The sequence below is a fragment of the Planotetraspora phitsanulokensis genome, assembly GCF_016863295.1.
GTDB lineage: Bacteria > Actinomycetota > Actinomycetes > Streptosporangiales > Streptosporangiaceae > Planotetraspora > Planotetraspora phitsanulokensis.
The window spans coordinates 50,844-95,476 of record NZ_BOOP01000048.1; the positions used below are offsets into that span (position 1 = coordinate 50,844).

The window sequence follows — 44,633 nt, forward strand, 5'->3', positions numbered from 1 at the left end:
CACTCCCCCGCCCGCCACCGCCACAGGCACAGTCGAGGTAATCCGCGAGCAGCGGATGAGCCGTGCATCGCAGCTCGCACACAGCCTCGCCAACGAACTCGAAACCCGGCACAACATCCCCGCCCAGGTGCTCATCTTCGGCGGGAGTGCCTGCGTGTCTGTGTTCTATGGCCTGGTCGCGAGGACTGACGGGAGCGCCATCTGGTGGATGGTGCCCGACGTTGCACCCGAGCCCAGGAAGCGGCCCCTTCACACGCTCGCATACTTCGTGCCGAGCGCCGCCGACCGGATTGCTCAGCACTACGCGACACTGCGCGGCGCTGACCTCGGTGAGCAGCTGGCGGCCGGCCGCATCACCCTCGTGGGTGCCGAACTCGTCGCCGAGCACATCAACGGGGAGGCGAGCCATGTTGCTGCTTACCCAGTTTGATCAGGCGAACCTGGACCACGCCGCGCGTCTCCAGTCGCACTTTCCCGCCTGGGTCGTCATGTACGGCCTGTACCACCGAACGTTCATTGCCTTTCACGCTGGTGACCCGCGTGAATGCCGAATCGTCGAGGCCGAAACGCCTGCCGACCTTTGGGACGGCATGCAGCAGGCCGCGGCGGAGGTCTGGCGGACCTCCCATCTCCTTCCCAGCCGCGCCCACCCCAGTAGCGGCACCCGGGAGGTCCGCCAGTTCGACCCCGCCCCCACGCGACCCATGGAGGTCGTGACCTGAGACCGGTCCTGGGGCGGCTGCCGAAGGCGAGGGGCGCCCTGGGACCGCACCATCCACCCACGAGTAGGGAGTGCAGATGAAGATCGGCTACAGCTTCTGGGGCTTCCTCGGGCCCGGCATCGTGGACACGCCAGACGGCGGCCGGTTCTGGCGTCGCGGAATCGTCGACGGGCTCCTCTCCAAGGGGCACAGCGTTGTCCTGCTCCAGCAGGACCGCGACTTGAAGGAGGCTGGCACCAGACTGCCGTACCAGTGGGCCACCGACCTGCCGCCACTGGACGTGCTCTTCTGCGAATGGCGGTGGCCACTGCCTGGCCGGAACACCACCACATGCGGCGAGCCCGGTCATACCTGCGACCTGCACCGGCAGGCGGAACTGATCAACCACTACACCCGCGAACTCAGCACCCCAACGGTGCTGTGGGACACCGACCGGCAGATGCCAGCGGACGACCCGTTACGCGCGATGCCGCACGTCATTGTCTGCGACACGGCGATTTGGCCCAACCCGCCGGCGCCGAGCCTGCTGACGATGGTCCCGGACAAGCTGCTCGACACGGCCAGCCCGGAAATCCTCGCCGCCATCGAACGGCCCCTGGATCTCACCTACGTGGGAAACCAGTACGACCGCGACGAGGCGTTCGACACCTTCTTCGCCCCCGCCGCGGCGCACGTGCCACACCGGGTCGCTGGCAAATGGACCCGCACCGATCCCTGGCCCTACGTCAACTTCACCGGGCGCGCACCGTTCACCGAAGTTGAGCCCATCTACCGCAGCGGCCTGGCCACGGTGCTGCTCATGCCCGACCGGTACTCCTCGACCGCCAACATCAGCCAGCGATTCCCCGAAGCGGTACTAGCCGGGTGCCTACCGCTCACCCCCACGACGCTGGTCAACCACGACCAGATCACCCCTGCCGCGCTGCACGTCGACGACGGCGCTGACGTCCTTGACCGGGTCACCTGGCTCCGCAGTATCCAAGGCACCCGCGAGCACGTCGACCTCATCGCCGAGTGCCTGTCCCGGCTCGACCGGTTTCGGCATTCCCGCCAGCTGAGCGAGCTCGAACGGTACATGACCACCCTCACCCGACCATTGAAGGAGGCGGATCGGTGACCAGTAGACCCCCCATGCTGGGCCCGCCACGGTTCGACACATTCCACGCCGCTTACCAGTCAGTGCTGCACCAGCTCCTCGCCGAGCCGCAGTACGCGTCCAGTTCGCGCGGCAAATCCTCCAGCGAAATCCTCGGCGTGAGCTTCACCCTCACCGACCCGAGGCAGCGCACGCCCTATCTCACGGCTCGTCGCCCGAACATCGTGTTCAACCACGCCGAGGCCCTGTGGTACCTGGCCGGCCGCGCCGACCTCGACATGATCGGCTACTACGCCCCTCGGCTGCGCGCACTGTCTGCCGATGGCCAGGCCCTGACCGGGACCGCATACGGGCCGAGGTTGTTCTCCCCGCGCGGCCGCTCCCAGTGGGACCGGGTGGTCGACCTGCTCCGATCCGATCCAGGCAGCAAACGGGCCACGATGCTGATCATGCGGCCGGACGAGCTGGTCAACCCTGCCAACCCGGACGTGGCCTGCACCCTCGGCGTGCAGTTCCTCATCCGCGACAACGCGCTCCACACCGTGGCGTTCATGCGAGGCAACGACGCCTGGATCGGGCTGGTCTGCGACGTGTTCAGCTTCACCCTGATCGCCGAATACACCGCGTTGGCGCTCGGCGTCGACCTCGGCACGTACACCCATCTGGTCTCGTCGATGCACCTCAACGTGCAGGACCTGGACCGCGCGGCGGCCGCCGTCGCGGAACCGACGCTTGCGGTCCCTCCCACCGTGGCGATGCCGCGCACTTCCCCGCAGGTACTCGACACGCTCATGACCTGGGAGCGGCATCTCCGCCACAACGAGAGGCCGCTCAACCTGGGCAGCAGCGAGATATCCCACCTGGGCCCGTACTGGGTGCAGGTCCTGCTGCTCTTCGAGGCATACCGGCAGGTCACCCACCACGACGGCCCGATCAGCGGCCGCGTCCTGCGCGAGCTCACACCCGCCCACCAGTGGTTACTCGCGGCACGCTGGCCAGACCGGGTGCCGTCATGACGGCCGAGCAGGACCTCCCCGAGGTTCGCGGGCGAATCGACTGGTCCCGCTGGTCGGTCATCCTGCTCAAGCCCGACTGCGTTGCCAGGGGCCTGGTCGACGACGTCATCTCTCGACTCTCCGACCACGTCCGGGTGACCCACGCGCGTCCGGTCACCACCACCGAACAGCAGATCATGGCCCACTACGACGACATGCTCGCCCCGGAGATGTCGGCCGAGTTCGGGTTCGACATCGCCGCCGACCTGCGGCGGCTGTACGTAGGCCAACAGGTCTGCGTCGCCCTGGGCCACGGCGACCAAGCGACAGAGCGGCTACGCACACTGATCGGCCCCAACGACCCCACCATCGCCGGCCCCGACACCATTCGCGGCCACTTCGGCGTCGACAGCCTCCACGCAGCCCGCGCGCGAGGCCAGCTCATGAACAACCTCATCCATACGTCCGACCGCCCCGACTGCGTCGAACGCGACCTCGGCATTTGGTACGGACCCACCGGCATCTCCCTACTCGAGGAGCCACGATGACCGCAGAGCCCGTCTTCATCCCCGCCACGCTCTCCCGGGCCGACACCGTCGCACTGCGCCCTGGCACTCTGCGGCTCATGCCGACCGACCAGCAGGCCGGGCTGGACCCCTACATGCAGCAGATCATCACCAACCGCAAGTCCGGGCTGTCGCTGAACCACATCATCGGCTGCCCGCTCGACTGCGGTTACTGCGTCCGGCACTTCTGGGGCAACTTCGAGCAGAAGATCCCGCAGCTGCTCGTCACCACCGAAGAGGCCGTCGAAATGCTCGTCGGACACAGCGAGTTTCTGCCGCACACCACCCCGATCCAGCTGTTCAACAAGGCCACGGACCCATTCCTGCCCGGCGTGAAGCCGCACACCTTCCAGGTGCTGGAGGAGCTCGACCGGCGCGGCCTGACCAACCTGGTGCTCATCATCACCCGGTTCCACGTCACCGAGCAGGACATGACCCGGCTGGAGCAGCTGTCGCACGTCCGGCCGACTCTGCTGTTCACCTACAGCGGCATCACCGATGACCGGGTGGAGCCGATCGCCCGGTCGACCACCACCGTCGACTCACTGCGTACGGCGGCCGCCGGCCGGTCCCGGACGAAGGTCATCTTGTACTGGCGGCCGATCGTGCCGGGCTGGAACGACGATCCGGACACCATGGCCCACGTGCTCAACGTCGGCGCGGATGTCGACGCGATCGTGTTCACCGGCTACTACCACAAGGAAGAGAACGCCACCTACCTGCGTGACCTCGGGGTGCCGGTGCCGTACGAAGAGAACTGGCAGCGGCGGAAGGTCCTGCCCGGCGACCTCGACGCCCGCGTAATCCAGGCGTGGCGGGACTCCGGCATCGCGACGCCTCTGTACCGCAAGACATCATGCGGGGTGACAGCCTCGTGGGAAGTCGCCGACTACAACGGGCACCTCGGCGTGCCGGAGCTGTGCGACATCTGCCCGGAAGAACAGGTCGCGCGGTGCCGGGCGGCTCTGCGAGCACCCACAGGGCAGGAGTTCCGCGCGGCCTTGGACCTGTTCGGATTCGACCCGGAAACCCCGTTCGTGGTCGAGGACGGTCACGTCCTGACAGGTACGCTCGGAGAGCAGCGCCGGTACGCCCTTCAGCACTACTTCGGCTACCAGATGTGGGAAGTCAAGCACCCTCACGTCCATGCCGCCCACGGCCGAGCGCTCGAAGGGTACACGCTGACACCCAGCGAGCAGGCCCAGCTCGACGAAGCCCGCGACCGGCTCGCCGCGGCAGCCAGGCACGACGACGACTGACCAGGACGGCATATGAATCTCACCACCTGGCCCCGAAGGGTCCTCGTTGTCGACGTCGAAGGCAACGGCGCGCAGCCGCCCGACCTGATCGAGGTCGCGGCCGTCCACGTCGCTGGCGCCGACATCGGGGCGGCTCGACAGTGGCTCATTCGCCCGCCCGCGCCCATCCATCAGCGCGTCACCCGCATCCACGGCATCACCAACGCGGACGTCGCCAACGCCCCCCTGTGGGAAGAGGTCGCCGACGACATCCGGGAAACGCTGACGGGCGCATGGCTCGTCGCCCACAACGCCACGGTGGAGCACGGGACCCTCACCCGCCACCTGCCCGAATGGAAGCCCGAAGGGGTCATCGACACGCTGCGCGCGGCACGCGCCGTCTACAGCGGCCCATCCGGGTATGGCCTTGACGCGCTCATCCAACACACCGGCATCGACGTTTCCGGCATCCCCGGGCAGCGCCACAGGGCCGCCTACGACGCCACCGCTACCGCGATGCTGCTACTCGACATCGCCGCCCACTTCCGCACCTGGGAAGAGCTGGCGAAGGCGGCCACACCGCCCGGGATACCCGCGCCCATCCAGGAGGACGCCCTATGGTGACCAGCGCTCCGGGCGGCACCATCACCATCGCGGGTAAGACCGTCTCTCGGCTCGGTTTCGGCACCATGCGACTGACCGGCCCCGGCACCTGGGGTAACCCTCCAAGCCCCGCCGACGCCACAGCCGTCCTCCGCGAGGCTGTGCACCACGGGATCACTCACATAGACACGGCTGACGCCTACGGCCCGCACACCGTGGAGGAACTGGTCCGCAGGGCGTTCCACCCGTACCCAGATGACCTGCTGATCGCCACGAAGGTCGGCTTGGTACGGCCCGGCCCGAACATCTGGTGGCCGCTCGGCCGGCCGGACTACTTACGGGCCGCCGTGGAAGCCAGCCTCCGCCGACTGGGCACCGACCGGATCGACCTGTGCTACCTGCACCGCGTGGACCCGAACGTGCCGCTCAGCGACCAGATCGGCGTGCTCGCCGAGCTCCAGCGTGAAGGGAAAATCGCGGCGGTCGGCCTGTCCAAGGTGACGCCCAAGCAGATCGACGAGGCGTCCCGCGTCGTGTCGATCGCCGCGGTGCAGAACGTTCTCAACCTCGACGAGCCGCACGACCGGGCCGTGGACTACTGCCGTAGTCGCTACATCCCGTACGTGGCCTACCGGCCTTTGAACGCTGGCAAGCTCACCTCGGACGGCGGCCGCGACGCACTGCAATGGCTGCTGTCCCTCGGCGATCACGTGGTCCCGATCCCCGGCACTAGCTCGCTGTCGCACCTCCACGCGATCCTCCACGGCGCGACCTGCGCCGCGTAAACGACAAAAGACGCCCGCTTCCCCGACGTCGGGGAAGCGGGCGTCCGCGTTGTATCAGCCGATCACGTACTGCTTGAGGTCCACGCCGTCCAGCTGCTCGTACGTGCCGAGGCGCATCCGGAAGTACCCGGCGTCGCCCCAGCTCGTCGACCAGCTGTTGGCGATCGTCAACACGCTCGCCGACAGGTCGTCCTGGTCGACCTGGCAGCCGACGACCTCTACCTCGTGGCCGCCGGCGAGGTCGCTGCCCCGCCAGGGCCCGTAGTCGACGAACCCCTCGACGTCAGGCTCGAAGAAGTCCGAGTACCACGGCATTCCCATCAGGACGGGACCGTCCTGGAGAAGCCGCAGCAGACCCTTCGCAGTCGTCGCCCAGCGGTAGCTGGTGATCGTGCCGCGCGACTTGAGGACCTTGCAGATCGCCAGGCCGCTGCTGCCGGTGTCCTCCGGCGGCCACGACCCCGGCCAGGTGTCGGCCAGCGTCGCGTCGCTGTAGAGCGACCGGGCGAACTCGCTCGGGTCCTGGTCCCCGATCGCCCGCTGCCCAGCTGCGGAGTAGTACGGCTGGGATGCGAGCGCGCCGGTGGCCGCGAAGCCCGTGCAAGCCCCGAGCGACCCCTGGTCGAGGATCGGGATCATGCGCTCCCAAGCGCGGTCCTCGAGCGGCGCCGACATGAGGTCGGCGTCGTTCTCGACCGCGTACGCCAGGCTGCGCGCGTCGAGGTGCAGGTGTCGGCCGAGCCGACCGCCGCCGTCCTGCTCGTAGCGGCGGTACAACTGGCCCGAGTCGACGAGCGTCACGCGCCCGCCTTGGACTTGGAGTAGCTGGGCTGCTTGGTGGAACCGAGCAGCACGCCGAGGACCGGGTACTTCAGCTCCAGCGCACGGACGACGGCGTAATAGACGGCCGCGCCGAGGACGGTCGCGCCGAGGGAGATCTGACCCTCGGTCAGGCCCTCGATCACGATTCCGTGCAGGGCGAGCCAGCCGAGGACACCGCCGACAGCCTTGGGCACGACGGTGCGGACCAGGGACAGGATCCACTCGTGGAACATGATGATCTCTCCTTGAGAGGGGGAACCCCCACCGGAGCCCGGAGGGGACAACAAAGAAGCCAGCCGCGGCCGCGACTGGCTGGTCAGGGTGAGGTGCTGCGCTAGAAACGCCCGGTGTTGAGCCTCTTCTGGAGCGCCTTGACGACGAGGGAGACCGGCTTGCTCATGCGGCCGTCGACCGGCGAATCGAGGTACCGCTGGAGCGCCTCGACGGTCTCGTAATGGCGGTCGTCCTGGCGGATGCCGAGCCCGTCGACCTTGAGCTTCGCGCCGTGGGCGTTAAGGATCTGCTGGACCTTCCGGACCAGCGTGGACGGGGTCGAGATGTCGCCGTCGACGGTCGTGCCCACGATCTGCTGCCACCGCGAGATGGTCTTCCGGCCGAGGATGCCGTCGACCACCAGCGCCGCCGGGTCAGCCGGCGTGTGCGGCTTCGGCGGAGCAGGAGTCGGAGTGTCGCCACCACCAGGGCGAGGTGCGCCCTTCTTGAGCCAGGCGTAGAGCTTGTCGCCGGGGCACTCGGTCGAGTAGCCGTCGCGGTGGCCCTTGATCTCCTTGCCCGCGTTGCCCTTGTCCCGCAGGTAGGTGATCGCGTCCCAGATCGCCAAGAGCTGGTTGTCGGACGGCACCGTCAGTCCGGAGTTACCGACGAGGGCGAGGATCGCGTAGTGCCCAGTGTTGAGGCCGGCGCCGTTCGCCGCGGGGAGGTGCTTCGGGCCTCGGCCGATGAACACCTTCCGGTGGGGACAGGCCACGACCGAATAGCCGATGTCGATCCAGCCGTTGCCGTCCATGTGCATGTTCTGGATCGACTTCACCAGGGCGACGCACTTCTTGTGGTCGTCGAGGATCTTCGGGTCGACGTGGCCGCCGGTGTAGTGGACCTTCACGCCCTTCGTCGAGCTCAGCGAGGTGTAGCCGCTCTTCGGCGACCGCGCTCCCCACTCGGCCCGGGTCACGATGTCGACCATGGTTCAGCCTCCTAAGTTGTCGTGCTCGTGGCCGCCGAGCTCGGCGTGCGGCGGGTCGAAGATCTCCACGCCTTCGACCCGGCCGGCCGAGCGGTTCACGCTGGCGGCGATGCGGTGCTCCAGGAGGTGAGCGGCCAACGCGTCCTCGATCCGGCGGCCGCTGGCCTCCGTGCGGTTGACCGCGTCCCTCAAGCTGGTGCCGTGATTGGCATGCAGCTGCTCCTCGATGGAGGCAAGCCGGACCATCACACCGGGCCGGCCTGGGACACCGGGCCGCTCCTCCACGCCGACCCAGTCGTCACGGAAGTCAGCGATCGTGTCCGCAGCTTGGCGGATCCGCTTGCCCGGCTTCACGATCAGGACGTAGAGGCCGCCCAGACCGCCCGCCAAGCCACTCGCGGCGCCCGCCCCCGCAAGGACCGCCTCCAACGTCGTCATTAGCCCCCCAAATATGCGAAAACCCCCAGCCGGAGCCCGGTCTGGAGGCGTTTGGTTCGGTGTGTCTACAAGCCGTTGATGATGGCGGCCTCGCCGATTTCCATCAGCTCCACAGAGAAGCCGTCCTGAATCCGGACGCTCACCGTGTCTGGATCCGCGCCTTGGAATCGGGCGACCCTGAGGTTGAATGTCCGCACGCCGTCCGAAGGGAGCGTGAAGATCGACGTCACCGTGACGTCTTCATAGGTGCCCGCCGTAATGAACTTCACAAGGGATGACTGCCCGACTTTCGTCGTGCCGGACGTCGTGACGAGTTCGGCTCGTGTAGTGGCTGGGTTCGCGGAGCACGTGATGCTCACCTTGTACGTGAGCTTGTAGGCGCGTCCCCCGTAGACACTCGCCGTGAGAGCTGCCCCGTTCACCGTCACGGGATTTACCGACGCGGCCGGCGTGGTCAGGATGCTGCCGCTACCGGGACTGACGACACCACCGGCGACGACCAGCGGGAAGCGAGTCCCGCTTCCGTCGCGCGTCTTCGCGCGCAACCCGAACACCGAGTCAGCCCACAGGCCCTGTAGGTCGGCGCGGAACTCGCGGGTGGAAGCACCGAGCGACGCCGACATGTTCCCGCCGGGGATGTGGTCGATGTGGAGGTAGCCGCCCCCTGGGGAGCCGAAGCCGTACCGCATGTCGATCTGCCCGGCGTCGATGTTGACTTGCATCGTCGAGCGGGGAAATTGGGGGTCGGCCCAGTTGGCTCCCGATTCGAGGACCAGTCCCGTGTTGGTGCTGACCGTGCCGACGTCACTGCCGCCCACGTAGGTCCAGATCATCGCCTTGTCACCGAGGATCGGTGGAGTGATGGGCGTGCCAGCCAGACGGAACGTGATGGCTGGCCTGTCCCCGGACTCGTCGAGGAGGTTCTGAATCTTGAGCCACGAGTCATCGTCGAAGCCCGTGGCGAACTCGCCCACGAAGGTGGCGTCACCCGTCGAGGTGACCCCCACGGTCTGGGCGCCGCCAGCGTTGAACGCCGACAGGCCCGAGCCGTTCAGCTCGACTCTCGGTCCGGTCGGGCTCCCGGCCACGATGCGGGACGACAGCGTCAGGATCGCTTCCAGCGTGTTGGCGCCGACCGAGTTGGCCGCCAGGTGGCCGGCCTGGATCGCCTTAGCCTGGATCAGCGCGCCCGTGATGCTGTTGGCCACCACCTTGTCGGCCGCGTTCAGACTGCCGTCCACGATGTGCGCGCCGTTGATCACCTCACCGACGAGGTCGGTGTCCACGAGCGGCTGAGCCGCGAACGTCACCAACGTCGACGGCAGGGACTCGTTCCCGGTCCGGTCCATGGACGTGAACCAAAAGGTCCGGGCCGCGCCGTACGGCTGGTCCGCCACGATCATCGAGCTCGGCCCGTCGAACAGTCCGATTAGCTTCGGCTCGACGCCGTCCGACATCCACACGCGGACGCGGGCGAAGTCGGTGGGCATCGGGACGCCGCCCTCGCCGAGTCCGTCCCAAGCGGCCTGGATCGCGCCCAGGCGTGAGGACATGACCGGTGCGCTCGGCACCGGCGGAGGTTCGGCGTCGGCGAAGAGGAACACGGACTGCTCGTCCGAGAAGTCCCCCGGCGTGCCGTCCGTGACCGCCCGCACCTTGAAGGCGTACGGCTGGCCAGCGACCAGAGGCCCAACAGTCACCGACGTCTCGTCGCCGTCGACCGAAGCGATCTGATGCCAGATCTCCCCCGGCTCGTCGACCCGGGCGTACACCTGGTAGCTGTCCGGCTGTAGCTCTACGTTGTTGACGTCGGTCTCGACCCGGTTCCACGACGTCGTCACATAGCCGCGGGGATACCCGTACTCGTCTGCGGACACGTTCGGGACGGCGGCCACCGTCGCCGGCTTGGCCGCGACGAGGGGTGTGGCGAACGGTCTCGGCTTCGCGCCCGATCCGCCTGCGACACCGCCGCGCACGACGATGCCCTTGTCGATCCGGCCGAGCTTGACGTGGGGCTCCAAGAAGCGGTCGTTGAGGACCAGCGACCCGCCGACCGAACCATCGGATTCCATGGTGAGCGTGATCTGCTGGACCCGCAGCGCGGCCATGTCGCCGCCGTCTCCTGCGGCGAGCACGGTGTCGCCCGTGGAGTAGTCCGCTAGCGGCCACCAGCGGGCGGCGCCGAAGGTGATGCCGCGGGTGATCTGGACACGCTCGCCGCTCATGGTCGAGAGGGCGATCGAGCCCAGCTTCCTCGCCATGAACTCCGTCGTCACGCCGGACTGCGACTGGAAGGTCTCCCACCGGCCCCACGGCGCGGCCACCTCAGCGTCAGAGACTCCCGCCGTGAAACCGTCAGCGCTGATCAGGATGGCTGATGCGAACTCCTCGTACGTGGCGTCGTCCGACGCTTCGATGATGTCCCTGCCGAGCCGCAGGTCCACGGGGTCAGCCCCGAGCGCGAGGTTGACGTCCATGGCCGTGCCGGGGTTGAACACGTCGAGTGTGCGGCCGCGCATCCGCCAGTCGACCAGGCCCTGCTCGGAGAAGTTGAGCAGCGTTGCGAGGACGTCCGTGCCGAGGTCCAGCTTCAAGGTCAGCGGATCACTCGTCCACGGCTCACCTGCGCTGTCGACCGCCGACGTGAAGCTCACCGACACACCGGCCAGCGCGCCGCGCGTCTTCGCCTCGTCGATCATCGTCCGCAGGATCGAACCCGGCGACTTGCTGGTGAACACGCGCGGGTCGTTCTTCGGCGGAGGCAGGTCCGGAGGCGGCCACGGCAGCGCGATCTGCACGTACCTGGATGGGTGGAGGACCGCCTTCTTGAGCAGCCACGCATAGCCGGGGCACTCATACGAGCGAGCTCCGGACTCGTCTGTGATGTCGGCGCCGCGCTTGATTCTCAGGAACCGGCCGCCGGGCGGCTCGATCCACGTGCCGCCGACGTTGTACTCCAGCGCGATCTCACGCGGCTGCGCCAGCGTGGTCCCGTTGACTGCCCTCGTGCCGTAGTCCAGACGCATCGACGACACGTCGTTCAGCGGCCATGCCGCTTCGACATGCTGCGGCTGAGCGAGCGGGCCCAGCCGTGTGCCGTTGGCTGCGTAGGCCACAAGCCTGATCGCGAACGGGTCACCCGCCATTCTCACCGTCTCCGATCAGGTCGACGATCTGCTCGCGCTGCTGGTCGACGGCGGCCGAGAGCACAGCGTTCTCGTAGGACAGCTGGTCGATCCGGCGCCGCAGCGCGGCGATGATCCGCTGCGTGTCGACGGTCATGTCCTGCATCACGCCTCCGGGAAGACCTGCGTGTGAGTGGCGGTGAAGGCGGTCTGGAGGTTGTCGTAGCGGTACAGGCTGACCGTGTGACCGGCGGCGATAAGGCCCTGCGCGACGCTGTCCGGGGTCGGCCCGGGGATCGCGCCGTACAGGGTTTCCGGCCAGCCGGGGATGTCGCGGGAGGTCATGGAGTACACCGCCCACGCGGGCGATTCCTCGGCCCGCTGGACCTTCACGCAGATCAGCCACAGGCTCGGGTAGCTGACCGGGTCGGTCGCCTCCGGGTCGAACAGGACCTTGTTGGCCTCGTAGTACGACGCGACCCACCCGAACAGGCTCTGCTCCGGCGGCTGTCCGTCGACGTCTGGAAATGCCCCGTGATACCGCATCAGATTCCTCTCATGGCCTCGAGCCGTACGGCTGCGCACTTCACCGGGTCGACCTGCACGTGGGTCCGCAGCGGAGCCAGCACGTCGACCACTCCGCGCCGAGCCGAGCTCTTGGCCGGCGCGGCGGTCTCGACGGTCGCGTGGTCGCGGCGGCACCGGCCGACCCGTTCCATCACCGCGGCGCGGGCCTGCTCGCCGCTGACCGTCCACGGGTTCACCTCGGCCGCCTGGTCGTAGACCGGCAGCACCGTCTGGTGTAAAAGCACGTCGATCGCCTCGTCTGTCGAGGTCAGGCCGTACGCCACCGCGGCGCTCTCGATCGCCGTTTTCGGCAGCCACAGCACGATCGACGTGTCGTCGGAGTCGCGGGTGATTCGCATCTCCCACGCCTCGATCTGGCCGCTGTTGTCGGTCGTCTCGGTCACGTCGGTGACCTGCCATTGGTCGGGCACGCGGCCCTCCTCACATACGCCAGGCCCAGATCGAGAACTGGATCGACGTCGCCGACGTCGCGTTCGAAGGGCTGCGGAAGAAGATCGACGACTGATTGCGGGTGAAGACGATCAGGTCGGTCGGGGCCGGGATCGGGTCCGCGCCTGTCGGCCGCTGCGCCGAGAACACGGCGCTCGGGACGGTCAGCATCGTGAAACCCCAGTTCACGACGTGGAAGGTGCCGTTACCGGCGACCGTGACCTCAATCATGATCAGCCCGGCCTCAGCGCCGCCGATCTGCCATTTGCCCCGATGCAGCGTCCCCGACTGGGAGAACAGGAAGTGCTGGACCCCGTTGCTCGGATGGGTCCACCCGACCTGCGCCTGCGTCTCGTCGGCGACGACGAACCCGCCACGCTGGTTGCCCGACGCGGGGTCGCGGATCGCGACCTGCCACGTACCGGCCGCGTGGACCAGACGGCACATCGCGGTCGACGCCTGGTTGGTCCCGGACTCCATGATCAGCGTGGCCTCACCGGTGAACAGCGACCCGTCGCTGTAGATCCGCGACTGGTTGGCCCCACTGCCCGGGATGAACCGGATCTCCGGAACTGACGCACCCGCGGGGTTGACCACCACGCGGGCACCGGTCGCTCCGGAGGCGAACTGACCGACGATCGAGACCGCGCCGCTGGCGGCCGAGATGCTCGCCGTCTGCTGGCCGGCCGCGTTGAACGCCTGCAACCCGTTGGTGTTGAGCTCGACGCGGGCCTGTGTCGGGTTGCCCGCGACCAGGCGCGTCGTGAGCGTCAGCACCGCGGCGAGCTTGTCGCCCGTGACGGCGTTCGCCTTGATGTTCCCGGCGTCGACCGCGCCGACCGCAAGTTGGTCCGTCGTGACCGCGTTCGCTGCGATCGCGCCGGTGGTGATCGAGTTGTTCGCGGCGTCCCCTTGGACCAGCTGCACCGCGGCGATCGTCGCCACGCTCGACGGCGCCGACTCGTTGCCGCTGCGGTCGACGGACGTGAACCGGAAGTCGCGGTTCGACCCGTACGGCAGGCCCGGCACCAGGATCGACCCCGCAGCATCGAGGAACCCGATGTCGGTCCACCCGGGCGCGGCCGGGTTCTGCATCCAGACGCGGACGCGGAGGAAGTCGGGCGGCATCGGAGCCGACCCGACGCCGAGCCCGTTCCACGTCACGTGGACCACGCCGAGCCTCGTCGCCAGGACCGGAGTTGTCGGAACCGGCGGCGGCGTCGCGTCCGTGGGGACGGTGATGGCCACCTGGTCGGAGAACGCGCCGAGCTTGCCCAGGTTCACCGCCCTGACCTTGAAGGCGTAGGACTCGCCGACCACGAGCGGCGAGAACGTCGCCGTGGTGTCGTCGGCCTCCGTCGACGCGACGAGGAACCACGGCTCGCCCGTCGTGTTGATCCGCATGAACAGCTCGTAACCGCCGACGTTCAGCGCGACCCCGCCAATGTCGGCGGTGACCGCGCCCCACGTGACCGTCACCTGGCCACGGGCAAAGCCGTGCTCGTCCAGGTACGCGGCCGGGTTCACGATCAGGCCCAGCGGTTTCGCCGGCGTGCGGGGCTCCGGAGCGTCCTGCGCAGGGACCGGTTGAGCGCCCGACCCTCCGTCCGCCGTCGACCCGCCGAGGATCCCGGAGGTTCGGCGCGCGAGCCGGATGTCCCGCTCGAGGAAACGATCGTTGAGGACCAGCGAACCGCCGACGACGCCCTGTTGGTTGCGCACCAGCGTCAGCTGGCGGACGCGCAACGACTCCAGTCCGTCCGGCGTCGGCGCGAGCACGCGGTCCCCCGGCTGGTAGTCCCGCCAGGGCAGCCAGCGTGCCGTGTACATCGTGATGCCGCGCGTGCGCTGGATCCGCTCCTCGGCGGCCCGGTCGAGCGCGGTCTGCGCGAGGAGCGTCGCGGTGCCCTCGTCGGAGACGCCGCCGGAGCCGATGTACTGCTCCCACGGCCCCCACGGCTGCGCGGCGTCGGGGTTGGTGACGGTCTTGACGAGGCCCTTGTCGCCGACGACCAGGACCAGCGACGCGGCGTCCTCCAGCGTCCCCTCGTCGGGGGCTTCGACGACGTCGCGACCGTATCGGAGGTCCACGGGTTCGTCGCCGGCTGCCAGGTCCCGGTTCAACACCGTGTCGGCGTTGAACATCTGGAGTCGGCCGCCGTCCATGCGGAAATCCGCGACGCCCTGCTCCGCCAGGTTGATCAGCACCGTCATGGCGTCGATCCCCGGCTGGTAGTAGATCGTCAAGACCTTGTCCCACGCCGCCCCGTCGCTGTCCTCTGTGGGCGAGAAATCCCAGTCCAGGAACGGTACCGACCCGCGCCCGTGGGCTTCGGCGATGAACGTCTGCATGATCGCGCCCGCTGTCGCGGTCAGGAACGCGCGCTTGCCGTCGACGAGCGGCGCAGACCCGGGGTAGAGCACGACCTTCCGCAGCATCCACGAGTAGCCGGGCAGCTCGAACGCGGCCACGCCCGTCTGGTCGGAGCCGTCGCCGTGGCGTCGGATCAGAAGGAACCGGCTGTCCGGGCCCTCGGTCCAGGTGTTGCCGTCCGCGCTCCACTCCACCGCGATCTCGCACGGCTCGTCGAGCAGGTCGGCGCCGACCGACGCCGTGGTGATCGATACCTTCAACGACGGCACGTCGTTCAGTGGCCACGCCGCTTCCACGGTCAGCGGGTGAGGCAGCACGCCCAGCCGGTCGCCGTCCGGCGAGTAGACCACGAGCCGCAGATCGAAGGTCACGAGACGACCTCCCATCAGGGACAATGGTTCACATCGTGATCGACACCACCACCACAGACCGGCCGCCAATGGACGTGCTCGTCACGCCCCTCGGCGGCATCATGCTGCTCCCAGCGGTGTGGCCGCCCCAGCTCGATGCAGACGAGGCCGACGCCCTGGCGGTGAAGCTCGCGGCCGCCGCCGCCGAGCAGCGCGGCCGCGCTCACAGGTAGGAGCGCGCCGCGCGGATCTCCAGGAGCGACGACCCGTTCGTGCCGGTGGCCGCGCTGGAGACCTTCACGGTCCGAGTGAACGGGTCGCCCGGGGCGATCGTCGGGGTGAGGTGCAACCAGCGGAACGCGCTGCCGGGGCCGATCGCGTCGACCTGACCGGTCACCGCCGTTCCGTTGTCGACGTCCCACGTGTCGGTAGTCACGAGCGCGGCACGCATCTGCTTGCAGTCGAACAGGAGTCGCTGGCCAGCGGCGACGCTGCCCGAGCGGAGCACCCATCCGCCGGTGGCCACGTCACCGACCTGTGGTGAACCGGCTGGGCCGGTGATGCGGATCAGCGCGTCCGTGATCGGCCCGGTCGACCCCGTCAGCGTCGTGACCGTCTGCCCCAACGAGTTCGGAGACCCCGCCCAGGTCGTCACGGCGGCGTCGCGCCACAGCACGCCGGGCACCTCGACGATCGCGACGACCTTGGCGCGAGCGGCGCCGCTGTTGATCTCCGGCTCGGACAGCGAGGTGATCGTGACGTCGGTGACCCGGACGAGCGACCCCGCGGTGTACTGCAACGGCATGAGCCGGTGGCGCACACCCAGAAGCGCCGTCAGCGCCTCTAGGTTGCGCTCCATCTGCTCGTACCCGCCGTTCGCCCCGGCCGGGGTCGCCCCCGTCACCACGAAGGTGAGCCCGAACGACGTCGCGTCCAGGTCGAGGCCGACGATCGGGATGTCTCCGGGCCGGCCCGGCACGCTGACCTTGATGGTCCGCGCGCCGGGGATCGGCCTGCGCTGTGTGCCCCTCTTGAGTCGCCAGCACCCCGCAGGGTGGTCCAGCGGAACGCCATCAAGCTGGTAAGACGGCACCTCACACCCCCAACGCGCCGACGTACTGGAGACCCTTGTTGATGCTCACGCTGGTCGGCTCCGCCTGCGGGTAGTGATTCGTGACGTTGACCACCGTCCGCGCCCAACCGCCCGCCCCGCCGGCGACACGATCCGGCACGGTCACACCCGGCACGGTCAGGTCCGGCAGCGCCGTCTTGGCCGCGAGCGATGCCACCCGGTTCAGCGACGACGTGACCAGGCCCGACGTCTTGTCGATACCGCGCGACAGGCCCCGCATCATGAACTGGCCGATGCTGGCGAAGACGCGGCTCGGCGAGTGGATGCCCAGGGCGTTCTTCACCGAGTCGACGATGCCGGAGAAGAAGCTCTGGACCTGGGAGTAGAACGGCCCCCACTGGCCCAAGATCCCCTGCCAGATGCCGGAGACGATGTTCCGGCCGATGCTGGACAGGATCGGTCCGATGTTCCCGACCGCGCCCGTGATCTTGGATCCCAGGTTGCGGAAGAACCCGAGCAGCGTGGTGCCGATCCACTGGCCGATCTTGTTGACCATGTCCGGGACGATCGAGTGCCCGACCAGCACGTTGTACATCCACTGGAAGGCTGAGACGGCGATGTCCAGGTACGGCTTGATCTGCTGGGCGACCGCCAGCACCTTCGCGCCGAACTTCGCGAAACCGGCACCCAGCAGCAGGAGCTGCGGGATGATCGGCAAGATCGCCGGAAGCACCTCGTTGACGAACTTGACCGCGAGCTGGGTCAAGGTCGGTAGGAGCGGCAGCAAGGACTGCATGAGCAGGACCAGGGCCGGTACAAGATCAGTAAGGATGGACGGGATCAGCTGGAGGAGCGGCGGTAGGAGCTGCGAGATCAGCGCGGCCGCGATCTGACCGAAGGCGTCGTAGATCGGCGGCATCAGCGGTGCGAGCTGCGTCAGGGCGTCCGAGATGGACGTAAGCGCAGGTCGCAGGGCCACGACGAGCGCGCCGATCACCGGCTTCAAGAGCGCTGCCAGGTTCGAGAGCGCTATACCGAGGTACTGGCCGAGGATCCCGGCGAGCTGCGCGATCACCGGGAGCAGAGGAGCCACCGCGATCAAGGTGTCCGAGATGCCCTTGCCGAGCTGGAGCAGCCCCGCTTGGAGCTCCGGCGAGGCGAAGGCCTTCGCCAGCTGGTCCGCGACGACTGTCAGGCCAGGTCCCAGGGCGGCCAGGGCCGGCCCGAGGGCGTCGACCGCGGCGGACAGTCCAGGACCGAGCGCGCGGGCGATGTTCGCGATCTGCGGCGCGATCAGCGCCAGTGCGCGACCCAAGGACTCGAAGACGGGGAAGATCGCCTGTCCGACCTGCTGCAACGCCCCGAAGATCGTCACGAGGATCTGCTGACCCTGCGCCGAGTTCAGGAAGGCGTTGAACTTGTCGAGCAGCTGACCGACCACGCCGAGCGCGCCGGTGCCGCCGGACTGCATGGCCGAGAAGACGGCCTTGAGGATCCCGGCGACGTCGGCCGCTACAGCACCGAGCGCCTTGAAGACCTGCATCGCGGCGTCCATCCAGGCCAGGGCCTGGCCAGACGCGGCGGCCTTGGACAGGAACTGACCGAACTTCGCGGCAGCGTCAGCGATTCCAGGCGCCAGCCCAGTCGAGAACTGAGCGCCGACCACCGCGATGTCACGGAACCCAGCCAGGACCGGCTGGATCGCGGGCCGGAGCGTAGACACCGCGTCCCGCAGAGAACCGAAGATCTTCGTCACGGCCGAGGCGGACTGCGCGGAAGCGCCGAACTTCGCCACCTCGGCGGCCGCCAGGCCGAACTGGGCGGCGACACCCGACATGCCGTCGCGAAGAGGCCCGATCAGGGACGCCGCGACAGCGCGGATCTGCCCAGCCAGCGGCGCGAAGAACGAGTCCTGCACCGAGGCCTTGAGCCCATCGAAGGCAGGCTTGAGCGCCCGAAGCTCCAACGCAGCAGACCGCGCCGCCGGCGACAGCCCAGCGATGGCCTCCTGGAACTTCTTCGGGTCGGCACCGAGCGCAGCCTTGAAGGCGTCACCAACGCCGAGCAGCGCCACCCGCAGGGTGACCATCGCGGCCGCACCGAGCGCGATCACGCCCGGCCAGGCAGCGATGATCCCTACGGCTGGCGCAAGCGCAGCGCCTAAGGCGATCACCCCATGCGCGGCCAATGCAGCCGAAGCCGCGAACATCGCGAACTTGAGCCCCAGGGCCACGATCTGGACGCCCATGGCCGCAGCGCGCTTACCCATGTCGCCGGCCTTGGAGCCGAAGTCCTTGGCCATGTCGCGCACGGCCTTGATGACTCTGCGGGCGACGAGCAGGACCTTCTCTTTCAGCTCGATCGAAAGGAACAATTCGCCGACGTTCAGCGCCACCGCGTCTCACCTCCTTGGATGTGGTGGGGTGATGCAGCGGCGGGCAGCTGCGCGAGTACGGCTCGGCCGATGTACTCGGTGTAGGCCGGAGGGATGGCCTGGGCAATCTCACGGCGCACGGAGGTCCAGTCGATGCCCATGGCCTTCTGCCACAGAGGCACCGGACCCTTACCGCCGCCCTTGCCGTAGACCGCGACGTACGGCCCCTGATGCCACGTGCCGTGGCGGAACCCAGCGACCCGGCCGGGGTGCCGGTTCGGGTGCGGAGGCTGCTCGACGCGCAGGCCTTCGCCGAACTCGAACCACCGGTGCCGCAACACCGCCAGCTCGGGGAACATGACGCCGCAGAGCATCAGGTCCCTACGGATGGGCGCACTGGGGACGTTCTCCATGACCCACGGCCGGCCAATGTCGACCAGGACCTCACGCACGAGCCCGATCAGGTCGGGGTACTCCCGGCCCTTGTTCGTGCCGGTCGTCAGCGTGGTGTACGCCAGGCAGGGCGGCGACACGTGGATCGCGTCGAAGTCCGCGCCGTACTCGGCGATGAACTCCACCGCGTCGGCCTGCACGAACTCGTCGCCGCAGTAGCGCGGCTGAGGCCGGTTGTCCACGCCGACGACGTAGAACCCCGCACGCTGGTAACCCCGCGTCGCCCCGCCCACCCCACAGAACCCGTCCAGGAGCAGGCGGCGCGTCACCGCTTGCCGTCGTCAGGGGTCAGCTGGCGCGAGATCCGAGAGTCGCACGTCAGCAGCCCATGCAGCCGCGCGCGGAGCCACCGCCACGACCGCGACCTGAGCAAACCGGGCTCGCCGAGGTCGATGCCGAACACCTCGTGCAGGTCGGCCTCGACGAGCAGCCAGTTCGTCAGGAGGTCTTGCCACGACGCGGTGCGGCCTTCGTTGACCGAGAGGCCGTCGCCCGGGTCGTAGTAGTCGCGGACCCCCGAGACCGGGTCGATCGCGCCGCCGCTGCCGTCGAACGACGCGTAGCCCGATTCGGGGCCGCCGCTTCCCCCGAGCGGTCCTCCCAGATCTTCGCCGCGGCGTCCTCGCCGGCGGCGACCCAGACGAGCGCCGTCGTACCGACGTGCTGGACCTTCGCCCAGTCGACGCCATCAGCCACCAGCTCGTCGAACGTCGCGCCGAGGATGCGCTGATACAGGTCGCGCTCCTGGTCGTCGTCGAGGACGACCTGGGCGAGCTTGTTCAGGCCCTCGCCGTCCACGTCCTGCCCGGACTCGTGCGCGATGCTCGCCTGCATGAGCCGCTGGCACAGCAGGCCGACCTCGGCGGACGGCGGCTGGATGACGTACGTCTTGCCGCCGACCGGGAGCTTCAGCGTCGGGTCGAAGAACTCGTCCAGGTCCCTGAAGTTGGCCACTACGCGCCGCCCTCTTCGTCGATCGGGTTGGAGATCTCGACCGGGGCGCCCTGTCCGAGCAGCGTGAAGTTGAACGGCTCCAGGTCCGTGCTGGAGCCACCCTTCGTGAACTCGGACACGGTGCAGACGCCCTGGTAGGCGTCCGGCGCACCGTCCCGCCGGTACCACCGGACGTTGATGTTCGCGCCGAACCCGACCTTGCGGGCGGCCTTGCGGATCGCCTCCTGGCCGGGGTCGGCCGTGAAGGTCGCGGCCTCGGTGCGCTTGCGGCGGCCCTCGGCGTCGATCTGCCAGGTGCGCTGGGTGACGACGCTGGAGCCCCAGCCCTCTTCGTCGTCGAAGTCGCCGTCGTCCTCGGTGTTGTCGTCGGTGGACTCTTCGAAGGACGTGAGGCCCTTCACCTTGGTCCACACCGGGGTCCCGACGACCACGGCCGTGTCGACCTCGAGGACCCAGTCCTTAGCGAGCAGGCTGCGCAGGCCCATGATGTGTCTCCTTCGAGCGCATGCCGAAAAGCCGACAGCGGAACCGCTGGCGGCAGGGAAGAAAGAAAGGTCAGGTGCGGTGCGTCGACGGCCGATCGACCGACAGGTCGAAGCTGTCGGCCCGCTCCCACCGGCCAGTCGCGTCACGCCCGAGCGGGGCGATCAGCGTCCGGCGCGCGAGCAGCACGAACACGCCCGTCGAGAGCGTGTAGTTGGCCAGGCCATGGATGGTGTCGAACACCCCGTCAGCGATGTCGTCAACCACCCGCGGGTCGGTCATGGCGCGCATGCGGACCTGCATCTGCACGGCTGAGTCCGTCTGCTCGACGTCGTCGCCCGCCTGGCCGACGCCGTACACCGCCAGCGCGAGCGCCGTGTCCGGCTTCGCGGGCAGACCACCGATGGTGATGGCCGTCTGCGCGTCGGAGTAGGCGCCGCTCGGGTTCCAGGTGGCCACGCCAGCGTCCGCCAGAAGCACGGCGAAGCCGGTCAGGAGGTCCCTCGTCCAGCTCATTTGAACGCCTCACGGATCGTCTTGGCGATCTTGAGTCGGACTACCTCGGCCTCCTCGCGGGCGGCCAGCTCCAGGAACTTGGCCGTACGGCCGTCCTTGTGCTTGTAGTCGAGGTTTTCGTGCTGCACCACGGCGTACTCGGTGTTGTACGACACGATGCCGACCAGTTCGGTCTCGTCGACCAGGGCCGCGCCCGACCGCTCCAGGTCGCCGACGTCGTGCGGCACCCGCTGGTTGGACACGCTGAGGACGTGCTCGGTCGCCTCGGTCAGCCCTCGGGCAGCTGACCGGCGGGTCTTATCGGTCAGCTCCTCGGCGGTGACCTTCTGGTTGAACTTCACCTTGAAGCGGACTCCGTCAGCCATCAGCGGCACACCACCTCTACGTGATCCGGCGTCGGCAAGCCGCCGCCGTCGCGGGAGAAGGACGTGATGACGGTCGTCGACCGGCCGTTGACGGTGACCTTCGACCCTTCCGGGCAGACGGTCCCCGGCGGGAAGAACACCGTGGTGTCGGAAACGACCTCGGCGCCCGATGCGTCACGCACCAGACGCCGCTCGTCGTCGACGAGGCAGCGGCTATCGAACGGCTCCCCGAAGATGGGGCCGTAGGCCCCGTCACCTTCGAAAGGCTCGATCGTCGCGGTATGCCGAAGCAGCCATTCGGGCAGCATCACCACGGGCTCCCATCGATCACGTAACCCGGGATGAGGCCCGCGCGCTGGAGGATGGCGGACGCGTCCGACGCGTACCGAGCCGGCGGGCCGCCACCCGATTTCCCGCGCTGCAACCGCACCGACCCGATCGACACCTGCTCGAACGCGGAGGCCACGCCGTACTCGTCACCCACGGCGAGCGTCCAAGCGGCCTGCGCGCAGGTCGCCTTCTTCATCGCCTCGATGACGTCAGGCTCGATCGGCATCCCCGCGTCGTCCACCTGGTAGACGGACGAGATGAGCAGCTCGTCGACCCGCTCACTCGCCCGCGCGAGACGCCTTTCGATGTCCTCGGGCTGGACCTGCTGACCGGTGTAGTCCGTGTAGTCGGCGGCGGTTGCGTACGTCATGGCTACTCGTCGCCCTCCCCGAACTCCTCGATGAGCGCGGCCTTCGACAGCGCCGTGGCGTCCTCCTCGGACATGCCGCGGCTGACCGCGTACGCGATCCAGGCGGCCTTGTTCGCGCTGGTCGACGGCCGGTCCATCTGGTCCCCGCCCATGTCGAGGTCCAGGTCGACCTCCTGCTCGGGCCCCTGGTCCTGCTCCTCCTCGGAGCCGGAGTCACCGGCGGGCTCGTCCTCGAGCCCGCCGATGATCCGCCAGTTGTCCAACATGTCCAGGCAGGCGTCACGCTCGTCGAGCGTGAGCTCCGACCCGGTGTTGGCGTTCTTGTAGACGTAGGTCACGGCGCGACACCGTGGATCAGGACGGCGCGCTTGTCGTCGAGCGTCTTGACGCCGTAGAGGCAGTCCACGCTCACGATGTCCTGTTTCTTCGAGATGTCGTAGTCCATGACTACCCTGATGCCGAATCCCTTGTAGCTCTCCACCGCGGCGTTGGCCGCGCCCTGCGGGAGCACGAGGGGGCGGGTGACCAGGGCGAACGCCGTCTTGTGGAAGGCGACGCCGATCTCGGTGTTCGGCTGGCCGGTCGTCGGAGTGCCGGTCGGGCCCAGGATGTTTTGGGTCTGATATCCATCAAATCCGAAAATCCTTCGACCCAGGTTGGCCTCCCTCAGGCCGTCCGTGTCGCCACGGGTGTCGGCCTGGTGGAACAGCGGGTCGCTGAGCCACTTGGCCTCGACCTCGGGGCCGACGAGGAGGTAGCGGTCCGACGCCGGGACGTTCCGCTGGTTGAGGACCCTTCTGGCGTCGATCGCGGTCCGGGGGTTGCTGTAGTCGAAGATCGCCGGACCCGTGACACCGCTGATCGCGGCGTTGGCCTTGCCGACCCGCTGCGAGATGTCGTTACGCAGCGACAGGACGTCCCGGTCAATTTTCTGGGCGATGGCCTCCATCGCCGGGCCGAGCAGCTGGGTGCCGAAATCCTCGATCTTGAGCGTGAGGTCTTCGGCGGTCACGGCAAACGACACGTCGGCGAAGTGGTTGAGCGTGATCGGCACGCTCTGCTCGGTCGCGTTCTGGATCGTGATGCCGGTGGTCCGGTTGAACTCCTGCGCCGTGAACGTCGCGGGCTTCCGGACGGAGATCGTCTCGCCGACGCGGCTGACGAACTCTTCCTCATAGTCTCTGTGGACCAACATCGCCGTGACGCAGGTCTCGTACAAGGTCGCGAGAGCTTGCTTGGCGATGATGCTCGGGGTCAGGAACGTGTTAGCCATTCGGGCCTTCCCTGGGAATGGCCGATAGCGGTTGCGCTATCAGCGGTTATGACAAGGCGCGCTTCTTGCGCTGGGCGCGGAACTCGTCGACGGTCGTTTCGGTGGGGCTGGATGCACGTCCGCCAGGCCCGCCGGCGAACTCACCCCCCGACCTGGCCGGCGGCCCCGCCTGGGTGGCCGCCTGGAACTTGGGGTTGTTCTCCATGGCCAGCGCGATTGCGTCGCTGAGCTGGGTGGAGAAGTTCTCGTCGTCCGGGTTCATCTCCCGGACGGACTTGACGAACGAGCGGCTGTCGAGCAGGGCGTCGGGGTCGGCGCCCGCCTTCGTGCTCGCCCGGTGGACCGCGAGCTCGATCAGGGCGCGGCGGTGCCGCTCCTTCTCGCTGTCGCGCTCTTTCGCCGTGGTGTCACGCTCGGAGGTGAGCGTGTCGATGACCGTCTGCGGGTCGACCGGCTTCTCTTCCTCGTCGCTGATGAGGCCGAGGGCTTTGCCGATCTTCTGCGCGAAGTCGGCCTGCGCCGCGGCGGTGACCTCCTCCGGGGACGGGCCCGCGTTCGCGGTCGCCTCGTCGGCGGCCTTCTGCGCGTCCTTGAGCTTCGACCGGTAGTCGGCCGCCTCGGTGCGCGTTTCACGGATCAGCTTCTGCGCCCACTGCGGCAGGTCCTCGACCTTCTTCGGGTCGGGGCGGCCGGTGTCGGTCTCGGGCGGCTCCTGCACGGACGTGTTCTCGGCTCCGGCGCCGGAGGTGCCCTCCTGCGTCCCGCCTTCGTTGTCGTCCGGAGCCCCGCCCGCCATGACGTAGAAGGGCTGACCGTTCTTCTTGTAACCGAGGAGCGCGCCGGGCGCAGTCGGCAGGTGCATGGGGTTTTCGAGCATGACGAAGTCGCCCTCCTGGAGCGTGGTCGCCGGATAAGAAGGAGGCCCGCGCCTGACGGGCCGAAACGGAAAGAATTGGTGCTACTGGTCGGGGTCCGGCCGGTAGCGCACGTAGGTGCGGATCCACAGCAGCCGCAGCGCACGCTGCCTGCCGTCACCGCGTACCGAGTACGGGCAGGCCGTGATCGGCATGCCCCGCTCGCCGGCGAGACGGCCGAACGTCACCGCCGCTCGGCGGTCGGTCTCCGAGACGCTCATACGCCGAACTCCCTCCCGGCGCCGCCCGCGCGGATCTGCGCGGCCGCGTCGCGGTCGGCTTGACGTCCAAGCCACTGCGCGCGGAACTCGGTCAACGTGAGCCGCGGGTGGTCCGCCCACCAGCGCAACAGTTCCTCGCTGGCGTACTTGCGGGCCCTCGAGGCCGGCCCGGAGAACAGCGACAGGTCGCTGACCCGGGCGGCGCGGCCTTCGGCGTTGAGGAGGTTGCCCTTCGTCGCCTCCTCGGCCTGCTTGTGCAGCTGGTCGAGCCACTGGGCGTACAAGCGGCGCACCGTGGCGTCGATCTTCTCGCCCGGCATTCGCTCGGCTTCCAGCAGCGACCGGCGTTCCGCACGGTCGAGCTCGCCCGCGTCCAGGCCGTGGACCTCGGCGTAGGCGTCCATGTAGGAGTAGCCGCCGCTGGCGATGAGGTCGGAGATCCGGCGGTCCTCGTCGGTCTCCTCCTCGCGCCAGTTCCACGACCACTGCTCACGCTCGCGAGTGGCCGCCTCGATCCGGTCCAGCTGGTCGAGCACCTGGGCCAGGCCCTGCTCGTCGTCGCGGTACCGGTCCATCAGCGCCGACAGATGGTCGTCGGTCAGGTCGCCCATGGTGTGGATCTCCGACAGCGCGGCGATCGGGTCGTCCGCCGCGGCGGGCCCTGCGGCCTTCCGCGCGGCCTCGTCCTCCGCGTCGCGTCGCTCCATCTCCTGGGCGAGCCTGGCCATGGACTGCTCGTCGTTGCCGAACTTCGTGGCCTGCTCGCTGATCTGCTCGTCGGACAGCTCCGTCAGGTCTTTCGGCAGGGCCTCGACGCGTTCGCGTTCCGACCGCCGCCGCAGCCCGGTTGCCTTGGTGTGCTCCCGGAGCTGACGCTGTAGGTCGGAGACCTTGGCGTCCGCCTTCTTCCGCGCGGCGTCGTCGAGCGACACCGCGGCGCGGCGCTTCTGGAGGCGGACCTGCCGCTCCAGGTAGCGCTGCCGCTGCACGTCCTCGTACGTCGCCTCCGAGTGCACGACCGGGGCCGGCCTCGACATGCCGGGGATGTAGGCGTTCAGGTTGTGGCCGCAGTTCGGGTGCATCAGCCCAGCGAGGCGGGCCTGAGAGACCGTCCCTTCGACCTGGACGAAGATCTGCACGCCGGTGAGCGCTGATTCCTCCACCCGGGTCCCGGCGGACCCGTCGATGGTGAGGATCTTGCCCTCCCACGGGCCGCACACCTTGCACGTGTACGGCAGACGCGACACCGTCACCAGGTCGATCCCTGCGTTCCGCAGCGTCGTCAGGTGCCCGTCGACCGCCGCCCGGGCGGTCGCCGTACGCATCGCCATCTCGACGTACTCGCGCATCCCCCACGTCCGAGGAGGCTTCGCGTTGTCGACGAACCCGCTGATGCCCGCGTCGGTGAACTTGTTGAGCGCCCGCTGGACGGCATCGCGGCGCGTCTCCGCGCCGACGAGCGCCCGGCCGGCCGTCTCGGCGATGACCTTCCGATAGATGTCCTCGACGGCGCGCAGGGCTCCCTCGTGGACCGAGGTCACCATGCGGACCGTCTGCGCGGCCAGCTCGGCGACACCCTGACCAGGGTTGATCATGTTCTTCGACCCGAGCGCGCGGGCGTCCCGCAGCACCTTGTCCAGCCGCTTCCGAAGCTTGTCATCGTGGACCTGGAGGACCGCGCCGACCACCGCGGCGTCCATCCCGGACGACCACGTCTCCAGCACCGCCCGTTCGGCCGCCGCCTTCGCGGCCGCCTCGAGGCGGCGGATGATCCGCTCCGCTTCCTTCCGGAGCTGGGTCACCTCGCTCAGCCGTTTGGACGCCCAGGACTCGGCCGACTCGTCGCTGTCGACGTCCTCGCCCGCTCGATTGGCGATGCGCTCCAGCAGCGCCGCCTCCGCGTCCGCATACATGGCCGCGAGCGCCCGCGCCTTCTCCAGACCCTCAGCGATCGCCCCGGCCGGAGAGGCCGCCATCACTCCTCGCCGGCGTCAGGGACGAACGATTCCTTCATGGTCGCCGGGTCCGGAACGTTCAGCCCGAGCTCGTCGCGCAGCCGTTCCTTCTCCGCCTGGACCTGGTCTTCGTCCCAGTCGGGGTGCAGCATCCGGATCTTGGTGTCTAGGCTTGCCGCCTGCGCCCGGTTCAGCATGTCGAGCGTCCGTGACAGCGCCTCCGGGTCCGGCTGGACACCGTCCGGCCATTCGATGACGCCGCGCTCGGCGACGGCCTTCGTCTTGAACACGGCGTGGTCGACGCTCAGCATCGCCTCCGTCAGCCAGGCCAGGGCTGGCGTCCAGTAGCCGATCTTCCGGCCCCGGGTGGAGTACGAGCGGTGCCGCTGCATGTGGATCTCGGTCGCCGTCTGGGCCTGGCCGTCGCCGCCCTCACCGAAGCTCTGCACCGAGTACCCGGCGCTCCGGACGATCTGTGTGAACAGGCTCTTGCACGTCTCGGCGTGCTCGGCGACCCGGATGGCGAACTGCGACAGGGTGATCATGCTGCCGCCGTCTGGCGAAGGCAGCATCTGGAGGCCCGAGTAGACCTCGCGGTCCGGGTCCCACATGGCGCCCTGGCCCTTGCCCATGTTCGTCAGGTAGACGTCCGGGACGATGATCCTGCCCTTGCCGAGCCGCAGGTCGCGCATCCACGACGTCCACGCCTCGTCGAGAGCGTCCATCATCGGCTCGGTCCCGTCGTAGTCCGACCGGCCCAGCGCCGTGCCCCGCAGCTTGCGATGCGGCCGCATGTTCGGGACGTAGTGGACCAACAGCCCCTTCGGGTACCCGGAGTCGAAGCCGCCATCGGAGTCCACGATCTTGGCGTACTCAGCCGTTGCCGGGTCGTCCTCCAGCGGGACGGCCATGCCCAGCGTGTCCTCGTCGCCCAGGTACAGGCCGTGGTAGACCCGGCCCTTTTCGTGCCGCTCCAGGTGCCGCCACACCTCGCCGTCGTCTTCCCGGACGACCCGCCAGAACGTCACCGCCGAGAGCCGGCCCGTCCGGAACTCTGGCACAGCGGAGTCGGGCGGCAGCGCGTCGACCACGGGGTGGTCGCACATCTCGGTGTCCCATCCGACCCGCAAGTAGACACCGCCGTAGGCGGCGCCGAGCTCGCCCGCTTCCAGCAGCGAGCCGTACACGCCCGCCTCGTGGAGCACGGAGTCGATGCGCTTCTGCCCGGTCTTGCCCTTGAGCTTCAACGTCGGCGGCTCAGCGAACAGGAGGTCGGCCGACGTGGACGCGATGTCAGCGGCGATCGGGATGTGCAGCTTCGTCGCCCTGCTCTGCCCGGCCGGCGTCGGGGTACCCCAGAACCACCGGGACATGCGGTTGATGTAGCCGCTCATCCGGGAGTTCGGGCGGTCCCAGCCCTTCGGGTCCATCCCCACGGCGGGCCGCGTGCCTCCGCCGTACACCTGCGAGAGCACCTCGGCGTCACCGGCGTACCAAGCTCCGTGCTGCGTGTAGAGCCGCAGCTGCTTGTGCTGGTCTGGCGGCGGCCACTTCTGGTCATGCTCGGGAAGCGGCATTCGCCACCCTCCTATTCAGTGGTTTTCGATCTCCGCCAGCGCTACGGCCAGCCCCGTCCAGCCCTCGGCGATCGAGACTTTGGCCTCGACCATCGCGGGGTTCGGTTCGCAGTCGGCGCGCTCGAGGACCTCGGCCGCGCGGAGGGCGGCCTGCGCGGACGTGATGGTCGATTCGGTCACGAGACCCGCTCGGGCCAGTGCCATGTGCCGGGGTCGACGCCGGGGCCGACGTTGTATTCGTGGAAGCCGCCGAGCCGGCCCGGGGTGAAGACCCACAGGTGGACGTGGAATTCGTCGTCGAGCGGCGGCACAGCGCCGACCTCGACGCCGCGGGGGTCGAGCGTCGTCACGTCTGCGGTGACGATCGCGGCGCGGATGGCGTGGATGCCTTCCTTGCCGCGATACCGGACGATCCGGCCGGTGGTGGGGATGACCTGGCTCAAGGCTGTTCCTCCTGGTGAGGGACGTTGATGGGGGCGCAGCCCCGGCCCGTAGCCCCTCAACTACGGGACCGGGACCGCGCCGGGCTCGACGCACGCGAAGTGCGGAGCGGCGCACCCCCTCCGCCCGCCAAGGCAGGGGTGCGCGTCTATCAGGCGGCGATGGGCTCCAGCAGCGGGAGCCATGCGGCCTGCGTCGTGTGAAGGGCGTACCGGACGGCGTCCAGGGCGTGATCGTCCGTCTTGACCGGCGCGTCGTCGCCGCGCTCGGCCTTCTTGTCGTCCCAGGCGTACGACCCGACTTCGTCGAGGAAACCGCTCACGGACCTGTGCACCCGCAGGTGGTCGGCCGCCATGAGGTTGGACACGGTGCGGATGCCGTCGAGGACCGAGTTGTTGCCCATGGTCGGGGCGAACCCGCTGCGGTAGAGCTGCTGGATGAAGCTGGCGGCGCTGGGGTCGACGATCAGCCACTCCGGCCGGACACCGTACGTGCCGGGCCCGTAGGTCTCCGGGACGTTGTCCAGCCAGTTCGTGAGCTTGTCGGCGTACTCCCCGTCCGTGAGCTGACGCCGCTCCTTGCGGGAGTCGTACCTGAACTCCGACGCCAGGTAGATGCGGCGCTGCAACTCCTTGTCCGGGACGGACACGCCGACGAGGACCGCGTCCAGCGGGTTGACCGTGCCGTAGTCGACGCCGACCGACAGCCACCGCTCCATCGGGGGCAGCTCGTCGACGACGTGGCGGTCCGGGTCGAACATGTCGTAGATCGCGCCCTCGGCCATGACCCAGAGCCCGAGGATGAACCTCTTGTACCAAAGGCCCGTGTACTCGGCCTTGAGCGCCCGCACGTACGCCGGGTCCAAGGCGGTGTTGTCGTCGAGCGTGAAATGCCAATGCCGCAGGTCAAGCTCATGCCGCCGGTCGAGGAACTGCCGCTTGAGCCAGTGATTCGGCGCATCGGGGTTCGTCGTGGCAAATAACGACGCACCCCGGACGGACAGTCGGGCCAGCAACTGGTCCCAGAACTCCCGCTCGATCAGCGTGGCCTCATCAACGTAGGCCCCGGCACACGTCATGCCTCGCAGCCGGTTCTCCGACCGGGCGTCGTTCGACGAGATGATCTCGACCCGGCGGCCCAGAATGTTCGCGGTCGGCGCGCCTCTCGTATACAGAATCCTGCGAGAGATCGGCCCCGTGATCGCCGGGTCCATCAACGGGTCGAACACATTTCGCGCGATCGTGTCCGACGTCTTGCCGACCACGACCAGCGACCCACCGCGGGGTGCGTTCGCGACGTAGATGATCCACCGCAGCAGGGAGGCGATCGTCTTGCCGGACCGGATCGCCCCCGACCAGATGTTCAGACGGGCCGTGCTCTCCGCGATCGACCGCTCTTGCTTCGGTGACAAGGTCAGGATGGTCGGGTTCACTCCTCGTCACCCGTGCCGATCTCGGAGATCACGTCGATGTCGAGGATCGCGTCCATGTCCGGGTCGGGCACATCGTGCCGCTTCTGGAGCGTCAGCAGCAGGTTGCCGAGCAGCGATGCCATGTCGGTGTCGGCGACGCCGTTGCGGTTGATGAGGTCCAGGCCCAGCAGCGACGACCGCTTGTTGATGACCTTCAACGCGGCCTCGCACGCGTTGATGTCGCCCTTGAGGACCTTCGGCCACAGGCTGGCCATGATGCGGTCCAGCCGGTCGATCTCCATTTTGAGCAGCGTCTCGGACGCCATGTGCTCCTGCTTGGCGGCCTTCTGGAGTGCCCGGTCGACGTCCTTGGACACGGCGGCCGCGCCCGAGTAGCCCAGCCGTTCCGCGATGACCGTGGGGGACACACCGGCGATCCGCATCTGTACGGCCTGATGCCGCCGCTGGGAGATCTCGACCTGGCGTGCCTTGCTGACAACCATGTGCGGGCTCCCCTCTACTGAGCGGCGTAGGCCCGCAGCGCGGCCAGGACGATCTGGGCGGTGCTGGTGTTGCCGTCGCGTTCGCGGATACGGCCGAACAGGACGGTCACCTCGTCGTGCTCGGCGGCGGTCAGCGTGATGAGCAGGTCTGCGGTCAGGCCCGCCTTCGGCCGGGGCGGCGGCGGGACGTCGTCCTCGCCGTCGTCGTCGGGTTCGTCCTCGTCGTCCAGGTCCTCGCCGTCGTCCTCGTCCTCCTCGTCGAGGTCGTCGTCCGGGTCCTCCCGTGGCCGGCTGGGCGACTTCTCCACCGGGGCGGGCCGCCGCTCGGCCGGAGAGTCGGTGACGATCTCGATGTCGCTGTCGAGCCCGTCGAGGAGCTCCGACAGGTCGTCGTCGGACCAGCCGGTTCCGTCGAGGTCGGGCAGGCCGCGCAGCAGGTCCGACAGGACCGCCTCGTCGTACTCGCCGAACTCCGCCGTCCGGTTGTCGGCGAGCATGATCCGCTTGGCGGTCTCGTCGTCGACGTCGACCACCACGGCGGGCACCGCGGGCAGGCCCTTCGCCTGCGCGCCACGCCAGCGGTGCTCACCAGCGATGATCCGCATCCGGGACTTCTGGACCAGGACCGTGCCGTAGAAGCCGTTCGCGTCGATCGACTCAGCGATGACGTCCACGTCGCCGCGGTGAGGGTTCTCCGGGTGCGGCTCGAGGTCGCCGACCGGCACGAGGCTGTACGTCTGGGGAACGATCTCGGGCACGTGACCTCCGGTCGCGGTGAAAGATGGAATTGGCGGCCGCGCGGCGCGCCAGGAGCGGAGGCGTGTGATGACGGAGCAGCAGCAGGCACCCGACTGGGCGCAGGTCGAGGAGGCGTTGAAGGCTGGCGCCGCGTCGCTCGGGAAGGCCTTGGAGAGGTTCAGGCTGACGCTGGCCGCGCAGGGCGCGCTGGGTCTGGCCTACCGGGGCGACCTGGAAAGCCTCGGCCCCGCGCTCGCGCGGATGACGCCCGAGCAGCTTGTGGAGGTGTCCGCCGCCGCGGCGTTGCTCGGCTCGTCCTGCGACGAGGAGCTAGCCAGGAGGAGGCAGACGACATGAGCGAGCCCGTCGAGGTCATGGAGCACCTGCGCGCGGCCGCGTGGGCGGTCGCTGCGCCGTTCTTCCCGCATTGGGAGCACCGCAACGACGACGTGATCAAGCTGCGGGAGGTCTCCAGGTGGGACCTGCGGATCACCGTGGCCCGCGCAGGCGACCCCGACGACAACGCCGAGACCCTGTGGGAAGGCGGCAGCATCAGCGAGTTCTACGCGCGGGTGCTCCGCGAGATCGAAGCGTGAACAGGCCGCAGGCGTACGACGATTCGGCCTGGCCCGTGTGGGTGCCGCCGCTCGTCGACTACCACCCGCCCGGCGAGATGGACCCGCGCGGTGCCTACCTACTCGCCAGGCGGAAGGTCGGCTCCGGAGAGGCCGACTGGGAGGCGCTGATCACGTGGACCACGACGTCGTTCCCGGCGAACGCCCCGCACGTCCACGTGAAGCACGTTCAGTGGGTGCCGTACGCGCACATCAAGCAGGTCAGGGCCGAGGCGACCCGCGGCCGCTACAAGACGGTGCCCACGGTGCCAGCCGTTGAGGAGAACAAGCCCTGATGGCCTTAGTCAGCGCGTGGGTTCGGGGCGGCCACGCGGCCCTCGTCGATCGCGCGGTGGACGTCGGCAATGGCGTCCTCCACGTATTGATCGTCGATCAGGTTGCCCTTGCTGTCGTACAGGGCGTCTGATTCGTCGCCGTTACCCATGGTCCCGATGATGTCAGACACGAAGCCTGGCGGCCACCGCGTCGCCTGCGAGGATCAGCGTGTACTTCACCCGCCGCTCCGGCTGATGACGCCCTGGTCGAGCAGCGACTGGACCGTGGCCACCATCAGCGCCTTGTTCGACGCGGGCACGTCATTCCAGAGCACGGCGGACTCGCGCCTCGTGGTGTAGCCGTACGTCGGCGCCAGCCGCTCGTAGGTCTCGTGGAAGCCCCGCGCGATCACCTCGGCCAACGACACCAGCCGGTACCCGGTCGCCGGCGGCGTGCCGTACTCGGCCGGGTCCGCGTCGTCCGGGACATGCGTGTCCGACTCGTCCTCGGGGTCGACCAGCTCCAACGAGACCGGCAGCGTGATCGGCTCCGCCTGCTCCGAGCCGACCTGGACCGTCTCCGGAGTCACGATGACCGCCCGCGCGCCGCACTGGGCCGCGAAGTCACGCCACTGCGACGTCAGGATCTCGTCGGCGTACGCCGCCGCGGCGGCGCTCGACGGCGCCTGGTCGACGATGAACGCGAACGGCTCGGTGACCTTCTGCCCGTCGACGACGTGCGGCAGCAGCAGGGTCTGAAGTCGCATGCGCTACGCCTCCGCGTTGGCGGACTTCAGGCGGCGCGGGAAGACCGACCCGAGCACCGGGTAGATCTCGCCGTGCGGGTCGAGGACCACCCAGTCGCCGATGCTGGCGCGCTGCACGCCCTCCTGGGTGTGCATGTCGATGGTGTGCTCCGCCAGGCCCGTCTTGGCGACCTCGCCGACGACCATGTCGGCCTGGCCGGTCTCGTTGATCCACGCGGCGACCTCAAGGACGTTCTCCTCCGTGACCTGTACCGCCGTGACCTCGCCGTACACGGGGACGACACGCTGAAGCTCCATCAGACGTTCTCCTTCGGGTAGTAGTCGTACCGGGCCCGCAGGTCCGACATCTGCTGGACGATCTGGGCCAGCGCGGCGGTCTGCCAGGTGCCCGCGTTCACCGCCTCGTCGGAGATTGGCACTGACGACGACCAGATCTCTTCGCCGTGGTAGTTGCCGTCGCTCCGGTAGGGGATGCCGCGGCTGCCCTTCTGTACCGCCCACTCGGCCGACCACGACAGGCGGGCGCGTCGGCGTAGCCTCGGCCGGCCGTAGCGTTCGCGGCGTAGCCGCAGCTCCACCTCGTGCTGGTCGCCCTCGGGCATGGTGACGGTGCCGCGCGCGGGCACGGGGACCGCATCCTCGTAGGAGTAGCGCTTGGGGCCGAAGAACTTCTCCACCAGGTCGAAGCTGACGTTCCCGTGCATCCACCACGGGTCGTCACGCGACCATTCGCCGCGGCGGGCCCACAGCTCCCACACAAGGTGCCAGTGATCGAAGCCCAGCTCGATGACCCGCGAGTCGTGGCCGGTCGGGTTGAGCCTCCGCTGCACCCACTGGCCGAACCGCTCGGTGTGGAAGTACAGGGCGAGCAGCGGGCCGAGGTGGAGGCTCGCGGCCAGGACCTGCTCGCTCCCCTGGTTACCGACCTTCACCTCTACGGAGAGCCCGCCCGCAGCACGGCCGACGACGATCTCACCGCCGATCCCGCCGCGTGGGCTTTCTGGCCACGGGCCGGGCTTGTCGACGTCGTCCTGGTGGACCGGCGGCTCTTTCAGCCCGAGGAACGACATGGCTGCGTACGCCGCCAGCATTCGCGTGGGCCCGATCCACGGGCCGGTGTACGGCTGGCCGATCTCGCGCACGGCGGGGTTGAGGTTGCCCTGAGGTTCCGGCCGGACACCGCACCGGTCGCACTCCACCCAGCGTGAGACGTAGCCGATGCCGTCACGCGTGACCGAGCCGACACCGCCGACGACCGGCCGGTGGCCACGGAAACGGCAGAGCAGCATCAGGCGGGGAAGGTCGCTGAGCCACCACCCGCGGTGGACCAGCCGGCCCCGGGGGTGGTCGTCCTTGTTGTGGTCGACGGTGTGCCAATGCATGGCGGACTCCGAGGGTGAGGGGATGATGCGCGGCGGTCAGCTGGTGGTGATCTCCCAGCGGGTCCGCGCGACGTTCTCGTTGCCGGAGGCCTTACGCGGCCTCGACGGGCAGTCCCAGCCTGGGCGGGGCGGGCACTCCGCGACGGGCTTCCACCCGGAGGCGCGGAGCGAAGCCCCGGACTCGCCCTCCTGGGTGTACGTGATCGCCCGGACGTACCCGAGCGCGCGAGCCGCCCGCCAGGCCGCGCCGTACAGCATGCTGTTGGCGTTCCGCGCGCCGTCCGTCGCGGTGCGGGTGACCTCCACCGTGAAGCCGTCGTCCAGAAGACGGGCCACGGGCCGGCCCACGATCGCGACGCCGCGCAGCACACCGTCCTCGTCGGCCACGCCGACAGAGACCTTGTGGCCCGGCGGTGGCCGGTGGTGGCGGTGGTGCTGCTCGACGAACGCGCGGGCCTGGGCGAGGTTGATCGGGACCAGGCGCAGCGCCATCTACCGGTTGACCCAGATCGACTCAACCGCGTGGGTGCGCAGGTCAGAAGCCGTCTGCCGTACCCGGTAGTCGATGCGGCGCCACCCGGCCAAGGCCTTGTCGTACAGCTCCGACTGGTAGCCGGACAGGACGATCGTGCCCTGGCAGGAGTTCAGCAGGTCGAGGAGCCGGACATGCTCGTCGTCCTCGTCCATCTCCCGGACGTAGCGGCCCGACCCGGCCGCGTTCCGCGTGCTCCGCAGGTACGGCGGGTCCAGGTAGAACGCAGTCTGCGGCGAGTCCATGCGGGCGATGAGCTCCATGGCGTCGCAGTTCTCGATGAACGCCTCACGCAGCCGCGCCGCGTGCCACCGCAGCGCGGCGCCGGCGCGCTTCGCCCCGACCGGGTTGTTCACGCGGGTCCGTGACGTCGGCCGCCGCCATGACGCTCCGGCCTCCCCCGACCGGGACTGCGAGCACTGGATCCACCAGCGGCGCGCCCGCTCGAGGTCGGACGCCGTGGTGTCGCCGAGCTTCGCGGCCTTGTGCTCCTCGCGCGCGTACGGCGTGAGCTGGATCGCACGCTGCAAGGCCCGCGGCTGGTCCCGGAGCGTCCGCATGAACGCCACCAGGTCGCCGTTGATGTCGTTGATCGTCTCGATCTTCGCGGGCTTCTTGGCGAAGAACACCGCGGCGGACCCGGCGAACGGCTCGCAGTAGACCTCGTGCTTGGGCAGGAGGGAGGCGAGGAACGGGGCGAGTCGGCCCTTCGCGCCGTAGTACTGGAAGGGAGGGCGCAACGCCACGGCGGTTCTCCTCGGTGGGTGATCGGTAAGGCGCGTGGCACGATGTCCGGCATGACTGCGCAGACCGGGGTTTCCTGGCGTCCGTTCGACTACGAGGACAAGGCCGCTACGGCTCCGCCCACAGACCGGATGGTCTGGATCTGGGAGACCTTCGAGGAGGGCGTCGACCTGGGGTACTTCGACGGCTTCACCATGAGGACGGCGGCCGGGAGCGACGACTGCCACGTCACGCACTGGGCATTCATGGACGTGCCGCCCGGCCCGCAGAGCTGAGGCCCGCCCGACGTCACCAGACGCGGGTCATCCGGTACTGCTCGACGGACTCTCCCGTGGCCACGACCTTCCGGCACCCGTTGCACACGTCGCGGGCCTTCCAGTTGCCCAGGTTGATGCCGCCGCAGCTGTGGATCCACGCCGTCTTACCGGGCATGCGGCCTCCTGGTGCTCGTTCGTGGCGGGGCGTGCGGGCGACGGGTGGTGGGACCGACTGGGAGTAGTCGGGTTGGCCGCCGCCCGCACGTGTCGTTATGTCGCTGACCTGCGACAACGTCTCAGAGCGCTTGTAACAAGATCATCTTGTGAGTGATCCACTGATACGCGGAACGTCGCGAACGCGCGTCACCGTGCACCACAGACGCGCGTGTGATCGTCGCGCGGTGACCGGAAACGGTCCGAACGCGCGGAATGCGAAGATCTGCGGCGGCGAGGCCCGAACTCACATGCATGTGACTTAGGGCACTGTGACATCCGTACAGAGATCGAATCGGGGCGGGTCAGCCTGTGCCGAATTCACCACACCTAGTGTGCAACGCCGATTCACAAACCGGGCAATCACGTATTTCGGGAACGAATTGCCCGCGCCGAGCTAGTTTCTTGGTCCATTCGTGGCGCGAATCCGGCAGCGGGACAACTTCATGAACCGCAGATGTCCTAGGCTTTCCATGTACCGCCACTCGCGCGGAGCATCGCTTGGCTCAGAGCCGATCCCGAGTTAACGGGGATCGACAGCTCGGCACCGGACGGTCGGTCCCCGACCACTCGCAACACCCGGAGCCGGGGGGGTGAAGTCAAGTGAAGTCTCGCCGGAGGCGGGGACCTGATCACGACGGCGATGACGAAGGCGGCCAGTTCGACTGGAAGCCCTGGGCGCCACTCGCAACCCGAGTGCTCCTGGAGGTCATCACCTGGATGGTCGGTGGGGGCGGGCCCAGCTAGGCGCAAGTCCTAGCTGAACCCGCAGGTGCAAGGTCCGGTCCCCGGGGAATCAGGGTGTTACAGCACCCTGCCGGGGACTTACCTTGTTGTTGCCAGCGTAGCGACCCGCCCAAGCGACACGTTAGGCGACCTCGCCGTATTCCTACATTAAATTAAATGCCCTACGGGGGTCGTCGCAAAGCTTCGCATAAATTGGTGCTGCAACTCGTCGACGAAATCACGCGCGCGATCGTCGCCGAAATCCCCCGCGAACGCCACCGTGAAATCCTTCGCAACGCGTACGGCTACGCGCCCGCGTGACATACCGGGCACGTGCAATACCCCATGTGAGAGCACACACCGCCGCAATTATCGTCCCCGCACGGGCCGTAGACCTGCCCCTCGATGCACATCTCCCAGTCGTCGTGCGGGCACTTACAGCCTCTCACCGCAGGCACTTACAGCCTCTCACCTGGGACATCTCCCTACTCCAGCTGCGACGCCACCAGCTGCGACGTGTCCTTCTCCAGCCGGTCACGTGCCTGCCAGTAGATCTCCGTCGTCGCCAGGTCCTCATGGTTGAGGTCCAACTGGACCTGCCGGGGCGACGCACCGCCGTCGAGCGCCAGGGACGCGTAGGTGTGCCGCAGCGTGTGCGGACCCACCTTCGACTGGATCCCGGCCTGCTTCGCGATCCGCCGGACCATCTCCCACGCCTTCGTACGCGGCCACGGCCGGCCCGGACCGGTCACGAAGATCGGGCCCGTCAGGTCCTTCATCTCGACACCCTCACGGCGCGCCCGCTCCGCGAGGTAGAGGTCCAGCGCGTACACGGTCTCCACCGGGAGCCGCCTGACCAGAGGCTTGGCACCCTTGGCCATCACGCGCAGCGTCCGGTAGCCGCGGGCGAACCCGAGGTCCTCGATCTGCGCGTCGACCACCTCGGAGACGCGGAGACCCACCTGCAACAGCACCCGGATCACGGCCGACGTGCGGAGCTGTTCCCGGCCGTGGTCGCGGTCGGCCTCGCGGAGCACGTCCTGCGCCTCCGACTTCGTCAGCGCCACCGTCTCCGAGTGCTTCCGGGGGATCTTCGGCCGCTTGACCTTCTTGAAGCGGTTGGCGTCGATGGCGTCGGTCTCGTGCAGGTACTCGTACCACGACGACACCGCCGCCAGCAGCTGGGCGACCGTCTTCGGCGCCGGAGGCCGCGGGGCGTTCTCGGCGTACCACCGGGCGAACACGTCGCCGTGCGGTTTCCGCGCCTCCAGCGGGTCGAGGCCGGTCTCCGCGCAGAAGTCGAACCATCGCCGGATGTTCCGCTCATACGCCTGGCGCGTGTTCACAGAGTCGAACGACCAGAGCCAGGCCCGCGTGAGGTCGAGGATGAGGGGCGGCAGGTCGACCGCGACCGCGATCTCACCGCCGCCCGTCTCGACCAGTTCGGCCGTCACGAGCCCGCCTCGTCGTCGGCGTCATCCACGGTGGGGACCAGGTGCTCCACCTTGTCGAACACCGCCAGCTCCGCCGCCTTACGGCCGGCCGCCACCGCGGCGTCGACGAGCGCGGCCACCGAGTCCATGTCGTACCGGTCGAGGCGTCCGAACTCAATCCGCCCGGTCAGGCTGTTCGCGGTGTCCTGCACCGACCGGAGGAGAGCCCGGAGCTCCGTGAGTGATTCGAGCCGCAGGGAGTCGTACTGTGCGCGGCCGCGCCGGATGTCGCGCTCGTTCACGGCGTCACCTCGGCCGAGCGCGCCGGGAAGATGCCGAGGACGACCTGGCTGATCGCGCCCGCGTCCTCCGCGTACGTCCACGGGTCGAGCCCCGCCGGCATGGGGAGGTAGCCGACCGTCACGACGACGCGGTTCTGCCCGATGGCGTGCATCGCCCAGTCGGCGTCGACCGGCCGCTCGAACTTGTCGTCTCCGAAGTGGAGCGCCGCCCAAAGGTCCGTGCTGACCGACACGTACGAGTCGCCGATCGGCTGCATCGTGACCGAGCCGCGGCGGGGGTTCATGCCCAGCGACTTCGCGACGAGGGGCATCACCTTCGGCGCGTTGGGGTCGTTCGTGGTGAGGAGGAGGTACGCGGCGTCGCTGCCGTCCGGGGTTTCTCCGACCCAGCCGGTGAGGTGGATCAGGCGGTCGAACTCGCTCATCGGGCCCACCCCTCCCCCATCGCAACCCCGTGGAGGAAGTCGAGCGGCGGGTTGGTGTCGTTGCCGGTGAGCAGTGCGAGGCGGGCCAGTCGGTCGACCGCCTCGTGGCTGTTGCTGTCGGGGTCGAGGCCCAGCGCCACGGCGTTGATCGCGTGGGCGGCCGCGTCGAGGAGCTCGCGCTCGACGTCGGGCGCGAGGTCCGCGCCGGACATCGGGACGTTGACCCTCGCGGTGATGCGCGCCAGCTCGGTGGTGCGCCAGGTGACGTACGGCCGGCCGGGGTGGTCGGGCGTCCGGGCCTGGATCCATGCGGGGTCGAAGTCGAGTTGCCGTGCAAGGTCCCCGGCCGAGGGGCGGGTGGGGACGAGGAGTACCCAGATGGGCCACTCGGCCGTTTGGCGTCGGCCGGGTGTGTGGTCGCTCATGGCGAGCCTTTCGCGAGGGGTCTAAACGATCACTCGCGAGCGTAGCACAGAGACAGTGACATAACCTGGATTATGTCCCTCTCTCTGCGATCTTGAATGCGCGCGAAACCGAACACGATTCGGAGCGCGACGCAATCGAAGTCGAACGTCCGGCGGACTGTCGGGAGCGCCAGCTACGCTCAACTCGTACGGCTCGGCACCACGCGGGCCGGCCTGGCAGCTCCGGCTGAGGATTCCAACGAACGCACCGCGATGCCGCGCGCCCAAGCGCGGCCGCCATCATTCGCGCGAACGGAAGGCCCAGCCATGCCCGACAACACCACGCCCGTGCCCGAGATCTGGGGACGCATGGCGATGCTCCTCGCCCGCAACCTCCCGGCCGGCCACGACGGCGACAAGCTGCTCGACCTCTGGCGGAACAACCCGCAGGCCGCGTACGTCACGCTCAACCGGCGCGTCAGCTGGTCGACCACGCGACGCACCACGAACGCCGCCCGCGGCTGGGCGCCGACACCTGCCGACCGCGACACCTACACGGAGCTGTCGGCGCTCCTCGAGGACGCGCCGCCAGCGAGAAGACTCACTACGGCCGAGGACATGCAGTTTCAGCGCGGCGTCGACGACGTCCGGTTCGGCCGCGGCTGACCTAGCGGCATGAGGAGAGACAGCCCACCGAGGACGCACGCGAGCACCACGGCAACCACACCGATCATGACCACCGCGCGCCACCAGCCGTAGTCCGCGACCAGCGCCGCGATCAGGCCGACGAACGGGACCGACAGCAGCACCACACCAGCGACGCGCCTCACTCGGCCGCGGCCTTCTTGCGACGGCCCGGCCGAGCTCCGCCACGCGAACGCATCGACGCGCGCGACTCCAGCAGCAGCTCCCGGACGAGGCCGAACGACCGGCCCGACCACACCACGAGCTCCCGGATCGACTCGCCCAGCTCATACCGGCGCCGCAACTCCGCCGCCAGGCGAACCCGCTCCGCGCCCGACACCCGCTTACCGCCCACACGCACTCCCTTACGCCGCCGCGAGCCTCGCCCGCAGCTGGTCACGCTCCTCGGGCGTCTCCGGGACGTCGTCCCGCCGCCAAATGCAGCCCTCGATCGTCGCCAGATCGTCGAAGTCGTACACGACCGACCGGCCGGCCCGCCCAAGCACGCGAACGCCGTACCGGCGCGCCCACTGGCGGATCGTCACCGGCTTCCGGTCCAACCTCGTCGCCGCGATCTCCGCCGTAGCCGGGCATCCGGGCGAATCCGCACTGCCGCCACCGGGGGCCACGATCACCCCCAGACAGCAGAAAACCCCCAGGCCAGAAGCCTGAGGGCACACGTCTCTCCGTCGCCCGGAAGTGTTACACACCAACCGACCCGGCGCAAGCCGACAGCGGAACCGCTATCGAGTCCACGCGCCCGCCTCGTCGTCGACCCGCCCCGTCGCCTCCGCCTCGCTCACGTGGGCCTCGCACGCCCCGCACACGTAGAACCCGGCCTGGACGTCCCACCGCAACGACCGCTCCCCGCACCGGCACCGCGCCGGCGTCCAGTCGGGCGGCTCATCCCCCACGAGCCGCTCCAACTTCATCCGGTGCGCCAGCGACCACTCGACCAGGCCCGTCAACTCCTCCCGAGCGAGAACCGAGTCGAGGCGCTCCACCAGCCACGCGATCGACCTCGACCGAGCCACCGCAGACCGGGCACCCGTCAACCGCTCCGGAGCGAACGTGATGGTCCGGGCGCGGTCCTCGAAGTCGACCAACTCCCCCGTCATCGCCTCCAGCAAGTCGCTCACCGGCGACACATCCGGCTTCGGGCGCGACCCCGACACCCGCGACCACTTCGAAGGAGGGCGGAACCCATCCACCTCGGCCGCCAGCTTCGCCGCGAACGCCTCGATCTCCAGCAGAGCATTCCTCGTCGTCGCCCGACACCGACCACACACGCGAGGGTCCCCCGGCCTCCACCGAAGCTGCGGCTCGTCGGGCTCCGGCGGGCACTCCCCCTTCTCCCCCTCGGCGACCCACACGTCCACCGCGTCCGCATGCTCCACGACCGCCCGCTCATAAGCGGCCCACGCCCGGCGCGACCTCGCATTACACGGACCAACACAAGCCCCGACCACGGCACCCCCCAGCGCACAAACGGAACCCCACAACACTACAAGATCGTTTCCTTTGCCCAGGTACACAGGCGCATCCGGTCCAGCCGGCCCCCCGGCCGGGGACCCCCGGGGGCGCGAAACCGCGCCGACAGCGGTTCCGCTGTCGGCGCGGCTCGCGTCGCGTGAGCTATCGCGTCGCGCGCGGCAGCTGCTCAACCTGCGCGTTCACGCGGCGGACGTTGGACACGACGCGCGCGACAGCTGCCCAGCTGCGGCCGGACACGTTCGCGCGTAGCTGCTGGAGCAGGAACAGAGCGGACCCCAGGTAAGAGCGCTCCTGCCCCTCCGGCATGCGGAGGGCGCGCGCCTCGATCTCCACGTATTCGCTGCTCTTCCACGTGACGACGATCTGTCCCCGGTCGGTGCGGTCCACGGTGACCAGCAGGGGCGAACCGAGACGGGCCAGGATGGCGCACAGGCTGGAAGCCGCGAACGCAACACCTTCGTACCGGTCGCGCGCCATGGCCTCGGCCTCGTCGAGCCTGAGGGACAGCAGGGACGCGACGAACGTCTGACCGCTGGGCGACTTGAGCACGTACGCGCCCCACGGGCGGCGCGGGGCCGGGCCGTCCACGGTCCACATGCCGTGGAGCTGGCGCTGGCTGCCCGCGTAGATCACGCGGGTGCCCTTCGGCATGTAGGCCGTTAGGGCGTGCTCGGCTTCGCGGGCGATGCCTGCGGCTCCGCGCTGGAGCATGCCGGACACTGCGCACGGCTCGCCTGCGGCCTCGCACGCGCGGCAGGTCCGGTTGTGGTTGTTGTAGGCGCGGATGGCCTGGGCGGCCTGGTCGCGGACCAGAAGGGCGGTCTCTCGGGGAACGAACATCGGGGGGTCTCCTCAGGGTGTGGCGGTGGTGTTGGGTGGAGCGGCGGGCCGCCCGCGATATGGGCGCGGGCGACCCGCCTAGGGGTTGCTAGGCGTCGACCTTGTCGGCGTCGGCCTTGTCGGCGGCGTCCTTGGCCTGGACGTTCTGGGCGATGATCACCTGGACCTCGTCCCAGGTGAGGGACCGGTCCGCCATGACTTCGGCGTAAACCTCCTCGGTGTGGTCCGCCTTGAACTTCTCGGCGAACTTGAACACCAGGGAGACGGCGGCCGTGTCGGCGGCCTTCTTGGCGGCGGCCTTCCGGCGGGCCTCAATCTGGGCCTTGTAGTCGGCCATGCTCGGCAGCTCGGCCAGGATCTTCATCACCTGGGCGGCGCTGGTGCCGGGCAGCTTGTTCAGGTCCGCGATCGTGGCGGACCCCAGGCCGATCTGTGCCGCAACGTGCAGCCCGATCAGGTGGTACGTCGTGAACTTGATGGCGGTCTTACCGGTGCCCAGGGTCGCGATGACGGCCGGGGGCAGGTCGGTCAGCTCGTCGCCGGTGATCAGCCGGTCGGCCACGCTGGTCTCCTTCTCGGCGGTCGACAGGTCCGTCAGGAGGCCGGTAGCGGCCTGCCCGAGGATGACCGCGCCGGTCGGGCGGCTGATGCCCTGGCGGCCATAGGTCTTGTCCCACCTGGTGGTAACGGCGTCGATCGCGTCGTAAACGTCAACGGGCTCGGTGCTGATGATCTGCATTTCTTCGCCTTCCTGGCGTTGTGAGGGGTGGGCCGCCCGGACGGTCCGGGCGGCCCTGAGTCGGGCTAGGACGCGTTCGCGTCTTCGCGGGTGGGGCTGACAGCGGTTCCGCTGTCAGCGGGCTTACGGGACCTTCTGAGGGCCGCGCGGGTCATCCTCCAGGCGGCGCGGGCCGCCCTGGTGACGATGCCTCGGAGGATGACGACGAACGTCACCGCGAGGAACAGCCCCCATCCGAGCATGAGCGGGAGCCACAGCGCCGACCCGGAAACCGGGGCGGTCGCCGTCATGTCCGCGCCGTCGTCCCACTGGGACGGCCACGGGGACGGCCACCCGGTCGCGCGGGGCGTCGGTGTGGTCCGGGGGTCCGGCCGGGAGGTTCCCGAGACGGCCACGTCGGTGCGGCCGGTGGCTCCGGTCGCGCCCGTCGCTCCGGTGGCTCCGGTGGCTCCGGTGTTGCCCTTGGGGCCTGCCGCTCCCATCGGTCCGGCCGGGCCGATGTTGCCGGGCTTGCCGTCGGCACCACGAGCGCCGGGAGCGCCCTTGGGTCCGGCGGGTCCGGTGTCGCCCTTGGGTCCGGGGATGCCGGACGGGGCGACGGTCGGCGCGGGGCTTCCCTGGGGTCCGGGGACCCCCTGGGGTCCGGTCGCGCCGGTGTCGCCCTTGATGCCCTTGGGACCGGTCGGGCCTGCGACTCCGGGCTCTCCGGGGTCGCCCTTCTCGCCCTGGGGTCCGGCGGGTCCGGCGGGTCCGGGGTCGCCCTGGATGCCCTGGGCTCCCTGGCCTCCGGCGGGTCCGGGGTCGCCCTGGGGTCCCATGGGTCCGGCGGGTCCGGGAGGTCCGGCCGGGCCGGTGACGTAGACCGTCGCCTGCTCGGCCGGGGTGGTCGGGTCTGCGGCAATGAGCCGCACGCCCGCCCCTGGCGCGGTGATGGCAGTAACGGCCAGAGCTGCGCCGATGGCGGCGGCTCCGGCGGTTGCTGCGGTTCGTAGTGATTGCACGTTAACGACATTAGGGCAGGTCATAAGCGCGTCACGCCAGTTTCTACTAACGATCCGCCAACGGTCTTATAACGGTCGGGTAACGATGAGGCAGTGGCCGGCTCCCACACTTTCGAACACACTTTCGAAAAACCGGGGATAGGCGACGTTGTTCATTGGCACGAAACCAGACCATTGCCGACCGGCGACCGCACAGTCAGTCCCATCTCGTTGATGATCTTGTTTTTGTCCTCTCAAAGCTCTGAGATCGTCTCTAAGCGCTTGTGATCGCGGAGGGTTCCGGAGGTACCGGACACCGTCTGTTCGTCTCTCTGCGTGAAGCTCAGCGCGTTCTGGACGGTGCGTCGTGGTGCGTCATGTGCGTCGGATGCGTCAGGAGGTGTCTGGAGACACGAAAAAACCCATCAGCGACGAGGAGGTGGGCTCCGGTCGTGCTGATGGGTTTCGGGGCGTTTCTGGTGCTCTTTCAGGGGGTTTCCGCGTGGTTTCGGTGGTCCTCCACTCTGGGGGTGTCGG

The 44,633-nt window shown here is 68.8% G+C and carries 61 protein-coding genes (1 of these 61 only partly in view); 14 read left to right on the forward strand and 47 right to left on the reverse strand.

The genetic code is table 11. The features are described from left to right. The 8 genes from Pph01_RS39150 to Pph01_RS39185 form a co-directional block, all read left to right on the forward strand. Nucleotides 1–430: the 3' portion of a hypothetical protein gene (locus Pph01_RS39150; RefSeq protein ID WP_204078320.1), read on the forward strand. The gene continues 11 nt to the left of window position 1, outside the view; only the last 430 of its 441 coding nucleotides appear in the window; its start codon lies beyond the left edge, outside the window; its stop codon occupies nucleotides 428–430. Then, entirely contained in the window at nucleotides 408–722 is a 315-nt protein-coding gene (locus Pph01_RS39155; RefSeq protein ID WP_204078321.1) for a hypothetical protein, read from the forward strand. The genes Pph01_RS39150 and Pph01_RS39155 overlap by 23 nt, the downstream gene beginning before the upstream one ends. Before the next feature lie 76 nt (nucleotides 723–798). Next, on the forward strand, nucleotides 799–1,839 hold the full coding sequence (locus tag Pph01_RS39160; protein WP_204078322.1) for a hypothetical protein: 1,041 nt from the start codon (nucleotides 799–801) through the stop codon (nucleotides 1,837–1,839). Further along, entirely contained in the window at nucleotides 1,836–2,834 is a 999-nt protein-coding gene (locus Pph01_RS39165) for a thymidylate synthase (RefSeq protein ID WP_204078323.1), read from the forward strand. Before Pph01_RS39160 ends, Pph01_RS39165 begins: the two co-directional genes overlap by 4 nt. Further along, nucleotides 2,831–3,361 carry a nucleoside-diphosphate kinase gene (locus Pph01_RS39170; protein WP_204078324.1) on the forward strand — a complete coding sequence of 177 codons (531 nt, stop codon included), beginning with the start codon at nucleotides 2,831–2,833 and terminating at the stop codon, nucleotides 3,359–3,361. The genes Pph01_RS39165 and Pph01_RS39170 overlap by 4 nt, the downstream gene beginning before the upstream one ends. Beyond that, complete coding sequence (locus tag Pph01_RS39175; RefSeq protein WP_239117348.1) at nucleotides 3,358–4,638, forward strand: radical SAM family protein; 1,281 nt, start codon at nucleotides 3,358–3,360, stop codon at nucleotides 4,636–4,638. The genes Pph01_RS39170 and Pph01_RS39175 overlap by 4 nt, the downstream gene beginning before the upstream one ends. Before the next feature lie 12 nt (nucleotides 4,639–4,650). Next, nucleotides 4,651–5,241 carry a 3'-5' exonuclease gene (locus Pph01_RS39180; RefSeq protein ID WP_204078325.1) on the forward strand — a complete coding sequence of 197 codons (591 nt, stop codon included), beginning with the start codon at nucleotides 4,651–4,653 and terminating at the stop codon, nucleotides 5,239–5,241. Next, nucleotides 5,235–6,005, forward strand: a complete 771-nt coding sequence (locus Pph01_RS39185; protein ID WP_204078326.1) for an aldo/keto reductase — start codon at nucleotides 5,235–5,237, stop codon at nucleotides 6,003–6,005. Before Pph01_RS39180 ends, Pph01_RS39185 begins: the two co-directional genes overlap by 7 nt. A gap of 54 nt (nucleotides 6,006–6,059) precedes the next feature. On the opposite strand, the gene Pph01_RS39190 is transcribed toward Pph01_RS39185, so the two are convergent. The 9 genes from Pph01_RS39190 to Pph01_RS39230 form a co-directional block, all read right to left on the reverse strand. Then, a complete protein-coding gene (locus Pph01_RS39190; RefSeq protein WP_204078327.1) occupies nucleotides 6,060–6,806 on the reverse strand; it encodes a C1 family peptidase in 747 nt (248 codons plus the stop codon). Then, nucleotides 6,803–7,060 carry a hypothetical protein gene (locus tag Pph01_RS39195; RefSeq protein WP_204078328.1) on the reverse strand — a complete coding sequence of 86 codons (258 nt, stop codon included), beginning with the start codon at nucleotides 7,058–7,060 and terminating at the stop codon, nucleotides 6,803–6,805. The genes Pph01_RS39190 and Pph01_RS39195 overlap by 4 nt, the downstream gene beginning before the upstream one ends. A 101-nt stretch (nucleotides 7,061–7,161) precedes the next feature. After that, nucleotides 7,162–8,031: a peptidoglycan recognition protein family protein gene (locus Pph01_RS39200; RefSeq protein ID WP_204078329.1), complete on the reverse strand. Its 870-nt coding sequence runs from the start codon at nucleotides 8,029–8,031 to the stop codon at nucleotides 7,162–7,164. A 3-nt stretch (nucleotides 8,032–8,034) separates the two neighbouring features. After that, nucleotides 8,035–8,469, reverse strand: a complete 435-nt coding sequence (locus tag Pph01_RS39205; protein WP_204078330.1) for a hypothetical protein — start codon at nucleotides 8,467–8,469, stop codon at nucleotides 8,035–8,037. 65 nt (nucleotides 8,470–8,534) lie between these two features. Beyond that, nucleotides 8,535–11,615 (reverse strand): phage tail protein, encoded by a 3,081-nt coding sequence (locus tag Pph01_RS39210; protein WP_204078331.1) that lies wholly within the window; start codon nucleotides 11,613–11,615, stop codon nucleotides 8,535–8,537. After that, nucleotides 11,605–11,760 carry a hypothetical protein gene (locus tag Pph01_RS39215; protein ID WP_204078332.1) on the reverse strand — a complete coding sequence of 52 codons (156 nt, stop codon included), beginning with the start codon at nucleotides 11,758–11,760 and terminating at the stop codon, nucleotides 11,605–11,607. The genes Pph01_RS39210 and Pph01_RS39215 overlap by 11 nt, the downstream gene beginning before the upstream one ends. Next, nucleotides 11,760–12,140, reverse strand: coding sequence for a hypothetical protein (locus Pph01_RS39220; protein ID WP_204078333.1), 381 nt, complete (start codon nucleotides 12,138–12,140; stop codon nucleotides 11,760–11,762). The genes Pph01_RS39215 and Pph01_RS39220 overlap by 1 nt, the downstream gene beginning before the upstream one ends. Continuing rightward, nucleotides 12,140–12,592, reverse strand: coding sequence for a hypothetical protein (locus Pph01_RS39225; RefSeq protein WP_204078334.1), 453 nt, complete (start codon nucleotides 12,590–12,592; stop codon nucleotides 12,140–12,142). Before Pph01_RS39225 ends, Pph01_RS39220 begins: the two co-directional genes overlap by 1 nt. A gap of 10 nt (nucleotides 12,593–12,602) precedes the next feature. Next, on the reverse strand, nucleotides 12,603–15,356 hold the full coding sequence (locus tag Pph01_RS39230; RefSeq protein WP_204078335.1) for a fibronectin type III domain-containing protein: 2,754 nt from the start codon (nucleotides 15,354–15,356) through the stop codon (nucleotides 12,603–12,605). Between the two features lie 23 nt (nucleotides 15,357–15,379). On the opposite strand from Pph01_RS39230, the gene Pph01_RS39235 reads away from it, so the two are divergent. Beyond that, a complete protein-coding gene (locus tag Pph01_RS39235; RefSeq protein ID WP_204078336.1) occupies nucleotides 15,380–15,568 on the forward strand; it encodes a hypothetical protein in 189 nt (62 codons plus the stop codon). On the opposite strand, the gene Pph01_RS39240 is transcribed toward Pph01_RS39235, so the two are convergent. The 20 genes from Pph01_RS39240 to Pph01_RS39335 all read right to left on the reverse strand — a co-directional run bounded on the left by Pph01_RS39240 (nucleotide 15,559) and on the right by Pph01_RS39335 (nucleotide 31,305). Next, complete coding sequence (locus Pph01_RS39240; RefSeq protein WP_204078337.1) at nucleotides 15,559–16,428, reverse strand: phage tail family protein; 870 nt, start codon at nucleotides 16,426–16,428, stop codon at nucleotides 15,559–15,561. The genes Pph01_RS39235 and Pph01_RS39240 overlap by 10 nt on opposite strands. Nucleotide 16,429: 1 nt before the next feature. Beyond that, nucleotides 16,430–18,802 (reverse strand): phage tail protein, encoded by a 2,373-nt coding sequence (locus Pph01_RS39245; RefSeq protein ID WP_204078338.1) that lies wholly within the window; start codon nucleotides 18,800–18,802, stop codon nucleotides 16,430–16,432. Beyond that, on the reverse strand, nucleotides 18,793–19,503 hold the full coding sequence (locus tag Pph01_RS39250; protein WP_204078339.1) for a DNA cytosine methyltransferase: 711 nt from the start codon (nucleotides 19,501–19,503) through the stop codon (nucleotides 18,793–18,795). Before Pph01_RS39250 ends, Pph01_RS39245 begins: the two co-directional genes overlap by 10 nt. Nucleotides 19,504–19,672: 169 nt before the next feature. After that, nucleotides 19,673–20,188, reverse strand: coding sequence for a DUF7426 family protein (locus Pph01_RS39255; protein ID WP_204078340.1), 516 nt, complete (start codon nucleotides 20,186–20,188; stop codon nucleotides 19,673–19,675). Further along, a complete protein-coding gene (locus tag Pph01_RS39260) occupies nucleotides 20,188–20,673 on the reverse strand; it encodes a phage tail tube protein (RefSeq protein WP_204078341.1) in 486 nt (161 codons plus the stop codon). Before Pph01_RS39260 ends, Pph01_RS39255 begins: the two co-directional genes overlap by 1 nt. Before the next feature lie 70 nt (nucleotides 20,674–20,743). Further along, a complete protein-coding gene (locus Pph01_RS39265) occupies nucleotides 20,744–21,187 on the reverse strand; it encodes a minor capsid protein (RefSeq protein WP_204078342.1) in 444 nt (147 codons plus the stop codon). Continuing rightward, the gene (locus Pph01_RS39270; RefSeq protein ID WP_204078343.1) at nucleotides 21,184–21,552 is read right to left on the reverse strand and encodes a hypothetical protein; all 369 of its coding nucleotides are present in this window, start codon (nucleotides 21,550–21,552) and stop codon (nucleotides 21,184–21,186) included. The genes Pph01_RS39265 and Pph01_RS39270 overlap by 4 nt, the downstream gene beginning before the upstream one ends. Continuing rightward, nucleotides 21,552–21,863 carry a hypothetical protein gene (locus tag Pph01_RS39275; RefSeq protein ID WP_204078344.1) on the reverse strand — a complete coding sequence of 104 codons (312 nt, stop codon included), beginning with the start codon at nucleotides 21,861–21,863 and terminating at the stop codon, nucleotides 21,552–21,554. Before Pph01_RS39275 ends, Pph01_RS39270 begins: the two co-directional genes overlap by 1 nt. Next, complete coding sequence (locus tag Pph01_RS39280) at nucleotides 21,860–22,252, reverse strand: head-tail connector protein (protein WP_204078345.1); 393 nt, start codon at nucleotides 22,250–22,252, stop codon at nucleotides 21,860–21,862. Before Pph01_RS39280 ends, Pph01_RS39275 begins: the two co-directional genes overlap by 4 nt. 2 nt (nucleotides 22,253–22,254) lie before the next feature. Further along, the gene (locus tag Pph01_RS39285; protein ID WP_204078346.1) at nucleotides 22,255–22,590 is read right to left on the reverse strand and encodes a hypothetical protein; all 336 of its coding nucleotides are present in this window, start codon (nucleotides 22,588–22,590) and stop codon (nucleotides 22,255–22,257) included. Next, nucleotides 22,587–23,525: a major capsid protein gene (locus tag Pph01_RS39290; RefSeq protein WP_204078347.1), complete on the reverse strand. Its 939-nt coding sequence runs from the start codon at nucleotides 23,523–23,525 to the stop codon at nucleotides 22,587–22,589. Before Pph01_RS39290 ends, Pph01_RS39285 begins: the two co-directional genes overlap by 4 nt. A 46-nt stretch (nucleotides 23,526–23,571) precedes the next feature. Beyond that, nucleotides 23,572–24,402: a hypothetical protein gene (locus Pph01_RS39295; RefSeq protein WP_204078348.1), complete on the reverse strand. Its 831-nt coding sequence runs from the start codon at nucleotides 24,400–24,402 to the stop codon at nucleotides 23,572–23,574. Nucleotides 24,403–24,483: 81 nt separating this feature from the next. Continuing rightward, on the reverse strand, nucleotides 24,484–24,660 hold the full coding sequence (locus Pph01_RS39300; protein WP_204078349.1) for an Rmf/CrpP fold protein: 177 nt from the start codon (nucleotides 24,658–24,660) through the stop codon (nucleotides 24,484–24,486). Beyond that, nucleotides 24,657–26,636 (reverse strand): phage minor capsid protein, encoded by a 1,980-nt coding sequence (locus Pph01_RS39305; protein ID WP_204078350.1) that lies wholly within the window; start codon nucleotides 26,634–26,636, stop codon nucleotides 24,657–24,659. Before Pph01_RS39305 ends, Pph01_RS39300 begins: the two co-directional genes overlap by 4 nt. Next, the gene (locus Pph01_RS39310; RefSeq protein WP_204078351.1) at nucleotides 26,636–28,192 is read right to left on the reverse strand and encodes a phage portal protein; all 1,557 of its coding nucleotides are present in this window, start codon (nucleotides 28,190–28,192) and stop codon (nucleotides 26,636–26,638) included. The genes Pph01_RS39305 and Pph01_RS39310 overlap by 1 nt, the downstream gene beginning before the upstream one ends. 15 nt (nucleotides 28,193–28,207) lie before the next feature. After that, nucleotides 28,208–28,372 (reverse strand): hypothetical protein, encoded by a 165-nt coding sequence (locus Pph01_RS39315; protein ID WP_204078352.1) that lies wholly within the window; start codon nucleotides 28,370–28,372, stop codon nucleotides 28,208–28,210. Next, on the reverse strand, nucleotides 28,369–28,635 hold the full coding sequence (locus Pph01_RS39320; RefSeq protein ID WP_204078353.1) for a hypothetical protein: 267 nt from the start codon (nucleotides 28,633–28,635) through the stop codon (nucleotides 28,369–28,371). Before Pph01_RS39320 ends, Pph01_RS39315 begins: the two co-directional genes overlap by 4 nt. Nucleotides 28,636–28,784: 149 nt before the next feature. Next, entirely contained in the window at nucleotides 28,785–30,044 is a 1,260-nt protein-coding gene (locus Pph01_RS39325; protein ID WP_204078354.1) for a PBSX family phage terminase large subunit, read from the reverse strand. Nucleotides 30,045–30,061: 17 nt separating this feature from the next. Beyond that, on the reverse strand, nucleotides 30,062–30,547 hold the full coding sequence (locus Pph01_RS39330) for a hypothetical protein (RefSeq protein ID WP_204078355.1): 486 nt from the start codon (nucleotides 30,545–30,547) through the stop codon (nucleotides 30,062–30,064). Between the two features lie 14 nt (nucleotides 30,548–30,561). After that, nucleotides 30,562–31,305, reverse strand: a complete 744-nt coding sequence (locus Pph01_RS39335) for a ParB N-terminal domain-containing protein (protein ID WP_204078356.1) — start codon at nucleotides 31,303–31,305, stop codon at nucleotides 30,562–30,564. A gap of 64 nt (nucleotides 31,306–31,369) precedes the next feature. Here Pph01_RS39335 and Pph01_RS39340 point away from each other — a divergent pair, with 64 nt between their 5' ends. From Pph01_RS39340 to Pph01_RS39350, 3 genes are read left to right on the forward strand one after another with little or no spacing between them, the layout of a single operon-like run. After that, nucleotides 31,370–31,642: a hypothetical protein gene (locus Pph01_RS39340; protein WP_204078357.1), complete on the forward strand. Its 273-nt coding sequence runs from the start codon at nucleotides 31,370–31,372 to the stop codon at nucleotides 31,640–31,642. After that, nucleotides 31,639–31,881, forward strand: coding sequence for a hypothetical protein (locus Pph01_RS39345; protein ID WP_204078358.1), 243 nt, complete (start codon nucleotides 31,639–31,641; stop codon nucleotides 31,879–31,881). Before Pph01_RS39340 ends, Pph01_RS39345 begins: the two co-directional genes overlap by 4 nt. Next, complete coding sequence (locus Pph01_RS39350; RefSeq protein WP_204078359.1) at nucleotides 31,878–32,195, forward strand: hypothetical protein; 318 nt, start codon at nucleotides 31,878–31,880, stop codon at nucleotides 32,193–32,195. Before Pph01_RS39345 ends, Pph01_RS39350 begins: the two co-directional genes overlap by 4 nt. A 5-nt stretch (nucleotides 32,196–32,200) precedes the next feature. Here the strand turns inward: Pph01_RS39350 and Pph01_RS39355 are convergent, their stop codons facing one another. The 6 genes from Pph01_RS39355 to Pph01_RS39380 all read right to left on the reverse strand — a co-directional run bounded on the left by Pph01_RS39355 (nucleotide 32,201) and on the right by Pph01_RS39380 (nucleotide 35,601). Next, on the reverse strand, nucleotides 32,201–32,344 hold the full coding sequence (locus tag Pph01_RS39355) for a hypothetical protein (RefSeq protein WP_204078360.1): 144 nt from the start codon (nucleotides 32,342–32,344) through the stop codon (nucleotides 32,201–32,203). Nucleotides 32,345–32,410: 66 nt separating this feature from the next. Continuing rightward, entirely contained in the window at nucleotides 32,411–32,941 is a 531-nt protein-coding gene (locus tag Pph01_RS39360) for a hypothetical protein (protein WP_204078361.1), read from the reverse strand. A gap of 3 nt (nucleotides 32,942–32,944) precedes the next feature. Next, nucleotides 32,945–33,238: a hypothetical protein gene (locus tag Pph01_RS39365; protein ID WP_204078362.1), complete on the reverse strand. Its 294-nt coding sequence runs from the start codon at nucleotides 33,236–33,238 to the stop codon at nucleotides 32,945–32,947. Beyond that, nucleotides 33,238–34,323: a hypothetical protein gene (locus tag Pph01_RS39370; RefSeq protein ID WP_204078363.1), complete on the reverse strand. Its 1,086-nt coding sequence runs from the start codon at nucleotides 34,321–34,323 to the stop codon at nucleotides 33,238–33,240. The genes Pph01_RS39365 and Pph01_RS39370 overlap by 1 nt, the downstream gene beginning before the upstream one ends. A gap of 36 nt (nucleotides 34,324–34,359) precedes the next feature. Beyond that, nucleotides 34,360–34,815, reverse strand: coding sequence for an XF1762 family protein (locus Pph01_RS39375; protein ID WP_204078364.1), 456 nt, complete (start codon nucleotides 34,813–34,815; stop codon nucleotides 34,360–34,362). Next, nucleotides 34,816–35,601 carry a DNA adenine methylase gene (locus Pph01_RS39380; RefSeq protein ID WP_204078365.1) on the reverse strand — a complete coding sequence of 262 codons (786 nt, stop codon included), beginning with the start codon at nucleotides 35,599–35,601 and terminating at the stop codon, nucleotides 34,816–34,818. Nucleotides 35,602–35,652: 51 nt separating this feature from the next. On the opposite strand from Pph01_RS39380, the gene Pph01_RS39385 reads away from it, so the two are divergent. Next, entirely contained in the window at nucleotides 35,653–35,874 is a 222-nt protein-coding gene (locus Pph01_RS39385) for a hypothetical protein (protein ID WP_204078366.1), read from the forward strand. Nucleotides 35,875–35,887: 13 nt separating this feature from the next. Here the strand turns inward: Pph01_RS39385 and Pph01_RS39390 are convergent, their stop codons facing one another. From Pph01_RS39390 to Pph01_RS39410, 5 genes are all read right to left on the reverse strand, one after another. Further along, nucleotides 35,888–36,031 (reverse strand): hypothetical protein, encoded by a 144-nt coding sequence (locus tag Pph01_RS39390; protein ID WP_204078367.1) that lies wholly within the window; start codon nucleotides 36,029–36,031, stop codon nucleotides 35,888–35,890. Between the two features lie 1,249 nt (nucleotides 36,032–37,280). Continuing rightward, nucleotides 37,281–38,249, reverse strand: a complete 969-nt coding sequence (locus Pph01_RS39395; RefSeq protein WP_204078368.1) for a tyrosine-type recombinase/integrase — start codon at nucleotides 38,247–38,249, stop codon at nucleotides 37,281–37,283. Next, on the reverse strand, nucleotides 38,246–38,530 hold the full coding sequence (locus Pph01_RS39400) for a hypothetical protein (RefSeq protein WP_204078369.1): 285 nt from the start codon (nucleotides 38,528–38,530) through the stop codon (nucleotides 38,246–38,248). Before Pph01_RS39400 ends, Pph01_RS39395 begins: the two co-directional genes overlap by 4 nt. Then, nucleotides 38,527–38,955, reverse strand: coding sequence for a hypothetical protein (locus Pph01_RS39405; protein WP_204078370.1), 429 nt, complete (start codon nucleotides 38,953–38,955; stop codon nucleotides 38,527–38,529). The genes Pph01_RS39400 and Pph01_RS39405 overlap by 4 nt, the downstream gene beginning before the upstream one ends. Next, the gene (locus Pph01_RS39410) at nucleotides 38,952–39,380 is read right to left on the reverse strand and encodes a hypothetical protein (protein ID WP_204078371.1); all 429 of its coding nucleotides are present in this window, start codon (nucleotides 39,378–39,380) and stop codon (nucleotides 38,952–38,954) included. Before Pph01_RS39410 ends, Pph01_RS39405 begins: the two co-directional genes overlap by 4 nt. Nucleotides 39,381–39,686: 306 nt before the next feature. On the opposite strand from Pph01_RS39410, the gene Pph01_RS39415 reads away from it, so the two are divergent. After that, nucleotides 39,687–40,025, forward strand: a complete 339-nt coding sequence (locus tag Pph01_RS39415; RefSeq protein WP_204078372.1) for a hypothetical protein — start codon at nucleotides 39,687–39,689, stop codon at nucleotides 40,023–40,025. Here Pph01_RS39415 and Pph01_RS39420 read toward each other — a convergent pair. From Pph01_RS39420 to Pph01_RS39450, 7 genes are all read right to left on the reverse strand, one after another. Next, complete coding sequence (locus tag Pph01_RS39420) at nucleotides 39,986–40,189, reverse strand: hypothetical protein (protein WP_204078373.1); 204 nt, start codon at nucleotides 40,187–40,189, stop codon at nucleotides 39,986–39,988. The two genes, Pph01_RS39415 and Pph01_RS39420, sit on opposite strands and share 40 nt — an antisense overlap. Then, complete coding sequence (locus tag Pph01_RS39425) at nucleotides 40,186–40,398, reverse strand: helix-turn-helix domain-containing protein (protein ID WP_239117349.1); 213 nt, start codon at nucleotides 40,396–40,398, stop codon at nucleotides 40,186–40,188. The genes Pph01_RS39420 and Pph01_RS39425 overlap by 4 nt, the downstream gene beginning before the upstream one ends. Before the next feature lie 10 nt (nucleotides 40,399–40,408). Further along, nucleotides 40,409–40,588, reverse strand: a complete 180-nt coding sequence (locus Pph01_RS39430) for a hypothetical protein (RefSeq protein ID WP_204078375.1) — start codon at nucleotides 40,586–40,588, stop codon at nucleotides 40,409–40,411. 198 nt (nucleotides 40,589–40,786) lie between these two features. Then, nucleotides 40,787–41,182, reverse strand: a complete 396-nt coding sequence (locus Pph01_RS39435) for a hypothetical protein (protein WP_204078376.1) — start codon at nucleotides 41,180–41,182, stop codon at nucleotides 40,787–40,789. Between the two features lie 496 nt (nucleotides 41,183–41,678). Then, nucleotides 41,679–42,377, reverse strand: coding sequence for a hypothetical protein (locus tag Pph01_RS39440; RefSeq protein WP_204078377.1), 699 nt, complete (start codon nucleotides 42,375–42,377; stop codon nucleotides 41,679–41,681). Between the two features lie 88 nt (nucleotides 42,378–42,465). After that, on the reverse strand, nucleotides 42,466–43,116 hold the full coding sequence (locus Pph01_RS39445) for a hypothetical protein (RefSeq protein ID WP_204078378.1): 651 nt from the start codon (nucleotides 43,114–43,116) through the stop codon (nucleotides 42,466–42,468). A 65-nt stretch (nucleotides 43,117–43,181) separates the two neighbouring features. Continuing rightward, entirely contained in the window at nucleotides 43,182–44,027 is an 846-nt protein-coding gene (locus Pph01_RS39450) for a collagen-like protein (protein WP_204078379.1), read from the reverse strand. Nucleotides 44,028–44,633 lie beyond the last annotated feature (606 nt).

Coding starts and splice junctions, on each gene's coding strand:
- Pph01_RS39155 (WP_204078321.1), top strand. CDS start 408: ATGTTGCTGCTTACCCAGTTTGATCAGGCGAACCTGGACCACGCCGCG.
- Pph01_RS39160 (WP_204078322.1), top strand. CDS start 799: ATGAAGATCGGCTACAGCTTCTGGGGCTTCCTCGGGCCCGGCATCGTG.
- Pph01_RS39170 (WP_204078324.1), top strand. CDS start 2,831: ATGACGGCCGAGCAGGACCTCCCCGAGGTTCGCGGGCGAATCGACTGG.
- Pph01_RS39175 (WP_239117348.1), top strand. CDS start 3,358: ATGACCGCAGAGCCCGTCTTCATCCCCGCCACGCTCTCCCGGGCCGAC.
- Pph01_RS39180 (WP_204078325.1), top strand. CDS start 4,651: ATGAATCTCACCACCTGGCCCCGAAGGGTCCTCGTTGTCGACGTCGAA.
- Pph01_RS39185 (WP_204078326.1), top strand. CDS start 5,235: ATGGTGACCAGCGCTCCGGGCGGCACCATCACCATCGCGGGTAAGACC.
- Pph01_RS39195 (WP_204078328.1), bottom strand. CDS start 7,060: ATGTTCCACGAGTGGATCCTGTCCCTGGTCCGCACCGTCGTGCCCAAG.
- Pph01_RS39200 (WP_204078329.1), bottom strand. CDS start 8,031: ATGGTCGACATCGTGACCCGGGCCGAGTGGGGAGCGCGGTCGCCGAAG.
- Pph01_RS39205 (WP_204078330.1), bottom strand. CDS start 8,469: ATGACGACGTTGGAGGCGGTCCTTGCGGGGGCGGGCGCCGCGAGTGGC.
- Pph01_RS39210 (WP_204078331.1), bottom strand. CDS start 11,615: ATGGCGGGTGACCCGTTCGCGATCAGGCTTGTGGCCTACGCAGCCAAC.
- Pph01_RS39215 (WP_204078332.1), bottom strand. CDS start 11,760: ATGCAGGACATGACCGTCGACACGCAGCGGATCATCGCCGCGCTGCGG.
- Pph01_RS39220 (WP_204078333.1), bottom strand. CDS start 12,140: ATGCGGTATCACGGGGCATTTCCAGACGTCGACGGACAGCCGCCGGAG.
- Pph01_RS39235 (WP_204078336.1), top strand. CDS start 15,380: ATGGTTCACATCGTGATCGACACCACCACCACAGACCGGCCGCCAATG.
- Pph01_RS39260 (WP_204078341.1), bottom strand. CDS start 20,673: ATGGGCCTGCGCAGCCTGCTCGCTAAGGACTGGGTCCTCGAGGTCGAC.
- Pph01_RS39265 (WP_204078342.1), bottom strand. CDS start 21,187: ATGAGCTGGACGAGGGACCTCCTGACCGGCTTCGCCGTGCTTCTGGCG.
- Pph01_RS39270 (WP_204078343.1), bottom strand. CDS start 21,552: ATGGCTGACGGAGTCCGCTTCAAGGTGAAGTTCAACCAGAAGGTCACC.
- Pph01_RS39280 (WP_204078345.1), bottom strand. CDS start 22,252: ATGACGTACGCAACCGCCGCCGACTACACGGACTACACCGGTCAGCAG.
- Pph01_RS39290 (WP_204078347.1), bottom strand. CDS start 23,525: ATGGCTAACACGTTCCTGACCCCGAGCATCATCGCCAAGCAAGCTCTC.
- Pph01_RS39295 (WP_204078348.1), bottom strand. CDS start 24,402: ATGCTCGAAAACCCCATGCACCTGCCGACTGCGCCCGGCGCGCTCCTC.
- Pph01_RS39300 (WP_204078349.1), bottom strand. CDS start 24,660: ATGAGCGTCTCGGAGACCGACCGCCGAGCGGCGGTGACGTTCGGCCGT.
- Pph01_RS39305 (WP_204078350.1), bottom strand. CDS start 26,636: ATGGCGGCCTCTCCGGCCGGGGCGATCGCTGAGGGTCTGGAGAAGGCG.
- Pph01_RS39310 (WP_204078351.1), bottom strand. CDS start 28,192: ATGCCGCTTCCCGAGCATGACCAGAAGTGGCCGCCGCCAGACCAGCAC.
- Pph01_RS39330 (WP_204078355.1), bottom strand. CDS start 30,547: ATGGTTGTCAGCAAGGCACGCCAGGTCGAGATCTCCCAGCGGCGGCAT.
- Pph01_RS39345 (WP_204078358.1), top strand. CDS start 31,639: ATGAGCGAGCCCGTCGAGGTCATGGAGCACCTGCGCGCGGCCGCGTGG.
- Pph01_RS39355 (WP_204078360.1), bottom strand. CDS start 32,344: ATGGGTAACGGCGACGAATCAGACGCCCTGTACGACAGCAAGGGCAAC.
- Pph01_RS39360 (WP_204078361.1), bottom strand. CDS start 32,941: ATGCGACTTCAGACCCTGCTGCTGCCGCACGTCGTCGACGGGCAGAAG.
- Pph01_RS39365 (WP_204078362.1), bottom strand. CDS start 33,238: ATGGAGCTTCAGCGTGTCGTCCCCGTGTACGGCGAGGTCACGGCGGTA.
- Pph01_RS39370 (WP_204078363.1), bottom strand. CDS start 34,323: ATGCATTGGCACACCGTCGACCACAACAAGGACGACCACCCCCGGGGC.
- Pph01_RS39375 (WP_204078364.1), bottom strand. CDS start 34,815: ATGGCGCTGCGCCTGGTCCCGATCAACCTCGCCCAGGCCCGCGCGTTC.
- Pph01_RS39385 (WP_204078366.1), top strand. CDS start 35,653: ATGACTGCGCAGACCGGGGTTTCCTGGCGTCCGTTCGACTACGAGGAC.
- Pph01_RS39390 (WP_204078367.1), bottom strand. CDS start 36,031: ATGCCCGGTAAGACGGCGTGGATCCACAGCTGCGGCGGCATCAACCTG.
- Pph01_RS39405 (WP_204078370.1), bottom strand. CDS start 38,955: ATGAGCGAGTTCGACCGCCTGATCCACCTCACCGGCTGGGTCGGAGAA.
- Pph01_RS39410 (WP_204078371.1), bottom strand. CDS start 39,380: ATGAGCGACCACACACCCGGCCGACGCCAAACGGCCGAGTGGCCCATC.
- Pph01_RS39415 (WP_204078372.1), top strand. CDS start 39,687: ATGCCCGACAACACCACGCCCGTGCCCGAGATCTGGGGACGCATGGCG.
- Pph01_RS39440 (WP_204078377.1), bottom strand. CDS start 42,377: ATGTTCGTTCCCCGAGAGACCGCCCTTCTGGTCCGCGACCAGGCCGCC.
- Pph01_RS39445 (WP_204078378.1), bottom strand. CDS start 43,116: ATGCAGATCATCAGCACCGAGCCCGTTGACGTTTACGACGCGATCGAC.